The 57,671-nt window shown below is 42.4% G+C and carries 50 protein-coding genes, 1 rRNA gene and 1 pseudogene (2 of these 52 only partly in view); 45 read left to right on the top strand and 7 right to left on the bottom strand.

What is annotated here, in order from left to right; genetic code table 11:
- A protein-coding gene (locus ACZ5B7_RS20095) for a deoxyribonuclease IV (RefSeq protein WP_464490767.1) crosses the window boundary here: on the top strand, nucleotides 1–28 show its final stretch. It extends 815 nt beyond the left edge of the window; 28 of the gene's 843 nt are visible here — the last part of the coding sequence; the start codon falls outside the window, past its left edge; the stop codon is at nucleotides 26–28.
- Nucleotides 29–103: 75 nt separating this feature from the next.
- Entirely contained in the window at nucleotides 104–832 is a 729-nt protein-coding gene (locus ACZ5B7_RS20090; RefSeq protein WP_464490766.1) for a CBS domain-containing protein, read from the top strand.
- A gap of 37 nt (nucleotides 833–869) precedes the next feature.
- On the opposite strand, the gene ACZ5B7_RS20085 is transcribed toward ACZ5B7_RS20090, so the two are convergent.
- Complete coding sequence (locus tag ACZ5B7_RS20085; protein ID WP_464490765.1) at nucleotides 870–1,583, bottom strand: hypothetical protein; 714 nt, start codon at nucleotides 1,581–1,583, stop codon at nucleotides 870–872.
- Between the two features lie 131 nt (nucleotides 1,584–1,714).
- Between ACZ5B7_RS20085 and ACZ5B7_RS20080 the strand changes: the two genes are divergently transcribed.
- From ACZ5B7_RS20080 to ACZ5B7_RS20070, 3 genes are all read left to right on the top strand, one after another.
- Nucleotides 1,715–2,701: a helix-turn-helix transcriptional regulator gene (locus ACZ5B7_RS20080; RefSeq protein WP_464490764.1), complete on the top strand. Its 987-nt coding sequence runs from the start codon at nucleotides 1,715–1,717 to the stop codon at nucleotides 2,699–2,701.
- 117 nt (nucleotides 2,702–2,818) lie between these two features.
- Nucleotides 2,819–5,767 (top strand): PD-(D/E)XK nuclease family protein, encoded by a 2,949-nt coding sequence (locus ACZ5B7_RS20075; protein WP_464490763.1) that lies wholly within the window; start codon nucleotides 2,819–2,821, stop codon nucleotides 5,765–5,767.
- Complete coding sequence (locus tag ACZ5B7_RS20070; RefSeq protein ID WP_464490762.1) at nucleotides 5,760–8,963, top strand: UvrD-helicase domain-containing protein; 3,204 nt, start codon at nucleotides 5,760–5,762, stop codon at nucleotides 8,961–8,963. Before ACZ5B7_RS20075 ends, ACZ5B7_RS20070 begins: the two co-directional genes overlap by 8 nt.
- 64 nt (nucleotides 8,964–9,027) lie before the next feature.
- Here the strand turns inward: ACZ5B7_RS20070 and ACZ5B7_RS20065 are convergent, their stop codons facing one another.
- The gene (locus tag ACZ5B7_RS20065) at nucleotides 9,028–9,462 is read right to left on the bottom strand and encodes an acyl-CoA thioesterase (protein WP_464490761.1); all 435 of its coding nucleotides are present in this window, start codon (nucleotides 9,460–9,462) and stop codon (nucleotides 9,028–9,030) included.
- A 265-nt stretch (nucleotides 9,463–9,727) separates the two neighbouring features.
- Here ACZ5B7_RS20065 and eutL point away from each other — a divergent pair, with 265 nt between their 5' ends.
- From eutL to ACZ5B7_RS20010, 11 genes are all read left to right on the top strand, one after another.
- On the top strand, nucleotides 9,728–10,384 hold the full coding sequence (gene eutL / locus ACZ5B7_RS20060; RefSeq protein ID WP_464490760.1) for an ethanolamine utilization microcompartment protein EutL: 657 nt from the start codon (nucleotides 9,728–9,730) through the stop codon (nucleotides 10,382–10,384).
- 35 nt (nucleotides 10,385–10,419) lie between these two features.
- The gene (locus ACZ5B7_RS20055) at nucleotides 10,420–10,719 is read left to right on the top strand and encodes a BMC domain-containing protein (RefSeq protein WP_213148206.1); all 300 of its coding nucleotides are present in this window, start codon (nucleotides 10,420–10,422) and stop codon (nucleotides 10,717–10,719) included.
- Between the two features lie 22 nt (nucleotides 10,720–10,741).
- On the top strand, nucleotides 10,742–11,515 hold the full coding sequence (locus ACZ5B7_RS20050; RefSeq protein WP_464490759.1) for a hypothetical protein: 774 nt from the start codon (nucleotides 10,742–10,744) through the stop codon (nucleotides 11,513–11,515).
- Nucleotides 11,512–11,787: a EutN/CcmL family microcompartment protein gene (locus ACZ5B7_RS20045; protein ID WP_213121012.1), complete on the top strand. Its 276-nt coding sequence runs from the start codon at nucleotides 11,512–11,514 to the stop codon at nucleotides 11,785–11,787. Before ACZ5B7_RS20050 ends, ACZ5B7_RS20045 begins: the two co-directional genes overlap by 4 nt.
- A gap of 22 nt (nucleotides 11,788–11,809) precedes the next feature.
- Nucleotides 11,810–12,148: an ethanolamine utilization microcompartment protein EutS gene (eutS, locus tag ACZ5B7_RS20040; RefSeq protein ID WP_213148209.1), complete on the top strand. Its 339-nt coding sequence runs from the start codon at nucleotides 11,810–11,812 to the stop codon at nucleotides 12,146–12,148.
- Nucleotides 12,145–12,585, top strand: a complete 441-nt coding sequence (locus ACZ5B7_RS20035; RefSeq protein WP_213148210.1) for a EutP/PduV family microcompartment system protein — start codon at nucleotides 12,145–12,147, stop codon at nucleotides 12,583–12,585. The genes eutS and ACZ5B7_RS20035 overlap by 4 nt, the downstream gene beginning before the upstream one ends.
- A 43-nt stretch (nucleotides 12,586–12,628) precedes the next feature.
- Nucleotides 12,629–14,059, top strand: coding sequence for an ethanolamine ammonia-lyase reactivating factor EutA (locus ACZ5B7_RS20030; protein WP_464490758.1), 1,431 nt, complete (start codon nucleotides 12,629–12,631; stop codon nucleotides 14,057–14,059).
- A gap of 160 nt (nucleotides 14,060–14,219) precedes the next feature.
- On the top strand, nucleotides 14,220–15,581 hold the full coding sequence (locus ACZ5B7_RS20025) for an ethanolamine ammonia-lyase subunit EutB (RefSeq protein WP_464490757.1): 1,362 nt from the start codon (nucleotides 14,220–14,222) through the stop codon (nucleotides 15,579–15,581).
- A gap of 57 nt (nucleotides 15,582–15,638) precedes the next feature.
- Entirely contained in the window at nucleotides 15,639–16,457 is an 819-nt protein-coding gene (eutC, locus tag ACZ5B7_RS20020; RefSeq protein WP_464494534.1) for an ethanolamine ammonia-lyase subunit EutC, read from the top strand.
- Between the two features lie 50 nt (nucleotides 16,458–16,507).
- Nucleotides 16,508–16,642 carry a hypothetical protein gene (locus tag ACZ5B7_RS20015; protein ID WP_464490756.1) on the top strand — a complete coding sequence of 45 codons (135 nt, stop codon included), beginning with the start codon at nucleotides 16,508–16,510 and terminating at the stop codon, nucleotides 16,640–16,642.
- 26 nt (nucleotides 16,643–16,668) lie between these two features.
- Complete coding sequence (locus ACZ5B7_RS20010; protein WP_464490755.1) at nucleotides 16,669–18,204, top strand: amino acid permease; 1,536 nt, start codon at nucleotides 16,669–16,671, stop codon at nucleotides 18,202–18,204.
- 103 nt (nucleotides 18,205–18,307) lie between these two features.
- On the opposite strand, the gene ACZ5B7_RS20005 is transcribed toward ACZ5B7_RS20010, so the two are convergent.
- Nucleotides 18,308–18,652 (bottom strand): CotG/ExsB N-terminal domain-containing protein, encoded by a 345-nt coding sequence (locus ACZ5B7_RS20005; RefSeq protein ID WP_464490754.1) that lies wholly within the window; start codon nucleotides 18,650–18,652, stop codon nucleotides 18,308–18,310.
- A gap of 196 nt (nucleotides 18,653–18,848) precedes the next feature.
- Between ACZ5B7_RS20005 and ACZ5B7_RS20000 the strand changes: the two genes are divergently transcribed.
- Nucleotides 18,849–19,940, top strand: coding sequence for a CotH kinase family protein (locus ACZ5B7_RS20000; protein WP_464490753.1), 1,092 nt, complete (start codon nucleotides 18,849–18,851; stop codon nucleotides 19,938–19,940).
- 72 nt (nucleotides 19,941–20,012) lie between these two features.
- Here ACZ5B7_RS20000 and ACZ5B7_RS19995 read toward each other — a convergent pair whose 3' ends face one another.
- Complete coding sequence (locus ACZ5B7_RS19995) at nucleotides 20,013–21,086, bottom strand: Gfo/Idh/MocA family protein (protein ID WP_464490752.1); 1,074 nt, start codon at nucleotides 21,084–21,086, stop codon at nucleotides 20,013–20,015.
- A 163-nt stretch (nucleotides 21,087–21,249) separates the two neighbouring features.
- Here ACZ5B7_RS19995 and ACZ5B7_RS19990 point away from each other — a divergent pair, with 163 nt between their 5' ends.
- The 6 genes and pseudogenes from ACZ5B7_RS19990 to ACZ5B7_RS19965 all read left to right on the top strand — a co-directional run bounded on the left by ACZ5B7_RS19990 (nucleotide 21,250) and on the right by ACZ5B7_RS19965 (nucleotide 26,677).
- Nucleotides 21,250–21,867, top strand: coding sequence for a DedA family protein (locus ACZ5B7_RS19990; protein WP_423798703.1), 618 nt, complete (start codon nucleotides 21,250–21,252; stop codon nucleotides 21,865–21,867).
- A 236-nt stretch (nucleotides 21,868–22,103) separates the two neighbouring features.
- Nucleotides 22,104–22,841 carry a class I SAM-dependent methyltransferase gene (locus ACZ5B7_RS19985; protein ID WP_464490751.1) on the top strand — a complete coding sequence of 246 codons (738 nt, stop codon included), beginning with the start codon at nucleotides 22,104–22,106 and terminating at the stop codon, nucleotides 22,839–22,841.
- A gap of 115 nt (nucleotides 22,842–22,956) precedes the next feature.
- Nucleotides 22,957–23,886 (top strand): alpha/beta hydrolase, encoded by a 930-nt coding sequence (locus tag ACZ5B7_RS19980; RefSeq protein WP_464490750.1) that lies wholly within the window; start codon nucleotides 22,957–22,959, stop codon nucleotides 23,884–23,886.
- A 196-nt stretch (nucleotides 23,887–24,082) separates the two neighbouring features.
- A complete protein-coding gene (locus tag ACZ5B7_RS19975) occupies nucleotides 24,083–24,937 on the top strand; it encodes an ABC transporter permease subunit (RefSeq protein WP_464490749.1) in 855 nt (284 codons plus the stop codon).
- 1 nt (nucleotide 24,938) lies between these two features.
- Nucleotides 24,939–25,880 carry an ABC transporter permease subunit gene (locus ACZ5B7_RS19970; RefSeq protein ID WP_464490748.1) on the top strand — a complete coding sequence of 314 codons (942 nt, stop codon included), beginning with the start codon at nucleotides 24,939–24,941 and terminating at the stop codon, nucleotides 25,878–25,880.
- Between the two features lie 368 nt (nucleotides 25,881–26,248).
- Nucleotides 26,249–26,677, top strand: a pseudogene (locus ACZ5B7_RS19965) (transposase).
- 389 nt (nucleotides 26,678–27,066) lie between these two features.
- On the opposite strand, the gene ACZ5B7_RS19960 reads toward ACZ5B7_RS19965, so the two are convergent.
- Nucleotides 27,067–27,996, bottom strand: a complete 930-nt coding sequence (locus ACZ5B7_RS19960) for an endonuclease (protein ID WP_464490747.1) — start codon at nucleotides 27,994–27,996, stop codon at nucleotides 27,067–27,069.
- 352 nt (nucleotides 27,997–28,348) lie between these two features.
- Here ACZ5B7_RS19960 and brnQ point away from each other — a divergent pair, with 352 nt between their 5' ends.
- The 8 genes from brnQ to ACZ5B7_RS19920 all read left to right on the top strand — a co-directional run bounded on the left by brnQ (nucleotide 28,349) and on the right by ACZ5B7_RS19920 (nucleotide 37,441).
- A complete protein-coding gene (gene brnQ, locus ACZ5B7_RS19955; RefSeq protein ID WP_464490746.1) occupies nucleotides 28,349–29,719 on the top strand; it encodes a branched-chain amino acid transport system II carrier protein in 1,371 nt (456 codons plus the stop codon).
- Between the two features lie 346 nt (nucleotides 29,720–30,065).
- The gene (locus tag ACZ5B7_RS19950; protein WP_464490745.1) at nucleotides 30,066–31,505 is read left to right on the top strand and encodes a GntP family permease; all 1,440 of its coding nucleotides are present in this window, start codon (nucleotides 30,066–30,068) and stop codon (nucleotides 31,503–31,505) included.
- 20 nt (nucleotides 31,506–31,525) lie between these two features.
- Nucleotides 31,526–32,311, top strand: a complete 786-nt coding sequence (locus ACZ5B7_RS19945; protein WP_464490744.1) for a 3-hydroxybutyrate dehydrogenase — start codon at nucleotides 31,526–31,528, stop codon at nucleotides 32,309–32,311.
- Nucleotides 32,312–32,454: 143 nt separating this feature from the next.
- A complete protein-coding gene (locus tag ACZ5B7_RS19940; protein ID WP_464490743.1) occupies nucleotides 32,455–33,885 on the top strand; it encodes a sigma-54 interaction domain-containing protein in 1,431 nt (476 codons plus the stop codon).
- A gap of 222 nt (nucleotides 33,886–34,107) precedes the next feature.
- Nucleotides 34,108–34,980, top strand: coding sequence for an SDR family oxidoreductase (locus ACZ5B7_RS19935; RefSeq protein ID WP_464490742.1), 873 nt, complete (start codon nucleotides 34,108–34,110; stop codon nucleotides 34,978–34,980).
- A 148-nt stretch (nucleotides 34,981–35,128) separates the two neighbouring features.
- Nucleotides 35,129–35,674 (top strand): N-acetyltransferase family protein, encoded by a 546-nt coding sequence (locus ACZ5B7_RS19930; RefSeq protein WP_464490741.1) that lies wholly within the window; start codon nucleotides 35,129–35,131, stop codon nucleotides 35,672–35,674.
- Between the two features lie 93 nt (nucleotides 35,675–35,767).
- On the top strand, nucleotides 35,768–35,983 hold the full coding sequence (locus ACZ5B7_RS19925) for a hypothetical protein (protein WP_464490740.1): 216 nt from the start codon (nucleotides 35,768–35,770) through the stop codon (nucleotides 35,981–35,983).
- 192 nt (nucleotides 35,984–36,175) lie between these two features.
- Nucleotides 36,176–37,441, top strand: a complete 1,266-nt coding sequence (locus tag ACZ5B7_RS19920) for an MFS transporter (protein WP_464490739.1) — start codon at nucleotides 36,176–36,178, stop codon at nucleotides 37,439–37,441.
- A gap of 62 nt (nucleotides 37,442–37,503) precedes the next feature.
- Here ACZ5B7_RS19920 and ACZ5B7_RS19915 read toward each other — a convergent pair whose 3' ends face one another.
- Complete coding sequence (locus ACZ5B7_RS19915) at nucleotides 37,504–39,183, bottom strand: multicopper oxidase family protein (RefSeq protein WP_464490738.1); 1,680 nt, start codon at nucleotides 39,181–39,183, stop codon at nucleotides 37,504–37,506.
- Between the two features lie 117 nt (nucleotides 39,184–39,300).
- On the opposite strand from ACZ5B7_RS19915, the gene ACZ5B7_RS19910 reads away from it, so the two are divergent.
- Together ACZ5B7_RS19910 and ACZ5B7_RS19905 are read left to right on the top strand one after the other, a co-directional pair.
- A complete protein-coding gene (locus ACZ5B7_RS19910) occupies nucleotides 39,301–40,083 on the top strand; it encodes an HAD family hydrolase (protein ID WP_464490737.1) in 783 nt (260 codons plus the stop codon).
- A 135-nt stretch (nucleotides 40,084–40,218) separates the two neighbouring features.
- Nucleotides 40,219–40,953, top strand: coding sequence for a BsuPI-related putative proteinase inhibitor (locus ACZ5B7_RS19905; protein ID WP_464490736.1), 735 nt, complete (start codon nucleotides 40,219–40,221; stop codon nucleotides 40,951–40,953).
- A gap of 11 nt (nucleotides 40,954–40,964) precedes the next feature.
- Here the strand turns inward: ACZ5B7_RS19905 and ACZ5B7_RS19900 are convergent, their stop codons facing one another.
- Nucleotides 40,965–41,276 (bottom strand): hypothetical protein, encoded by a 312-nt coding sequence (locus tag ACZ5B7_RS19900; RefSeq protein WP_213148230.1) that lies wholly within the window; start codon nucleotides 41,274–41,276, stop codon nucleotides 40,965–40,967.
- 178 nt (nucleotides 41,277–41,454) lie between these two features.
- Here ACZ5B7_RS19900 and ACZ5B7_RS19895 point away from each other — a divergent pair, with 178 nt between their 5' ends.
- The 12 genes from ACZ5B7_RS19895 to ACZ5B7_RS19840 all read left to right on the top strand — a co-directional run.
- Nucleotides 41,455–41,880 carry a hotdog family protein gene (locus ACZ5B7_RS19895; RefSeq protein WP_423798686.1) on the top strand — a complete coding sequence of 142 codons (426 nt, stop codon included), beginning with the start codon at nucleotides 41,455–41,457 and terminating at the stop codon, nucleotides 41,878–41,880.
- Between the two features lie 9 nt (nucleotides 41,881–41,889).
- A complete protein-coding gene (locus ACZ5B7_RS19890) occupies nucleotides 41,890–43,230 on the top strand; it encodes a sigma-54 interaction domain-containing protein (RefSeq protein WP_464490735.1) in 1,341 nt (446 codons plus the stop codon).
- Between the two features lie 306 nt (nucleotides 43,231–43,536).
- The gene (locus ACZ5B7_RS19885; RefSeq protein WP_464490734.1) at nucleotides 43,537–44,691 is read left to right on the top strand and encodes an acyl-CoA dehydrogenase family protein; all 1,155 of its coding nucleotides are present in this window, start codon (nucleotides 43,537–43,539) and stop codon (nucleotides 44,689–44,691) included.
- Between the two features lie 20 nt (nucleotides 44,692–44,711).
- Complete coding sequence (locus tag ACZ5B7_RS19880; RefSeq protein ID WP_464490733.1) at nucleotides 44,712–45,122, top strand: hotdog family protein; 411 nt, start codon at nucleotides 44,712–44,714, stop codon at nucleotides 45,120–45,122.
- A gap of 3 nt (nucleotides 45,123–45,125) precedes the next feature.
- Complete coding sequence (gene menB / locus ACZ5B7_RS19875; protein ID WP_423798682.1) at nucleotides 45,126–45,923, top strand: 1,4-dihydroxy-2-naphthoyl-CoA synthase; 798 nt, start codon at nucleotides 45,126–45,128, stop codon at nucleotides 45,921–45,923.
- 88 nt (nucleotides 45,924–46,011) lie between these two features.
- Nucleotides 46,012–46,758, top strand: a complete 747-nt coding sequence (locus tag ACZ5B7_RS19870) for an SDR family NAD(P)-dependent oxidoreductase (RefSeq protein ID WP_464490732.1) — start codon at nucleotides 46,012–46,014, stop codon at nucleotides 46,756–46,758.
- 30 nt (nucleotides 46,759–46,788) lie between these two features.
- Nucleotides 46,789–47,565, top strand: a complete 777-nt coding sequence (locus ACZ5B7_RS19865) for an enoyl-CoA hydratase/isomerase family protein (protein ID WP_464490731.1) — start codon at nucleotides 46,789–46,791, stop codon at nucleotides 47,563–47,565.
- Between the two features lie 12 nt (nucleotides 47,566–47,577).
- A complete protein-coding gene (locus ACZ5B7_RS19860) occupies nucleotides 47,578–48,327 on the top strand; it encodes an SDR family NAD(P)-dependent oxidoreductase (RefSeq protein ID WP_464490730.1) in 750 nt (249 codons plus the stop codon).
- A gap of 174 nt (nucleotides 48,328–48,501) precedes the next feature.
- Nucleotides 48,502–49,731 (top strand): DUF438 domain-containing protein, encoded by a 1,230-nt coding sequence (locus ACZ5B7_RS19855; RefSeq protein WP_464490729.1) that lies wholly within the window; start codon nucleotides 48,502–48,504, stop codon nucleotides 49,729–49,731.
- A gap of 199 nt (nucleotides 49,732–49,930) precedes the next feature.
- Complete coding sequence (locus tag ACZ5B7_RS19850) at nucleotides 49,931–51,373, top strand: DHA2 family efflux MFS transporter permease subunit (RefSeq protein ID WP_464490728.1); 1,443 nt, start codon at nucleotides 49,931–49,933, stop codon at nucleotides 51,371–51,373.
- Nucleotides 51,374–51,630: 257 nt separating this feature from the next.
- Nucleotides 51,631–55,974, top strand: a complete 4,344-nt coding sequence (locus ACZ5B7_RS19845; protein WP_464490727.1) for an alpha-amylase family glycosyl hydrolase — start codon at nucleotides 51,631–51,633, stop codon at nucleotides 55,972–55,974.
- Between the two features lie 342 nt (nucleotides 55,975–56,316).
- Nucleotides 56,317–57,671 (top strand): 16S ribosomal RNA (locus ACZ5B7_RS19840) (it continues 195 nt past the right edge of the window).

Genomic DNA, 57,671 nt, shown 5'->3' with positions numbered 1-57,671 from the left:
GATATTGAAAGTGTGGGGGAGTTACTAACAAGTATTTTCTATTGATTTCCCACCTGTGAAAGAATGTATAATAGAGAAAAAAGCATTCACACGGGAGAGAACAATGAAACCGGCAAATAAACAGGATCAGCTTCTTTCCGAGCGCTTCGAGGTCGCCTTTAATCAGGTTCATAATGCGCTTCGGGATATTGTCCAGATTAATGATGAAAGATTTGTTGTTTTAGTGAAGGTAGGAGCAAAAAAGTATCAAGTCATCGAAACTTTTAAAAAGGATTTGGAGCAATATGCCAGACTTCGGAATGCGATTGTTCACGAAAAGATGGAGGTTGGCTTCTATATTGCAGAACCCAATGCTAAAGTGGTCCATCATATCGAAAAAATTGCTAATATCTTAAGCAGGCCGAATTACGCCCTTACGATTGCAACCAAGAACGTTGTTTTCTTTGATGAAAACGATAGTATTTTAAAGGTAACGGCTGCCATTAAACAGTATGGATATTCGAAGTTTCCGATTTATAAAAATCAAAAATGCATCGGCCTTTTGACTGCTGGCTCGATTATGAAATGGATGGCACTGCATATGGAAAGCGGCATCGTCAATCTGGCGGATGTTCGGATTGCAGATATTATGATGGTTGAAAAGAAACAGTCAATAGAGTTCATTTCAAAAGAAATTAATTTATTCCAGGTGGAAAACATTTTTGAGAAGGCTCATAAAAAGAAGAATAAATTAGAAGCAGTCGTGATCACGGAAAATGGAAATGCGGGTGAAAAGCCGCTTGGCATTATTACACCATGGGATCTAATTCAGATTGATTATACGGTTGATTAATAAAGGGTGCTCTAAAAAAGCACCCTTTTCCGATATTTTAAAAATCAAATTCGCTTAACTGTTCCATATGACTGGCAATCATCGCAATGATGGTGCTCGCCTCTTCTTTGCTAAAAATAAAGTGCGATTCATCCTTGATTAACTCGTCCTCGGTTGTCCAAATTCGGTTTACCCGCTTCAGTACACCGTCACCGGTTTCCTGAACCACGCCAAACTGATAAGTTACTTCCACTTCATCCTCATGTTTGAAGGCTGTTACCTCTGGGGTGGACCATTCGACGTCAATTTCTTCAAAAATTTCATCCCGGTTTATTTGTGCGCCTTCAAAATACTCCTCGTCATCATCTGCCATTTCAAATTCATCTTCTTCACAATATTCATCATCTGATTGAAGATAAACCCCATCATCGGTAAAATAGTCCTCGCCGTTTATGTAATCATGGAGACTTTCATGTACCTCATCGACAATCTCCTCAATGTCTGAAAGAATGATTTTTGCAGTATGACCACTGTCAACATCGAAACTGTCAATATAAAATTCTTCGTTTTGCGGGTCAAAAAACAGCGTACAAAAGTAATCTCGGTCCAGTTCCTCAGTATCAACATCTGCGGTCTCCACAAAAAACTCAACCCTAGGATGCTTGGCAGCTCTCTCAATCTTCATGTGGCCAGCTTGATCGTATTCTTCACAAATCGATTCAAGATGATCCTGTAATTCACTGCAAACTCGGTCAAACCATTCTAACGACATCAAACATCCCATCCCTTCAAGTTTAATCGAGGTTATTATGTCCGAGTTTCCAAAATATATTTCATGAAGGTAAAATGAGTACTAACGTAGAATTCTGGTAGAAGGAATTTTTTAATAGAAAGGTGATCTAGATGGCTAAGCCTCCAAGCGGAGAGCGTCTGCTTAAGTTGCGGGAAATTTTATTTAATGAAACAGATGAAACGAACGAGCTTTCAATGGGAGAAATCATTGAAAGACTTCGTCAGGAGTTTGGGCCGGGCTTTGAATTTGAACAGCGTGCCATTCTTCGTGACATAGAGGATTTAACTAACCAGCGTTTCGAAATATTTGTTACCAGGGGTGCTGCTGGGAAGAAATATTACAGTCATAAAAATAAGCGTTTCGAGCAGTACGAATTGAGACTTTTAATTAACGCTATCCTTTCAGCACGTTTTATTACAAAAAAAGAGGCAGAACAGTTGATTGAGAAGGTGAAGGGTCTGACCAGCAAGCATCTTGCAGCCAAGCTTCCGAATCCGACACATTATGAAAGTTCGATTCGCAGTACCTACCAGCAGCTGCGGTACGAAATTGATCAAATTCAAATTGCAATTAATGAAAATTTAAAAATTAAGTTTCAATATGGTAAATACGATATTGATAAAAATTTTGTCCTCCAGCGCAATGGTGAATTTTATGAGGTCAGCCCGCACGCACTCATTTGGAAAAATGATTATTACTATTTGATAGGGATCTTAAACGGTGAGGAGAAGTTCCGCCATTTCCGGGTAGACCGAATGCGGAATGTCCAATGCACGGAGGATTTTTTCCTTAAGGCTGATATCAATATCTCTGATTACATTAACAAATCCTTTAATATGTACGCTGGGAAAGAACAGTGGATTACACTGAAGTTTAAACAGTCCTTGGTGAATGTCATGATCGATTACTTTGGGCTTGGTGCCGATATGAAAAAAATTGATGAAGAATTTGGCTGGCTTAGGGTAAAAGCAAACAGAAGCGAGGGTCTTGTCCGCTGGCTCCTTAACTGGGGAAGTGATGTAAAGGTGCTTGAGCCTCAGGATTTAGTGGAAGAAATAAAAGCGGAAATTCAAAAAATGAATCAAACCTATGAATAGAGGATGGTCTTAAAGCCCGCCTCTTTTTAGTTTTACCAAAAATGGTAAACCATTTGGAAGGAAATGTGAGATAATAAAAATGTAACTAATTGTAAATTGATACAAGGAGATTTTTTTATGGAATCTTTAGTAAAAGAACTTAATGAAATTTGTATGAGAGATCCCTTTCGCGAGAAAATTGTCATTGTCGAATCGCATACAATTGGAGAACAAATAAACGAAGCCTTTATAAAAAAAGACTTCCAGGCGGTTAATCTTAAATATCGGACGGTTTTGGATATGGCCAGGAGCCTAGTGGAACTGAATGCAGACCAGCCTGCGGAAATGCTTGACCAGACGGTGGGGGTACATTTTACGTATACACTGCTCAAAAGATTAAAGGAACAGGGGGCTCTCCATTATTTTTCAGGAATGGAGATTACCCCGTCCTTCAGCCATGCCATTTTCTTGGCAATTCAAACATTGCGGCTCTCAGGTTATACCAAAGAGACTCTGAATTTGAACGCATTTGTGGCACCAGCCAAAGCTGAGGACATGGCTGAAATTCTTGCCGGATATGAAGAGCTTTTGCAAGCCAATACATTCATCGACAGAGCTGACCTGTTAACTAAAGCAATGGAATATGCCCTAATTGATGAAAAGAAATTGTTTATTCTGCAGTCTAATTTACAGTTGTCACAACTCGAAGAACAATTTCTTAAAAATATTCTGCCAGAAAACACCGCTAAACTGCCACTGGCACCCGTTTTCGGCATCGATTTACCTGAGCGGACAAGCTTGAGTTCTGTTCGCTGGGGTGAGCCCTCACCACTTAGCTATCTTTATCAACAGGATAAGGCAGGCGGTAAGCCTGATTTGCATATTTTCACCGCAAAAACGGAAGAACTGGAAGTGAAACAAATCCTGAAGCAGATCAAAAAGTCCAAATCTTCGCTTGATGAAAATGTCATCTACTATACGAGCGCTGATTCCTATGTTACCCTTTTTTATCATTTGTCCCAGCGAATAGACATTCCGGTTACTTACGGGGAAGGGCTGCCGATTTCCTTCAGCCGTCCCGGCCGTCTGGTTTCAGGCCTGCTTGGGTGGATTCAGTCGAACTATAGTGTACAAGCATTTCTTGATTTATTAAATGAAGGGCTCCTCGAATTGGATGATGAGGCCCCGTCAAAAACAAGAATGGCCAGGATTTTAAGGGATTTACAGATTGGTTGGTCAGAGGAGAGGTATGGGGCATGTCTAGCTGCGGAAATTGAAAATTTAAACTCTGAAAGCCCATACTATGAAACTCGATTAAAGGAATTTTCATGGTTAAAGCAGTGGTTCTCTTCCATTTTCAGAAAGCTGCCGGCCTTTGATTTAACAATCAACTATAAAAAATGCTTAACAGGTATTGCTCATATTTTAAAAAATTTCTGCAAAACCAGCTCAGGTTTAGATGAGATTAGTAAAACTGCATTGCTGGAGGAGATTGAAAAAATTATTCCATACGCAGACGAAGCCTTGCCTAAATATGACGTAATTGAAAAGGTGAAGGACTTGCTGCTGTCGATGCGTGTTCAGCAATCAAGACCGAAACCGGGGCATCTACATGTAACCTCCTATAAAAATGGAACTTACAATAATCGCACTAACGTGTTTTTTGTGGGTCTCGATAATAAAAAGTTTCCAGGTAATGCCGGTGAGGACCCGCTGCTCTTAGATTTGGAACGGAGAAAACTAAGCAGCATCCTGCCGCTGCAGAGCGAAAAGGGCCAGATCAATTTATATACTTTATTGCAGGTAATGGCACAAACTGCCGGAACCGTAACAGTCAGCTATTGTCATTTTGATATCACTGATAACCGTGTCATGAATCCGGCATTTGTGGTGCTGCAATGTTACCGCCTTATGACTGGAGATCAAAATGCAGACTTTAAAGCATTAAAATTACTTCCAACCTCCATCATTGCAGGCGATATTTTGGATGATAAAGATTACTGGAATGAAAAATTAGCCAGCAATCAGCCTGTCCGATTAACAGGTGGAATTCTTGGGTGTTTTTCAAATGCTGAGCAGGGGATAGCAGCGGAAATCAAGCGGAATTCAAGTGGATATTCGGAATTTGACGGCATTGTACAGATTGACGCGAATGAAGATGACCCGCTCCTTAATCAGAAGAAAACGATGAGCGCCGGAAAACTTGAAACCCTTGCCAAGTGTCCATATTCTTATTTCTTAAAAGAAGTGCTGCGCGTCAAACCAATTGAGGAAATTTCGTTTAATGCCAACAAATGGCTGGATCCTGCCTCGAGGGGAAGTCTCCTGCACAGCATTTTTGAAAATTTCTATAAGCAGTTAAAAAAGGAAAATGCGAAGCCTTCCTATGCGCTTCATTTAGACAAGCTCATAGCGTTAGCAACTAGTTTAATCGAGCAGCAAAAGGAAGTGCTGCCGCCGCCGAATGAACGCATTTTTTTAAGGGAAATGAATGATTTTCTGGAATGCTGCAAAATTTTTCTTAAGGAAGAGGAGCGCCATAGCGAAGACTATGAGGCGATTGACTTTGAATATTCCTTTGGAATAGGCGGAAAAGAACCTGCAGTCATCCAGCTTCCTTCAGGAGAATTGAGGATTTCCGGTATCATTGACCGTGTGGATAAGTCAAGTGACGGAACCTACCACATCATTGACTACAAAACAGGAAGCACCTACGGATATAAGAAAAATGGTGCCTTTAAAGGCGGCCGTCAGCTTCAGCATATGATTTATGCCTTGGCAATTGAGCAGCATCTCCAGCTTGGTGAGGGGGCCGTGGAAGAAAGTTCCTATTATTTCCCAACCGTAAAGGGGATGGCCGAGCGATATACCAGGAAACAGGATGCCATCCTCAGAACCAATGGGTTAGATATTTTGGAAAAATTAATTGATGTAATTAAACATGGACATTTTGAAATGACGGATGATGTAGAGGATTGCAAGTACTGTGAATTTAAGCTTGTCTGCCGCCGCCATTTTTACAATCAAGATACCCTTGAAATGAAACAATCTAACCAGAAGTTAAAGGGGGTGCGGGCCTATGACTAAGGTGGTATTTGACCAAGCTGCCCGCGAGAAAATTAAGCATGAACTTGGAACGAATTTTTTGGTGGAAGCAGGCGCCGGTTCAGGGAAAACGACGAGCCTTGTGGACCGGATGGTCAACCTTATTTATACCGGAAGTGCTGAAATTCACCAGATTGTCGCCATTACCTTTACCAGGAAAGCTGCAGATGAGCTGAAGGTCCGCTTTCAAGCTAAATTAGAAGAGACTTGGAATAAGGAAACGGATCTTGATGCTGAATTCCGTTTGGGAGAGGCCTTGAAAAATATCGAACGCTGCTTTCTTGGCACTGTTCATTCCTTTTGCGCCAAGCTGCTAAGGGAGCGGCCAATTGAGGCAAAATTGGACTTAACCTTTAAAGAACTTGAGGAGTCGGATGATGCCGATGTTTTGGAGGAAGCATGGCAAAAGTATCTCCAAGATTTGATGGATTACGACTCCGGTCCGCTTGAAGAAATGGAACGATTAGGTATCTCAACGGATAACCTGTTTCCGTGGCTAAAGAATGTAAAGGAATATTCTGATGTAGAGTGGGTCGCAGAATCTGTACCGAAACCAGAGATGCTCGCGGACTACCAATCTTTTATGAATATCATTAGAGAAGCACGGAAAAGCGTACCGGAACAGGAGCCGGAAAAGGGCTATGATACCCTGCAAAAGACGATTTTGCTGGCCGTGCAAAGGGAAAGGTTTTTGGATTCTCCGATGGAACCGGACATCATTGATATTTTTAGCTTATTCGATAAGAATATAAAGCCAACCTATAACCGCTGGCCGTCCAAGGAAGATGCCAAATTTTACGAAGAGAAAATTTCATCCGAATTCGCGGTGAAAATCAAGCCTCTAATTCAAGCCTGGAAGGAATATTGCCATCCAAAGATTATTGCCGTTCTAAAGGGTGCGGTTCAGACATACGAACAGCTAAAAAAAGAACGCTCCTTGTTAAATTTTCAGGACCTAATGATGCATACATCCAGGCTGCTGAAGGAAAACACTGAGGTCCGCAGTTATTTTCAAGGAAAGTACCGTTACCTGCTCGTCGATGAATTTCAGGATACCGATCCCCTGCAGGCAGAGATTATGTTCTATCTAACCGGTGAGGACCCGCTTGAGAAAAACTGGACAAATTGTAAGCCAAAACCGGGCTCGCTTTTTGTCGTCGGGGACCCAAAGCAGGCCATTTATCGTTTCCGCCGGGCCGATATTGACACGTATAACCGAGTCAAACAATTAATTGAGGAGCATGGCGGGGAAGTGCTGCAGCTGACGACGAACTTCCGTACCTTAGATTCGGTGACAACCGAATTAAATACGGTTTTTGAACGTCATCTGCCAGAAGTGGAGACCAATTACCAAGCGGCATACCGTCCATTGATCTCTTATCACGTAGATTCAGGAAACGAATTTTCAGGCGTAAAGCGGTTGACCGTCCCGGCAGATTTTTCTAAGAAAGAGGAAGTCATCCATAAGGATGCCGAAAATATTGCGCTTTCGATTCGGAATCTTATCGAGCAAGGTCATCGGGCACGTGATTTTATGGTGCTGACTAGATACAATGACGGGGTTGCTGTTTATGCGAAAGTTTTAGAGGAGTCCGGCATTCCTGTCAGCATCAGCGGCGAGGTCATTCTTGGTGAAACGAGAGAGTTTCAGGATCTATGGATTCTCTTAAAATCCTTCCTCGACCCAACTGATGAGGTAAGCTTTGTTGCCGTCCTCCGCGGGATTTTCTTTGGAATCAGTGATGATGAATTGTATCAATGGAAGAGGGCCAAAGGGAGGTTTTCGCTGTATACGGAGATTCCAGCAGATTTGTCTCTAGATGTTAAGGATAAATTTGAAACTGCCATTTCGAAACTAAACTATTATCAACGAATGATTCGCAACCTGCCGCCAACAGCTGCGATTGAAAAAATTATCGAGGATGTCGGTTTCTACCCCTTGCTATTAATGAATGAACGTGGCAAACGAACCTATAAAAGCCTGCTGCAAATGCTTGAGGCCTTGAGAAAACAGGAGGCGGGAGGAAAGACAACCTATAAGCAGGTGATAGAAACCCTTACCGAAATGATTTTTGAAAAATCGGTTGTCGCCAATTTGGAAGAAGAAGCAGATGCCGTGCGCATCATGAATGTCCATAAGGCAAAGGGACTTGAGGCACCGATTGTCTTTTTAGCCCATCCTGCCAAGTCGGTTAGCCCAGAATCGTTTTTATCAAAGCACATTAAACGTGAGGACCTGATTTCAAAAGGGTACTTCATGTTTAAGGTGGATAACGGCTACCAGTCCCGGGAGACGGCGATACCCAAGGAGTGGGAGATTCATAAAGCGGAGGAGCTAAAATACCTTACGGAGGAAGAGCTTCGGATCATTTATGTGGCCGCCACCCGTGCTGAGAAAGCTCTGATTATCAGCTCAAACGGGAATAACAAGAAAAACCCATGGAATATTCTGTTTGCGATGGAAGCGATCGAGGAACTCGAAGTTCGTGAAATAGATGTCTGGGACAATAATTCTGTACCAAAGGAAATCACCCTCAGTGAATTCCAGGCAAAAACCTCAAGTAAGCTTGCTTGGCTTGAACCAAGCAAAATGAAGACCTACGATCATTGGACGCCAACAAAGGACAAGGATTATTCAGAACTTACGATTGAGCGGGAATCCGGCGGCGGCAAGGAATGGGGCACGGTTGTTCATGATGTTTTTGAAAAAGCGGTCCAGGGCTATGATGTTACGGATTATATTAAAATTGCGTTAACCAAACATGGATTGGCTGAAGAAAAAGAGACGGAAGTCACGGCCTTTTTAGACCAATTTAAAAATTCCTCCCTTTGGGACGAGCTGCAGATGGCAGATGAAGTTCTTACGGAAGTGCCATTTACTTTTAAAGTGGTTAAAGACCACCCGCTTTATTCACAGATTACTGAGGGTCCCAAGGACGATCATCCTTTCTATGTAAAAGGGGTCATTGACCTAATTTATAAAATAAATGACAAATGGACCATTGTCGATTATAAGACGGACCGGGCTGTCCGTGATGAGGATTATGAAAAGCTTCGTGACTTTTATAGCAGCCAGCTCGCCTTTTATAAGGGAGCATGGGAGGAACTGACTAGAGAAGCGGTTGGCCAGCAATGTCTTTATTTCCTTGCACCGAATCGGATATTTTTAAAAAAATAGTATGCACAAAAAAGGCGGCCGCTTAAAAGACGGCCGCCTTTTTTGTGCATACCAGGTATTTAACTCAATCATTAGAGGTCAATAAGCCGTTCTCAAATTCTTCAATTCGATTGCGGACTAGAGCCGGCACTGGCCGGGTTGTTTTTGTATTAGCATCGTAGCTGACGTAAATAATTTCGGCTAATAGAATTGGGTCTGCTTCCCCATCTCTATTAATCATGCAGTTCATAGTCATGCTTGTGTTGCCTACTTTGGAGATTTTACACCAAATGTTCAGCCAGTCATTCAATTCTGCTGACTTTTTAAACTCCAAAGTAGATTTTGCCAGAACAAAATCAAAGTCGGCCTCTTCAAAGTCTAACTTCAATCCCTCATGGAAATATTCAGTAACAGCTACATCTATATAAGTCATATAGTGAGCGTTAAAAACAATCTTCTGACCGTCAATTTCAGAATAGCGGACCTTCAGGCGATGTGAAAAACGAAAATCATTAACCATTGTAAACCACCTTTTTTATATTTTGATAAGGATGATTCCCTCTAATCTATTTATTCTGTTCATTCCTTTCATTTCCTTTTTTTGAAGGTCTTTTTATATATCAAATGATCGAGTAAATTCTAAATTAGGAATTTTTGCATAAATTGAAATAAGAATAATAGGATGTAGTAACCTAGCAAAATTGAATAGAGATTGGCATCGGTGCCTTAGATGAAGTGTCATACTGCCATCAGGGCACCCTTTTTGCTAATAGGGAGTGGAACTCATGAGGCTACAACGATTACCTGCCCAAGCCTTGGCAAGTCAGCTGATACCAAATGTTGATGAAGGGTTAAGAGAGGCATTGAAGGTTCCGGACCACGTCAAAAGCTTGGGGCTGGTTACCAGCACGAGTGATGATGTCGGCTATACTGCGATTGATGAGGCCACCAAAATGGCCGCAGTGGAAGTCGTCTATGCAAAGTCTTTTTATGCCGGGGCCGCACATGCTTCAGGTCCATTATCAGGAGAGTTTATTGGGATTTTAGGCGGGGCTACACCATCTGAAGTGAAGAGCGGCTTGGAGGTCGCTGTAAGGATGATCAATGAGGGTCCGGCTTTTTATGCGGTGGACGAGGCTGGGAATCACGCTTACTTTGCCCATACAATTTCTCGAACTGGTTCGTTTTTATCGAGTTTAGCCGGGATTGAAACGGGGGAACCGCTGGCATATTTAATTGCTCCTCCGCTTGAGGCGATGGTGGGGCTGGACGCAGCGTTGAAGGCGGCAGACGTAAGGCTTTGTGTTTTTTATGGACCGCCGACAGAAACCAACTTTGGCGGGGGGCTTCTGACAGGAAGCCAATCCTCCTGTAAAGCAGCAGCCGAGGCCTTTGCGGACACGATTCAAAAAATAGCTCAGTCTCCTCATAAGATGTTTTAGGATAGATAGTTAAAAAATTGAAGGAGGTTCCAAAAATGGGACGAGAAACGTCGGCATTAGGAATGATTGAAACAAAGGGATTAGTGGGAGCAGTTGAGGCTGCGGATGCGATGGTGAAAGCCGCGGATGTTAGTCTGGTAGGGAAGGTTCAGGTCGGGGGCGGGCTTGTAACGGTATTGGTCCGCGGTGATGTTGGTGCTGTCAAGGCTGCTACAGATGCAGGGGCAGCCGCAGCGTCGAAGGTGGGAGAACTCATTTCCGTCCATGTAATACCAAGGCCGCACTCCGATATTGAACTGATCCTCCCGAAACTGGAAGGGCAAAGCATAACGTAAATGGCGGTTGGGAGTGTTAAAAATGGATAAAGGGCAGCTGCAGAAATTGGTAGAACGGATTGCCCGTGAACTTATCGAACAAGAGACTCCTAGAATAAAAGTCCTGTTTGTATTTTGTGACAGCTCAGCGCACGAGCCCTTTGTTGACCAATTGTTGGTCCTAAAAAAACATCCAATAGATTATGATTTTCTGTTGCTTGACGGTGAGACGGCAGGATGGCTTGGGGGGAGCTATATCCAAGCTACCGGGGCAGGGCAAGTAATAGCAGCGGACGAGTATGCCAAAGCACCGATTGAGCTGCCGAAGGATTATGATGTCATTGTCATCCCGGAAATCGACTTGGATAACGCCGCCCGTGTCTGTCAAGGATTAAAGGGTTCTGTGAAATCGGAAATCATCTTTGCGGCCCTCGTTCTTCAGAAAACGGTCATGGTTGGCGATGATTCTTCAGGTATCAAGCGGGCCGATCGCCGCACCTTAAAAACACTGGATTTACCGCTCCCACTAAAGAAACGATTTGAGACCTATAAACAGGAGCTCACCAACCTTGGTATTCGTTTTTTCAAGCAATCCTATATGCATAAAGAAATTATTAGTTTGTTTTTCCAAGAAAAAAAGGACCAACAATCCGGGGAGACCTTTATAGGGAAGGTGTTAACAGTGGAATGGCTTGCTGGGAATCTGGGAATCTCGAAGACTTTGATGATCAGGCAAGGGACGATTCTGACACCGCTGGCAAAGGATTTTCTGAGGGAAAAAGGGGTAAAAGTCATTGAAGAGGGGGCGGGTGGATGATTCTTGGGAAGGTCATGGGCAGCATTTGGGCTACTCAAAAGGAGGATGGCATGAGCCAACTGAAGCTGCTGATCATTGAGCCCATCAACTGGAAAGGGGAGCCGGCAGGGGCTCCAATTATAGCTGCTGATCGAATTGGGGCCGGCCGCGGTGAGCGTGTAATTGTTTCACGAGGCAGTCCGGCAAGGGCTATTTTTTCAAAAAATGCCCCAATCGATGCAGTTGTAGTTGGAATTGTCGATTCTCTTGAGGTAGGCGAAGGGGAAGAATAGCGTTTAAAGGTGTGAAGAATGGATGGAGAAAAAACAGCGCGTCATTCAGGAATATGTACCGGGGAAGCAGCTGACATTGGCACACATTATTGCCAATCCTGATGAAGCCTTATATACAAAGCTTGGAATTGGTCAAGCGGGGGCGATTGGAATTTTGACATTGACACCAACAGAGACCGCCATAATTGCCGCTGATATTGCTACCAAAGCAGCAGATGTCGATATTGGGTACTTAGACCGCTTTACCGGGTCGCTTGTTATCTGCGGAACGGTCTCTAATGTAGAAATGGCCATCCAAGCCATCAATCAATTCCTGAGCAGGCATTTGAAATTTGAACCAGCGGAGATCACCAAGTCATGAAAAAAGGGAAAGTGATGTTAATTGGTCCAGTTGGGTCAGGAAAATCTACGTTAACCAAACGACTGCTTGAGGACCCGACACCCGCTGTCAAAACACAGGCACTAAACTATATGGATTGGATCATTGACACACCTGGGGAGTATAGTGAAAATCCATTGTTTTACCGTTCATTAATCGCGACAGCATTGGAAGCGCGGATTCTCCTCATCATTCAAGACGCAACTCGCCATGAGCAGTTCCTGCCGCCAAATTTTGCACAGGGATTTCCGTTGATTCCTATTGGTGTCATCACCAAAATAGACCATCCAAATGCGGATTTGGAAAAGGCTGAAAAACTGCTGAGGCAAGTTTTGTCAAATCATTCAATATATAAAATTTCGTCCATCACTCTTGAAGGAATACCGGATTTGAAGGCGGCCCTATTGAATCTTATTTGAATTTTTAGGAGCAGTACAGATAGCGGTCTGGAGGGTCTTTAGATTGAGCTTGGAAGCAATAAAGAGTGTCGGCATTGATATTGGCACAAGTACAACGAAATTGATTTTAAGCGAACTGACGTTAGGCAGGGTGTCGAGTCATTTTGCCCTGCCACACTTTGATATTATTGATCGAAAGGTCAACTATGTGAGTGAGATTATTTCCACTCCTTTGAAAAATGCAGATGAAATTGACTTGCTGACATTGGCGGGCTGGCTTGAACAGGAATATCGACGAATTGGACTGTCACTATCGGAGATCAAGTCAGGTGCGGTAATCATAACGGGAGAAACGGCGATTAAGAAAAATGCAGATGCTCTGCTGCATTATTTAGCGGAACGGTCCGGGGACTTTGTGGTAGCGATAGCCGGAGCCAGCTTGGAAGGCGTATTGGCTGGACGGGGCTCGGGTGCCTCTGAGTACTCAAAAAAGGTGAAGGGTATTGTCGCCAATATCGATATCGGCGGCGGTACTGCCAACGTTGCCCTTTTTAAGCAAGGAAAAGTGCTGGATACGATTACCTTTCATGTTGGCGGCCGGCTGGTCGAAATCGATTATGCTGGTGAAGTCTTGGCGGTATCCGCATCTTTACAGCCTTGGCTTTTTTCTAAAAACTACTTGCTGGAAAAGGGGATGCGACTGACATTAAAGCAGCTTTCCGACCTTTCTTCTATGTTGTGCGAAGACATGCTGGACTGTTTATTGGGGAAGATGCCTATAGGTACCGTTAAGGCGTTGGTTCACAGTGCTTCGTCGGAAACACTGCCGATGATTAATGAGGTCATGATTTCTGGAGGGGTTGGGAGACTGGCATTGGAAGTGCCGCCTTCGACATTGGGAGATGCAGCGAAATATAACGACATCGGCCCGATTTTGGCTGCGGAACTGATGAAAGCTTTAAAAAACTATCCTCTTTCCGTAGTGGATGCCGCGCAAACTTCGAGGGCGACGGTCATCGGGGCAGGCATGCAGACAACGAAAATCAGCGGGGCGACGATATTGATTGCTCCTGAGCATCTGCCGCTAAGAAACATCCCAGTAGTTAAAATGAGCTATTCAGAAACGGCTCTGGAGCAGTATATTGAACGGCTTTTTTTTCAAGGGAAGGAATTGTTCCATGGAAATTCTAAAGTGCCATTTGCGATTAGTTTAGCGGAAATGCCCTATTTGCCTTATTTAAAGCTAAAGGAACTGGCGGAAGTACTCGGAAAGGTCTATGCACGACTTTTTCCTAGGGCAACAGCCCTTGTCGTAGTCTGTGAAAATGACATGGCCAAAGCCTTGGGGCAGGCGCTGCGACTGCAGTTAGCGGCTGATGTGGACGTGATTTGTATTGACCAGGTGGTGGTTGAGTACGGCGACTATATTGATATTGGTGAGCCGTTGAATGATACAATGGTGCCCGTTGTTGTGAAGACGCTGGCGTTTTCCTAACCGGGGAATAGCTGGTTGGCGAGTAAAACCGGGGAATCGGCGAGTAAAATACCAAAGTTGGCGAGTAAACCGGAAAACCGGCGAGTAAATTGGCCGAACTGACGAGTAAATCCTCATTAACCACTTAAAATGAAAAAGAAACTGGGAGGTGAAGTGAAATTTGAAAACCAAAATTACCTTACTTAATAAAACATATCAATTTAATAGCTTAAAAGAGATTCTAGCGATGGCGAATGAAGAAAAGTCGGGGGACCAACTGGCGGGTATTGCCGCCAATGACGCTCAGGAGCGGCTTGCCGCACGCCACCTCCTGGCTGATCTGACCCTGAGTGACATCCGCAATAACCCTGTGCTGCCACCTGAGGAGGATGAAGTCTCCCGTGTAATAGAAGAATCTATTAATCAAAATATCTATCAATCTATCGCCAATTGGACTGTCAGCGACCTGCGTGAGATCCTGCTGGCTGAATCTACAACAAATCAGGAAATCAGCCGGATCCGCCGGGGACTGACGAGTGAGATGGTCGCTGCCGCAGCTAAAATCATGTCCAACCTGGATTTGATTCAAGCAGCATCCAAAATCGAGGTCGTGACCCAGTGTAATTATCCGGTTGGCCATAAGGGCACGCTTGCTGGCAGGGCCCAGCCGAATCACCCCACTGACAGTATTCAAGGAATCAGAGCCTCTCTATATGAAGCGCTCAGTTATGGAATCGGTGATGCAGTGATCGGGATTAACCCAGTTATTGATTCAGCCGAAAGTGTAAAACAAATTTTACAGATGACTAAAGAGGAAATCGACCGCTTTCAAATCCCTACGCAAAATTGTGTGCTTGCACATGTCACGACCCAAATGCGGGCCATCAAAAATGGTGCGCCGTCCGATTTGCTTTTTCAAAGCCTGGCGGGGACGGAGGCGGGGAACACAGCGTTTGGCATCAGCGTCGGACTGTTGGATGATGCGAATGATTTGATCCAAAGGGAGGGAACGGCAGCAGGGCCGAATTTGTGGTATTTTGAGACGGGACAGGGGTCGGAGCTTTCATCAGATGCACATCATGGCATTGACCAGGTAACGCTCGAAGCCCGCTGCTACGGGCTTGCAAAAAAATATAAGCCGTTTATCGTCAACACCGTAGTCGGTTTTATTGGGCCGGAATATCTCTACAACAGCAAACAGGTTATCAGGGCCGGGCTTGAGGATCATTTTATGGGGAAGCTGCAAGGAATTCCCATGGGTGTCGACGTTTGTTATACAAACCATATGAAAGCCGACCAGAATGATATGGAGAATCTCGCCGTCCTCCTTGGTTCGGCCGGTGTCAATTTCCTCATCGGCGTTCCGATGGCGGATGATTGCATGCTGAATTATCAATCGACCAGCTTCCATGACATTGCTTCTGTCAGAAGGGTGCTGGGCCTAAGACCTGCGCCTTTTTTTGAAAAATGGCTTGAGAAGATGGGAATTATGGAGAGCGGAATATTAACCGAGCGAGCCGGTGATCCGACACTGTTTATGTAAGGAAAGGAGGGGGAGAGAGTGCAGGAGAATGAGATTGAATTTATTGTTCAAAAAGTAATGGAGGAACTTCAAAGGAACTTTCCCGCTGAAACTAAAGCAGAAGAAATTCCGAAAACCAATGAAGAAGGACTGATATTTTCTGAGAACAACTGGAAGACCTCTATTCCGGCAGCTGTATATCAGGAGGGGGTATCGGATTTAATTGCCTCTACACCGGCTAGGATTGGCGTTTGGCGGACTGGAACCCGGCCGCTCACGAAAACGATGTTAAAGCTGCAGTTTGACCATGCGGCGGCAATTGATGCGGTCGGGGGCGAGGTCCTTGAAAAAACCCTTGCGGAATTTGAATTATTTACCGTTGAAACATGCTATGAAAACAAGGAAACGTATTTAAAAAGGCCTGATAAAGGGCGCATCTTAACCGATATTGCTGTCAGGACCATAAAAGAAAAATGCATCCATCGCCCGCAGGTGCAAATTGTCGTTTCAGACGGATTAAGCGCTAGTGCCGTGGAAACCAATTTAAAGGATGTTTATCCGGCCTTACTGGATTCTTTGAAAATCAATAACCTTTCCGCTGGAACCCCGTTTTTTGTTAAAGGGGGCAGGGTAGCTTGCATGGATCATATTGGCGAGATTCTTGAGCCGGAGGTGTTGGTCCTGTTAATCGGCGAACGGCCTGGGCTGGTCTCGGCTAGTTCGATGAGTGCCTATATGTGCTACCGGCCGCGAAAAGGAGTGGTTGAATCCGACCGCAATGTCATTTCGAATATTCACCCGCTTGGAACTCCGCCTGTCGAGGCTGGTGCTCATATTGGTACTGTCCTTAAGAAGATGCTTGAGCAAAAGGTGAGCGGAGTAAAGCTGGAATTATAGTGTTATTCAATCTTTCTATTGGGATTTTATAAAGAAAGGAGGGTGGGGGGATGGAGGTTGTAATCGGCTTTGCACTTGTAGTCATCACTTTAGTGGTCGGTACGGCCATTGGCATGCATGCGAATAAAAATGTAAGGTCCTTTAAAGAAGAAGAGCATGAAATCTTTGTTGGAAAGGATGACTAATAATCAGTCAGAAAGGGGTAGAACAAATGAAAAACAAAGACCAACAAATGTTGGAGGATAGGAAGCAGCTGAACCGCTATGGCTATGCCCAGGAATTACTGCGGGATATGGGCGGATTTTCCAACTTTGCGATTTCCTTTTCGATTATTTCCATCTTAACAGGAGCTGTTTCTCTTTATGGACATGGGTTAACGTACGGCGGCCCGGGTATGATGGGTTTTGGCTGGACGATTGTGGCCTTTTTCGTGATGCTGGTGGCCGCATCACTTGCCGAGCTGGCTTCTGCTATTCCCACGGCAGGTGCCCTGTATCACTGGGCCGCCGCCTTAAAGGGGGTTCGAATTGGCTGGTACACAGCCTGGATTAATTTAATCGGCCAAATTGGGATTGTGGCCGGAATCGACTACTCTTGCGCCTTATTTGCAGACCCGCTCCTAGCAACCGTTTTTGGATATACCTCTACCGATACCACCACTTTAATTGTCTTTGGCGTTATTCTCCTATTACACGGAATCCTCAATCACATTGGGATTAAAATCGTCGCAAAATTAAATGACTTTTCAGCCTGGTACCATATGGTCGTTGTTGCTATTTTGGTTGTCAGCTTAGCATTTTTTACAAGAAACGGCCTTCAGCCGGTTGATTACCTATTCCAGGTAGGGCAAACCTTCTCTGATAAGCCTTATGTTCTGGCCTTTTTAATCGGATTGTTACAGGCACAGTGGACCTTTACTGGTTATGATGCGTCTGCCCATACGATTGAAGAAACAGTACACCCACGTGTCCGCGCTCCATGGGGCATTTACAACTCCGTCGCGTTTTCATTTGTGTTTGGATTTATCATGCTGGCATTTGTCACGCTTTCTATTCATGATGCAGCCGGTGCGGTGAAGTCGGATAATGCCTTTATTTTTGTTATCAGCGAAGCCCTTGGCGGAACCTTCGGGGCAGTCGTGTTATGGCTGGTTACGTTTGCGATGTTCTTCTGCGGTCTCTCGTCTATTACATCATTTTCGCGGATGATGTACGCTTTCTCAAGAGACAAGGGGATGCCGCTCAGCCGCCATTGGGCGGAAATTAGCCGGAAGTACCGGACTCCGGCAAAAGCGATTTGGCTGTCTGTGATTCTTTCGTTTGTGCTGGCGTTGATTGATTACATTACGAAGCTGGTGAATCCGGATGCAGGTTACTCCACCATCGCCTTCCTGACGGCTGTAAGTGTGGTTGGATTGTATGTTGCCTATGGGATTCCCATCTATCTCAAGCTGCAGGCAGAGGCTAAGGGAATCTTTCAGCCAAAGCATTACGGCCCCTGGAGTCTTGGAAAGTGGAGCAAGCCGATTAATATTCTCAGCATCCTTTGGATTATCTTCATTTCTATCATGATGATCATTCCGCCTAATCAAATGGCTGCCTATGCTTTGGCGGGAATGTTTATCTTGTTAATTATTATGGATTTGACTTATTATAAAAAGCATTTCAAAGGCCCTCAGTCAGCACTCGAAAAATCAATTGATGAAATTAGAAGACTTGAAGACGAGTTTGAACATGGAAAAAATTAATTAAAAAGAGGTCAGGACCTTGCTGCCGTTGTGCCGGGGTCCTGACCCAGAGTTTTCCTGATTAGAAAAAAAAGAAAAGGCAGACCAGCCGCCTTTTGATTCTTTAACCTCTTTTACGGGATTTAAACACCCACATGTTGCCGTCTTTCCAGCAGCTCTTCGTTTGATGTCTGCCGTGGCCTGTATTACGCCAGTTTGTGCATTCCAGATTATGTGTTAAGCGTCTTGAAGTTCTTTTTCTGGACGTGCGGCGTCGAGTCGTATTTCTGCTGGATGTCATCTTTCGACGACTAGAGGTTCGTCTAGAAGTCCGACTAGAAGTTCTTCTGTGGCTAGATGTCCCGCGATGACGGCCTGGATCCATAAACATGAAATCCCCGAATCCGCCGCGTCCTACATCTTCAGCAGCTCTTTGAATATCCTCTGGAGAAAATTCTCTTTCTTCCATTTGAAGCACCTCCTTTTTTTACAGAAAAGGGAGTACGAAATGAATTGTGCATTTTCTATTACACCCACTCCTCTTTTAACAATTTACGAATGGACGCTTGTCTTGGTCTCGGACAATAGCCTATTCAAGGAAAAAATCAATAAACCGTGACATCCCTTTTACTCCATCATAGGTATAGAAGGAGGGGGGATAGGGAATGGACGAAGCCGCAAAACTGCCAAACTATAAAATTTTTATAAAACCGAGCGAATTAAAGGAGCTTAAAAGGGATATATGGGTGGATATGCCAATCCCCGCACAGCTAAATATCGATGGCAAGAGATTAGAGGTAGATATCAGCTACCGCGGCTCCCATATTCGTGATTTTTTGAAAAAATCGTATTACATTTCTTTTTATAGGCCTAAAAAATTCAAAGGCTCCAGTGAAATTCATATAAATGCCGAGTATAAGGATCCTTCGTTCATACGCAATAAATTATCCTTCGATTTCTTTTCTGAAATTGGTGTCCTAGCACCATATTCCCAGCATGTTTTTTTGACCCTTAACGGCAAAGCGGAAGGAATATATTTGGAAATCGAATCGGTGGATGAAAATTTTTTAAGAAGAAGAAATCTTCCCGCTGGCAGCATTTATTACGCCATTGATGGCGATGCGAATTTTTCATTGATGAGTGATTTGGATAAAGCCGTGAAAAAGTCATTGAAATCAGGCTATGAAAAGAAGTGTGGGAAGTCGTCCGAGGATAAGTTTTTAGAAAGGTTTATTTATAACATTAATACGATTCCTAGAAGTGAATTTGAGAGGGAAATTATTAAATATATTGATGTTGAAAAATACTTGCGGTGGATTGCGGGCATCATCTTCACGTCCAACTATGATGGATTTGTCCATAATTATTCGCTTTACCGAAATGGTGAAACAGGGCTATTCGAGGTGATGCCATGGGATTACGATGCCACCTGGGGAAGGGATGTTAACGGGAAGGTGATGGAGGCGGATTATGTTCCACTTCAGGGCTATAATACGTTAACGGCAAGAATTTTGGATGTGGATTCGTTTCGAAAGCAGTATCAAAAGCTGCTGGTTGAAATTATGAATCAGCAGTTTACATTGGGATTTATGGTGCCTAGAGTTGAAAAGGTGCTTGGGATAATCCGGCCCTATGTCCTGCAGGACCCCTACAAAAAGGATTCGATCACACAATTTGACCAGGAGCTTCGGGTAATCACGGAATACATCCTTGAAAGAAGAAAATATATTGAACGCGAAATAGTAAAGCTTAACTAAATTAGGCCGCAGCCTTTATGACTGCGGTGTTTTTAAAAGAACCATCCAATTTCGGATGGTTCTTTTATGAATTTAAAGGGAAACTTTCCGTCCTTCCCTTGAGGAAAGCCGAATCGCATCAAGCACCCTTTGTGTTTCATGGCCGTTCTCAAAATTAGCTAGATTAGGGTGTTTAACACCTGTCACTAGAGTTTCGTACAGGGCATCTAGAGCGCGGTTAAAGCCGTTATAGTAACGGGCTGCGACCGCCGGCATTTCTGCAGGGGCTGTTATATCAGGTACTAGCTCAACTGCTTCTAGAGGAGCATCACCTGAAGAAAGCAGAACCTGGCTATCGTCTAACATAACCATTGTTCCATCTGTACCAAAGACCTCTAAACGCCATGAATTGGCGGTTTGGAGGACTCCCGACACAAATTCCAACGTTACTGTAACCCCGTTATCAAGCTTGCCAATAACCTGATATGCATCATCGGCTGTACGGATTTCGACTGTTCCATCCCCAGAAGTATAGGCTGGTACATGGATAGGAAGGTTAGCAAACACTTCATGAAAATGACTGTCAAGCCACCACTGAAGAGAGTCGGACATATGCGAACCAATTGCCCCGAGCATCCCTCCGCCAGTCTCCGCTTTGGCTAGCCAGCCGCGTGGGTTGGATGAAAGATAGGCATAATTCGGAAAAGCAGCCAAATAACGAACGTGTAAAACTTTCCCCAAGCTGCCGCTGTCCAAAATTTCCTTCACCTTTGTCCGGGCAGGTAGGAAGCGGAATTCATGATTAATGATCCCTAGTTTGTTTGCTTGGTTTTTGGCTGAAATCATTTCCTCTGTCTCCGACACATCTAAGCCCATTGGCTTTTCACAGACCACATGCAGACCTTTTTCATAAGCAGCCAGTACCATTTCTTTATGTAAATGAACAGCTGAAGCTACAACAACAAGGTCGAGTTCTTCCTTCTCGAGCATTAATTGCCAGTCAGTATAAACATTATCTATACCGCTCGTGTTTCGGACATTCTCCACATTTCCTCGTGAAACACTTGCTATTGCGGTTACCTCAAATCCGTCATGAAAGTTCATCATCGGTGCATGCACTTTGGCGCCGAAACCGGTTCCGATAATTCCTGCCTTAAATTTCTTCATGTGTAAAACCCCCTCAAATTTAGGATAATTTAAGTGTAATAGGAACTGGTAGTTTGTGCTAGATAGAAGAAAAAATTTTCCTATATGAACTTATACCAATTAGCGGAACCTTTTAGGATAAAAAACGTAATACATGTGGAAATGAAAAAAATGGAGGATTAAAATGGAAGTTTGGATAAAAGATTTTATTGAAAGCTATGGTTACATAGGGGTATTTTTGCTGATCGCTCTTGAAAATATTTTCCCGCCCATTCCTTCGGAGATCATCCTGACCTTTGGCGGTTATATGACCTTGGATACCAGTTTGAACGTTACGGGAGTCATTATTGCCTCAACTTTAGGTTCTGTATTTGGTGCGGTAATTTTATATCGTCTCGGAAATTTTTTGGATGTGGAACGGTTTGACAGAATCATTAAGCGGTATGGAAAATTGTTACGACTAAAAAAGGAAGATTTATACCGCGCCAATGCCTGGTTTAATAAATATGGTATTTGGACGGTTTTCCTGTGTAGGTTTATTCCGCTAATTCGCAGTTTGATTTCAATCCCCGCTGGAATGGCCAACATGAATTTTTCTCTTTTCCTAATTTTCACAACGATTGGAACACTGATTTGGAATACGGTCCTGATTCATCTAGGTGCAAACTTGGGAGAGAATTGGGAACTTATTACGGAAAAAATGGATAATTTCTCTACCATCATATATGGAATACTCATCATCCTACTAATTCTAGGAATGGTAAAGTTTATTAGGAAAAGTCATAAATCGAGAAAGGCTTAAAAATGTATTCGCTGATATATTGGATGAATTCGCTGATATAATCGAAAAATCTGCTGATATATTGAAAAATCCGCTGATATAATCGAAAATTCGCTGATAACTTTGGGAAATTCGCCGATATCTCACAGTCCCTGGTTGGAGGACCAATAAAAATGCCACTTTTTCAGAGAAGAAATTTTCTTTTTTCGAAAAAAGTTAGGAATAATGTGAAAATATCCCGCTAAGGAGATAGAATAATGAATTTATTTTATGAACTGCATAAAGACATCCCTAGAGAAGGTCCCGGAAACAATGAATCTACCAGAAAAGCATTTGAAATGATTAGGAATCGTGTTACTAAACCTGAGATTCTGGACATTGGCTGCGGTCCCGGCATGCAAACGATTGAACTTGCGTCCTTGACTGATGGAACGATTTTGGCCACCGATATCAATGGGGGATTTTTGGAGGTGCTGCAAAACAAAGTTCAGAAGCTGGAACTGACAGACAAAGTAACGGTTAAGAAAGCCGATATGAGATCACTGCCATATGCAGAAGGGCAATTTGATGTGATTTGGGCAGAGGGTACTATTTTTATATTGGGTTTTGAAAAAGGTTTAAGGGAATGGCGGAAATTCCTTAAAAACAATGGTATTTTAGTAGCGTCAGAGCTAAGTTGGATCAAGAAGAATCCGCCGAAAGAACCTTTAGAATTTTGGTATAAGGCTTATCCTGAGGTGGGGACCGTTGAAGAAAACATTAAAAAAGCAGAGAATCTCGGGTACGAGGTAATAACGACATTTGTTCTCCCTGAAGAGGGCTGGTGGGAGCATTATTACAGACCATTAGAAAGTAAGATTATCAGTTTCCGTGAAAAATATAAAAATGACGTCGATGCCTTAACCATTCTGGAAGAGTTTCAATCTGAAATAGATTTATATAGAAATTACTCCGAATATTATGGGTATGTATTCTATATTTTACAAAAAAAATAAGAGTGAAACTCGCCTCGTCTGCTGGGGATAATTATTTATATTTTTGGAGGAAAAAATTAACTTTTCTCGAACAATATAATCGTATGAAACTATGATTCTGAAGGTGGGCGAAAAAATGACTCTTGAACCGCAAACAAAGTTTTTATTAGACCAGTTAAAAGCTCTAGGCGCACCGCCGCTCGAAACTTTAACCCCACAAATGGCAAGAATGGGTTCCAAGTTTCCCCAAGGGGAAGTTGAGGAAGTAGGCAAGGTGGAAAACCGGACTCTTCCTGGCCCTGCGTCAGATATTCCTGTAAGGGTTTATTATCCGAAGGAAGAACAGTCAAGCTATCCTGCATTAGTTTTTTATCATGGCGGAGGCTGGGTAATCTGTGATCTTGATACCCATGATAATATTTGCCGGGCGCTTACCAATAGCGCTGGCTGCGTTACGATTTCCGTTGATTATCGCCTAGCACCTGAACACAAGTTCCCGGCTGCAGTGGAAGACTCCTACGCAGCAGTACAATATGTATACGATCATGCCGAAGACTTTAAGGTGGACCGCACGCGGATTGCTGTTGGCGGCGACAGTGCTGGTGGTAACCTTGCTGCTGTTATCAGTCATCTTGCAAAAGAGAGAAACACCCCGCCAATTTGTTTTCAGCTTTTGTTGTATCCAAGTACCAACACTGGCGGAGCGCCGACCGTTTCGATGGTGGAAAATGCTCACGGCTATTTTCTAGAAAAGGGAACAATGGAATGGTTCCGCGATTGTTATTTGAACAGTGAGGAAGATAAGAAAAGCCCACTCGTATCGCCTGCCTTAAATGAGGACTTTACAGGCCTGCCGGCGGCACTAGTTATTACCGCCGAATACGACCCGTTACGTGACGAAGGGGAAGAGTATGGTAATAAATTAGCTGATGCAGGTGTGGAAGTAGAAACAATCCGTTACGACGGGACCATCCATGGTTTTATAAGTATGGCAGCCGTACTAAACGTAGGAAAGGCAGCCTTGGAAAAATCCGGGGAAGCCTTAAAAAAAGCATTCAGTAAATAAAATACCTAAAAGTGTCTGGGCATTTATATACATTCCAGGCACTTTTTTAAAATTAAAAATAGCAATATGGAAAAAGAGCATTTATAATATATTTTGTGGAATTTTGTGTAAATTTTTATAACTTACCCGTGGATCAAAATGAGGCAAGAGAACCGTCCCCATGCATCACCCATGCATCAATAGAGAGGAAGAATCTATGAACTTTAAACGTTTTGCGAAAAAAGTGGTTATTTTTGTTTTGCAGTGCATCCTAGCAGTGGAAGTGTTGATTTGCATTGGTGCATTACCGGTATTATTAAAGGATTTGTCGTTTCATTTTTCGGATTACCTTATTGCGATTAAAGCCATGAACCTTGGTTTAATCTCCTATGATCAATTGACTTTGGACGGAAAAAACCCATTATTTCCAGTTATTCTTGATAGATACATAGAGTCTATGAAAATTCTCGGATTAAGCATCCTTACATCTTGGTTCATCGCCTTTATCATTACATATCTTTCGTTTATATTTTTTCGAAAAAAAATTAACTTCCTTAAAAACTTGATTGAATTGGCAGAGACTGTTCCTGATTTGATGTTCATTCTCTTATTGCAGCTGGCTGTTATTATGATTTACAAGAAAACAGGAATAAAAATAGCAACAGTTGTCAGTCTGCGCGAAAAGGCCGTCCTGTTGCCTGTGATCAGTTTAAGCGTCCCGATTAGTTTCTATATCACGAAGGTATTCATCCATCACATTGAGGAAGAGTTGGATAAACAATATATCCATTTAGCCAAAGCAAAGGGATTATCTTTTTCTTATATTTTGAATATCCACGTGCTCCGGAATATTGTTGAAGGGATGTTTGGTGTCTCGAAAACCATTTTCTGGACGATGCTGTCCACGTTATTGGTAGTAGATTATTTGTTCAATATGAACGGCTTGTTAAGGGCAATGGTCACAGGACCGGATCCCTTTGTTGTCGGCTGTATTCTTATTTTTATCCCTTTTTATCTACTTTACCGCACGTACGAATGGATCAGCTTTGATAACAGAAAGGATTCCAAGTAACATGATTCTATTTTTATTAAAAAGAAAAAGATTTGTTTTTGGCGTCTTATTCCTTGTTACAATGGTTACCTGGAGTATATTAAATACAGTACTTCATGATGGGGAAATCAGACAGGTACTTTTTTTTTATGATGATAAGGGGAATCTCATTGATGCTCCGCCATACCCGCCATTTACGGTGTTTTTGCTAGGTTCGGATAAGTTCGGGTATGATTTGGGGCTAATGATGATTGAAGGGGCAAAGTACACCATCGGAATCACCTTGATTGTTGCCATTTTAAGGCTGTTGTTGTCCTTAGTGGCAAGCTCCTTGATCTACTCTGTAAGTCCAAGACTGTTTGGTTTTCTAAAAAGTCTTTTTGAACCATTTTCCGTCGTTCCGCAAACCATCATCGTTTACTTCATTTTATTTAGTGTTTTGTGGATGCCGATTGACGGATTTCAAACCCCATTTTGGAAACGGGCTTTATTTGAAACGGTTATTTTAATTATCATTGCGATTCCGAATTTAACCATCCATCTAGCGAATGAAATGAGGATTGTGGAAAAGGAAGATTTTATTGTGGCGTCCAAAACGCTTGGTGCAAATAAACGCTTCATTTATTTTAAACACATCGTTCCCCATGTTTACGAAAAATGGATTTTATTATTCGGCCAGCAATTTACCCAGGTCCTGCAGCTCCTTGCCCACCTTGGGTTTATGAAGCTATTCTTCGGCGGTACCTTCGTTTCTTACGGGATGATTGTTGATGATCCGCGCTCTGTTTCTTATGAGTGGTCCGGCGTTATCGGCGGAAGTCTTCCATACCTTTATTCCAGCCAATGGATTATCGTTGTGCCAGTTCTCTTCTTTATATTTACAGCAATCAGCGTCGCCTTCATCAATGATTCAATAAAATCGTATTTTCAAAGAAAAGAATATACATTTAAAAGCAGAGGATAATCATTCAATTATTCAGGCTGTCGAAAAACCTACGGCAGCCTTTTATTTTGTTCATTTCCATTAATAATTCACCGCGTTAATTTAGTATAATATTATTAATGCATAGGTTTTCAACAAGTCTGTTGATTGGCGCTCCAGGCACTTCGCTTTCCGCGGGCGTGCCGGGGAGCCTCCTCGGCGCTAAAGCGCCTGCGGGGTCTCCCCAGCCCCGTACTCCCGCAGGAGTCTTCGTGCCTTCCGCGCCAATCAACAGGTGTATTTAATAAGAACCTTCATCTCAATAAAAAATAAATAATAAGTCGTGATGAAATCAATGTTTAAGCCAAAGAGTCTAACCAAAGTGAATATGGATTTGTATCTATAGATGAATTAGTTCCAGACGACCACCTTCTACCTCTAATAACCAAGAATTAATCTACAGTACAACAAACCGTGAGGGTTACAGAAAATACAAATCGGATTCAAAGAGATGTGCAAACTGCCCTCTTCTTTCCCAATGTACACGTCAAAAAACAAAGTAAAAGTAGTGACACATTATGTTTGGGAAGAGCATAAGGAAAAGGTAAGATTAAATCGCTTATCTAAATCAGGAAAAATGCTTTATAAATTTTTGAAAGGAAAAAATCGAGCGAAGCTTCGCAGACTCAAAAGAGCTGCACGGGCTTCGCTACTGCCGGTTACGGGGAATAAAAAAAGCAAATGAGCAGGCTCTTCTAACTGCAGCTTGCCAGAACATGAAAAAGATGACAACACACTTATTCAGAATGGAAAAAGTGTGTTGCAATTCTTCAAGTTGATTTGCCTCCCTGTTGATTGGAGCGGAGGGCACTCGACTCCTGCGGGAAATAGAGGTCACTGGAGACCCCGCAGGCGCCAAAGCGCCGAGGAGGCTCCAGGACCTCCCCGCGGAAAGCGAGTGCCCGGAGCGGAAATCAACAGGCCCGGTAGTAGGGACACTCAATCAATAAAAAATTTGGTAATTTAAATTTAGACAAAATAAAAAATGCTGAGAACTATACCCTTTCTCGACAATCTGGATAATCATTCGATTATTCTTTTTTGTACGTTAGGGAAAAAGTCTAAATATAGTTTATATCCATTTAAAAGAGGCAATCCGGTTAAAAGGGATGCCTCTTTTTCAGTACTGCAAATCTATTAATCTGCATAAAAAGATGGGAATAACAAATCAATGAATATGGAATTCAATTTGTTCAGTCAGTTCAGGAAAGTCAATGAATGGGTTCCGATTTCCTTGGATATGGTAAATGGTTTGATTGCGATGCTTTTCATAAAGTCCTACTGGAAAAGTCTTGTGCCACTTGATTAAAGTGGAGAGATCTATCTCAATTCGAAAAGCTTTTTTGATTGCCTTCGGATAGCGAAGCAGGAAATACAGCATTGCCCTTGCTGCTGTCCCTTTGCCATGCTCAGGCTCAAATCTTCCCCCGACTGCGAGTCCGCAATTATTTTGAACCGGCTCTTCGGGTGATTCGGGATGGAAATTGGGAAAATCTGAGTAAGCGAAATTGGAGCGGGTAATATTACATTCCGGGTCGCAAACAAACAAATGATGCAAATCGCCCTTCATCGGTTCGAGCGTACCGAACCATGATTGGGGGACAATATGTTCCGTGTTCACTTTTAATTTTCGTTCGTAGACTTTCAATTCGTGAAGCGTTTCGAATTCCTTTTGCTTAATTTTTCGAAGAAATTCCTGAAATTCTACATATTTTTCTGTGATGATTTGATAATCCTGAATAATGATGGTTTCAGGATTCTTTTTTTCACTGGAGTAAATACTTTTTACGCTGCCGTCTGGGTACAGGTCTACCCAGGTATAGAGATATAAATCTTTACTAATAAAATACGGGATTCGATTTTTATGGGTTTTTGTTAGTAATTCATTGTATTTATAAAATAAAGTTGTGCCATCAAGGTCATGTTGTGCTGTTGTTTGATAGTATTTTTCAATATCAAGTAAATCTTCTGTTTCATCGTAATAAAGGTCTTTGTCTTCCTGTATTTTTCGCTTGTTATCTCGCAAAAAAGCCAATTGTTTATGCAAATCAATAAATTCCGAAGTGCTATCCTTAATGACTTTTTTCTTTTTTGACATCTAAATCTCACTCCAGAGAAAAGAATTTATCTTTCAAATTCATTATATAATGATATCTCCGGCAAAACGGGTATAATTTGAAATTTTGTGTTAACAGGAGTAGGTTATGGCTCAGGTGGCTGAATTTTTCTATGGTGAAATGTTATTTCAGAAAAATTATTTTTATTTTGTGAATTGAGTATTATAAAAGTAACTCCAAAAAGCAATTACTGTAAATAATGATTAATTCTGTATTTCCAGTATTTAAATGTATTTTAAAATTATCAAAATAATCACGGAAATGGATTGCATTTTAATTTTGAGAATAGTAAAATTAGTATCCGTGAATAAGAAATGAAGGGGTTTAACCTTAATGGAAAATAGATTGCCATTTTCGAAGTATTTTGTAATAGGGGTCATGTTATTTGCCTTGTTTTTTGGAGCGGGAAATCTAATATTTCCGGCATCACTCGGGCAAAACGCAGGGACAAACGTTTGGGAGGCGGCAGCTGGGTTTCTAATAACGGGGATTGGTTTGCCGTTTCTTGGAATATTAGCGATGGGCGTTTCTGGAAGCAGAAACCTGCAGGAACTGTCAGGCAGGGTTCATCCGCTCTATGGAATCATCTTTACCTCGCTGCTTTATTTAACAATTGGACCGCTGTTTGCAGCACCAAGAACAGGTGCTGTAGCCTATGATATTGGGATTGCGCCGTTTGTCGGCGGGGGCTCGGACCGGATTGGATTGTTCATATTTTCACTAATATTTTTTGGAGTAACCTTGTGGTTTTCATTAAATCCGGCTAAGCTGGTTGACCGGATCGGGAAAATACTCTCGCCTGCCATCATTATTCTCATTTTTGTGTTATTGGTCATGGTGATTGTTAAACCAATGGGGTCAATTGGAGCACCACAAGAAGCATATGCCAAAGGTGCGTTTGTAAAGGGGTTTATGGAAGGATACAACACGATGGATGCACTGGCATCGCTTGTGTTTGGCATCATTGTTATCAATGCTGTTCGTGCCATGGGAGTTAAATCAACAAGAGGCATTCTGTCGGCTTCAGCCAAATCCGGATTGGTTGCGGTAGTTTTCCTAGGAATCATTTATGTTGGTGTTGCTTACTTAGGTGCGACTAGCACAGGGCGATTCGGACTTTTAGAAACAGGAGGTCCAGTCCTCGGAAAAACAGCAACCTATTATTTTGGGATTGTCGGAACAGTCATGCTTTCGATTATTATCATTCTTGCTTGCTTGACTACGAGTATCGGATTGGTAACAGCCTGCGGTGAGTATTTTCATGGCCAAATGCCGAAAATCAGCTATAAAATTTGGGTTGTTTTCTTTTCGTTAGTATCTCTTATCATTGGTAATTTCGGATTAGCAAACATCATCAATTTTTCAATTCCAGTGTTAATGTTTCTTTATCCGCTGGCTGTTGTCCTAATGCTGCTGACATTTTTATCAAAGTTTTTTAGACATTCGCAGATCGTCTATGTTTCAGCAACTGTGGTAACCTTTATGGTCAGCATTATCGATGGAATCAAAACTTTCTGCCAGCTTGTAGGAATCGAAAATTTTAGGTGGATGGACCCGATCGTATCCTTCTATGAAAAAGTACTGCCGTTATATAATGAAGGACTGGGCTGGCTGTTGCCAGCAATCATTGCGATTGCGATCAGCACTGGAATCGTGAAGCTGCAAAAATATTTTCAAACTTCTTTTAGGGAAAATAACGCTTAAATCATAAACATATAAACATATACCCTTGTTAAAATGCACTGCAAATTGGCAGTGCGTTTTTTTGTTGTGGGAAATCTTTTTGGTGAAGGTATGTAATTTTTCCGGATAGGCGGAATTTCCGGATTATCGGAAAAATAGCTTCCGTGGAATCGGAAATTGGATCCAGAATTATCGATATTTTCTAAGTGATTATGTTGATTACCCCTTTAGGATAAGCATTTTTAATTTTCAGAATAGTTGGCATAAAACTTGCAAATAAATTTAAATGTAACGGTCTTTTTTTTGAATGGGAATGAAAGCGTTTTCCGAAAAAGTCCTTTACGAATTTTACGCAAGGGGGATGTATATGGATTTATTGGTTATTTTATTGGCACTTGGATTATTGATGTTTGTGGCATACCGAGGTTACTCTGTTATCCTGTTTGCTCCAATCTGTGCCCTGCTAGCTGTTGTTTTGATTGCACCTAGCCATGTATTGCCATTCTTTTCGGGTGTATTTATGGAGAAGATGGTCGGATTTATTAAATCTTATTTTGCTGTTTTCTTATTAGGAGCTATTTTTGGTAAGGTTGTTGAAATGTCCGGGATTGCTGAATCGATTGCTAAGACAATTGTCGGCTGGCTTGGGGCGAAACGGGCAATGCTGTCGATTGTGTTGCTTGGGGCAATATTAACCTACAGCGGGGTTAGTTTATTCGTAGCTGTGTTTGCGATTTACCCGTTTGCTGCACAAATGTTCAAGCAGGCAGATATTCCGAAAAGGCTTATTCCAGGTACAATTGCGCTGGGCGCCTTTACTTTCACAATGGATGCGCTGCCGGGGACACCGCAAATACAGAATGTCATTCCAATCGCTTTCTTTAAAACCGATATTTATGCTGCACCCATTCTTGGAATAATTGGTGCGATCATCGTTTTGGCTGTTGGCCTATTCTATCTAGAATCTAGAAGGAAAAAAGCAGAAAGAGCCGGTGAAGGCTATTACGGGTTTGGTTCGGAAACGGCGTCCGCTGTTGAAAAGGAAAAGCTGGATACCAATGAACCTGCTCTTCCTGATTTAACAACCCAGCAGTCATTATCAAGAAAGATTCTCGCCTTTGTTCCGCTCATTTTGGTCGGGGTAACGAATAAACTTTTTGTAACGAATATTCCAAAATGGTATCCGAATGGTTTTGATTTTGCAGCACTTGGCTTAGATGCATATAAGGTTGATGTGGCAGTATCTGCCCCCATTTGGGCGATTATTATGGCGCTCCTTGTTGGGATTATCACTTCGATTGCCTATGATTGGAAGCGCGTAACGAAAGGCTTTAAGGATGGTGTGAATACAGCAATTGGCGGGTCTTTATTGGCTACCATGAATACAGGTGCAGAATACGGATTTGGTGGAGTTATTGCAGCACTTCCGGGATTTGCAAAAATGAGTGATGGTATTTCCTCTACTTTTACTAATCCACTCGTGAACGGAGCTGTTACCACTACGACACTTGCCGGGATGACCGGTTCGGCCTCAGGCGGCATGGGGATTGCGCTGGGGGCGATGGCTGAAAAGTATAATCAAGCGATTGCCGCAGCGAATATTCCACCTGAAGTTATGCATCGTGTCGTGGCGATGGCATCGGGCGGGATGGACACCCTGCCACATAACGGAGCGGTCATCACCTTGCTGGCCGTAACAGGGCTAACCCATAAGCAATCCTACCGAGATATTTTTGCCATCACGGTCATTAAGACATTGGCGGTATTTGCGGTTATTGCTATATATACACTCTTTGGAATTGCTTAACAGTTTAGGAGGTCTTAATTATGAGTAAGGCATTAGCTGGAAAAACAGCATTTGTGACCGGGTCGGCAAGCGGAATCGGCTTAGAAATTGCTAGGACTTTTGCTGAAGAAGGGGCAAATATTGTTATTTCCGATTTAAATGAAGAAAAAAGTAAACAAGTGGCGCTGGAGTTAAAGGCACAAGGTTTTGAAGTAATTTCCGCTCCGTGTAATGTCACCGATGAGGAAGCATATAAGAATAGTCTGGAATTGGCAAGAAGTACTTTTGGAAAAATTGATATTCTCGTAAATAATGCTGGGCTGCAATATGTTTCCCCAATTGAGGATTTTCCGACAGAGAAATTTGATCTAATGATTAAAGTTATGTTAACGGCGCCGTTTATTGGCATTAAAAATGTATTGCCGTATATGAAAGAGCAGGGCTTTGGCCGAATTATCAATATGGCTTCCATTAATGGCTTGGTTGGCTTTGCCGGGAAATCGGCCTACAACAGCGCGAAACATGGGGTGATTGGCTTGACGAAAGTAGCCGCATTGGAAGGCGCCCAGTACGGAATTACGGTCAATGCCTTATGTCCGGGTTATGTTGATACACCACTTGTAAGGGGGCAGTTGGTTGATTTGGCCAAGACGAGAAATGTCGGATTAGAACGTGTCCTCGAGGAAGTCATTTATCCGCTTGTCCCCCAAAAAAGGCTCTTATCTGTATCTGAGATTGCGGATTATGCCGTATTTCTAGCAAGCGACAAAGGCAGGGGGATAACAGGTCAGGCAGTTGTTCTCGATGGCGGGTACACAGCGCAGTAGACGCGGTATCAGTGTAAGTGTTGATAGTGCAAGAGAATCCAGTCAGAAGGATTCTCTTTTTTTTACAAATATTCCAATTTTGAAAAAACTTATTAAGATTTTGCTATAATGAATTTAATGAGTTTTTATAGGGGAGGCAATCGATGCGGGCATTTGACAAAGTACCAAACAGCTGGCATGAGCAAATTATCAATCTATTAGCAGAACGTGTGGTTATTGTCGATGATAACGGGATTATTTTATATATTAACGAGGGATATTGCGAGTTTATCGGCACCACGATGGAAGATGCGCTTGGCCGGCATGTACAGGATGTGATTGAAAACTCGCGGATGCATATTGTTGCCCAAACAGGTCTGAAGGAATTGGCCTCAGTCCAACATATAAATGGCAGTGAAATGATTGCTAATCGATTTCCAATTGTTGAAGAGGAACAGATTGTTGGTGCCGTAGGAAATGTCATGTTCCGTAATCCTGAAGAATGGCGGATGTATAAAAGTAAGATACAAAGCCTTATTGATGAATTAAACTATTATCAAGCAAGGGTTCAAAGGGATTTGCAAAGTAAATATAGTTTTCAGGACTTAATTGGGGACAGCCCTAATTTTCTTGCAGCAAAAACATTGGCGCAAAGAGTTTCCAGGAGCGATTCGTCGGTGTTATTGATCGGTGAATCTGGCACCGGAAAGGAATTATTTGCTCATGCGATTCATCATGACAGCAACCGGACGGCCGCTCCCTTTGTGGCCATTAATTGTTCCTCCATCCCAGAGCACCTGCTTGAATCGGAATTGTTTGGTTATGAGGATGGTGCTTTTACAGGCGCGAAAAAAGGCGGCAAGAAGGGACAGTTTGAATTAGCAAGCGGCGGGACGTTATTTTTAGATGAAATTGGGGACATGCCGCTCACGATGCAAAGTAAACTATTAAGAGTGCTGCAGGAAAAAGAAGTGGTCCGAGTCGGAGGTCATAAATCTATTCCTGTGGATGTGCGGATTATTGCGGCCACCCATCGGAATTTAGAAAGAATGGTTGAAAAAGGGGATTTCCGACAAGATTTATATTACCGATTAAATGTCATTAAAATTGATATTCCTCCGCTTAGGACAAGGAAGAAGGATATCCCTGCGATTGCAAAGCGGTTATTGAAAAAATTAGAAGCGAGATTTTTCCGAAATGGTATTGAGTTGTCCTATGAGGTAACTGAGAGATTGATGCAGCATTCTTGGCCGGGGAACATTCGAGAATTGGAGAATGTATTAGAACGTTCGATCAATGTGCTTGATGGAAAAACTATTTTATTAATGCACCTGCCCCTTTATTTGCGCGATCGAGAAACCGAGGGGGGAAACGAAGGTAACTTACATAATGAAAAAACTGTTTCATTAAGCAATATCTTGTCCGTAGAACCGAAGAATATTCTCCCATTGAAGGAGACACTCGTCCAAGCTGAAAAACAAGCAATTGAACAAGCTTTAGTGGTAACGAAGGGTAATAAACTAGAAGCGGCTAAACTATTAGAAATCGGTAAAACCAGTTTTTATGATAAATGTAAATTATATGATATAAATTAAAAAGATTTAACAAATACAGGAACTAAAGAAATCCATCATATTATCAAGGACTTCACTCGAAATTTTAATGAGTAAGTCCTTTTTTGTTTTTTGTAATTTTATCTTATTAGAAAGAACAAAATTTATTTGTTGACAAAAAAATAAATTGTAACTATTATGATTACAGGTAATTGAATTTGTTACAAATGGACTCTTAAATAAAACTATATCGGAGGAATTAGAATGAAATTATTAGTCACAGGAGCAACAGGAAAGTTTGGCTCAAAAGTCGTTGAGACTTTATTAAAAACTGTAGCCGCAAACCAACTTGCTGTCAGTGTTCGTAATCCGGAGAAAGCAGAAGGGCTGCGTGCTCGTGGAGTGGAAGTCCGCCAGGGAGATTTTGATTTGCCGGAAACATTGGATACTGCTTTTGCAGGTATCGATCGTTTATTAATCATTTCTGCGGACGGAGACAATGAAACAAGAATTCGCCAGCATGCCAATGCAGTAGCTGCAGCAGAACGTGCGGGAGTTAATTTCATTGCCTATACTAGTTTAGCGAACGCAATGGAAAGTAATAACCTATTCGCTCCTACACATCAGGCAACAGAAAAGGTAATCGTGAAAACAGGCGTCCCTTACTCTTTCTTACGCAACAACTGGTACTTGGAAAACGAAATCCCAAGTATTCAAGGCGTTATCGCAGGTGCTCCATGGGTAACATCTGCGGAATCAGGTAAAGTTGGCTGGGCGTTGCAGCAGGATTATGCAGAGGCTGCAGCTGCGGTACTGACTGGTGAAGGACACGATAACACAATTTACGAGCTTTCCGGCAGACTATTAACACAGGAAGAATTAACATCTGCCCTTGGCAAAGTGTTGGGTAAAGAGGTAATTTTACAAAAGGTTGATGATGCTGCATATGCCGATATTATGAAAGCTGCTGGACTGCCTGATTTTCTTATTCCTTTACTTGTTGACATCCAAAGAAGCATTCGCGAAGATACACTGGCTGTTGAAAGTAACGATTTTGAAAAACTTATTGGCCGGCCGGCTACTCCAATAAATGAAGCATTGACACAAATCGTTAATGGAATCAACCAAACAAAATAATAACACTCAAAACTCAATGATTTGTGGGTATAAAGTTGCGTTTCTGTTTCAAACAGGAACGCTTTTTTATGTTAGCAAGAAGGAAATTAAGTGGTCATGGGAGTATTATAGTAAGGGCAACTAAGCTGAAATTGGGGGACAGATTTAAATGAAAGTGAATCCAAATGAATTTGAAATAAATAATTTACGTTTTATTATTAGGTCTGCAAAAGAGGAGGATGCCAAAAACTTATCTGAAGTTAGAGTGCAGATTGATGGTGAAACAGAAAATATGGATCGAGAAAAAGGAGAAGCATACATAGATGAATCTGGCTTCAAACAGATTATTAGAGAGGATACTGAACGGAAAAATAACCTTTTTTTAGTGGCTGAAGCCAATGATAGAATTGTAGGTTTCTCTAGATGTGAAGGTACTCTACTGAAAAGAATGTCACATAAAGTGGAATTTGGAGTCTGTGTCTTAAAAGAATTTTGGGGTCATAGTATAGGAAAAAAACTATTGGAAGAGTCCATTCATTGGGCAGATTCAAACGGTATTAAGAAAATATCATTGAGTGTTCTTGAAACGAATGATAAAGCTATTAAACTTTATCAAAAATATGGGTTTGAAGTGGAAGGCATCTTAAAAAAGGACAAAATTCTTTCCGATGGGAATTACTATAATACTATTTTAATGGGAAGGATTAATGTGTAATCAAAAGGCTAATTGGTGTTTTTTTATGAAAGTAACAAAATGAAACTTGTCTTCATATGATAAATTAAATTTCGTGGAAAAGAGGTGTAAAGATTGACACAACATATTACAACTGGTCCATATCCTGGACAAACTGGAGGCTGTATTGCCGAATATAATCACTCAACGCTTAGCCATGTTCCACATCACTACACGCCTTCTCACAATCCTAATCACAATCCATATTATCAGCAGCCAATGATGGGTCAAGGGTTTCAAGGAATCCCGACTTGGAGGCCGCCTGGAGGTTCTTATCCGTATTTATATTAATGTCTTGGATTGTTGTAAAAAGAATAATTTTGGTTGTAGGTACTTTTCTTCTTAATGAGAAAGTACCTTTTTTATTTGTTTAAAGCGGAAAAGTGGTATCATAGTACAGTAAATACTATTAATATTGTGAAATTTATGATTAGGCTGAAAACGGGAATAAAACTAAATTACAGTACGGATGTGGTGAATTCTATGAAAGTAAAATTCCATTATGCATGGATAATTATTTTTATTACATTTTTAGCTTTATTGGCTGTTCAAGGAGTTCGCCTTGCGTTTGGAGCATTTGTGCAGCCTTGGGAAAAAGATTTTTCCATGGATAGGGGGACTATTTCCCTTATATCTACATTAAGCTTTGTTGTTTATGGTCTTTCGCAGCCAGTGATTGGGAGACTCGTAGATAAGCTGGGTCCACGGTTGATTTTATCGGTGAGTACCTTATTGGTTGGAGTGAGTATCTTCTTAACCTCCTTTATCAATAAGCCATGGCAGTTGTTTGTTCTTTACGGCATCTTCGTTTCCATCGGAGTGGGGGGAGCATCTAATGTTGCGGCAACCGTCCTTGTAACGAAGTGGTTCAATGAAAAACGCGGCCTTGCCTTGGGGATTATCGAAGCAGGATTTGGAGCAGGGCAAATGCTTCTTGTACCAGGGTCTTTACTGTTAATAAACTGGTTGAATTGGAAAGTAACAGTTGTTATTTTAGGCATTTTTCTGGCAGTTATTGTTTTTCCTGTTGTCCTTTTATTATTACGCAATGACCCTAATGAGAAAGGTTTACTGCCAATTGGCGGAAAAGCGAAAGAAGAAAAACAGACAATTGGTGATGCGAATCAAAATAGTAAGTTTTCTATTTGGGAAGCCTTCCGCCAAAGACAGTTTTGGTTTTTAATTTTACCGTTTGGAGTTTGTGGATTTACCACGACAGGATTAATGGATACACATTTAATTCCTATTTCTAATTTATGTGGGTTTTCACCAGGTGTAACAGGTGCTGCAGTGAGCATTCTGGCTGCTTTTAACATTATTGGCATTTTACTTTCAGGTATCGTTGCGGATCGATGGAGCTGCAAAAAAATACTGTTCGGGTTGTATGCGGTAAGAGCTTTATCCATTGTTATTCTTTTAAATACTTATAACCCGGCAATGCTGCTGGCTTTTGCCGTTGTGTTTGGATTGGTCGACTTTGCAACGGTAGCGCCAACTCAATTACTGGCAACTCAATTTTTTAAAAATCATTCTGTAGGGTTTATCCTGGGCATGTTGTCACTAAGCCATCAAATAGGTTCGGCATTAGGTTCATACTTACCAGGTTTATGGTATAGCCTCTCAGGAAATTATAATCTTTCTTTCTACTTTTCGATTATCATTCTCGCACTGGCGGCCATTTTTAGCGGGTTGCTTCCGAAGCAAATCGTTAGTAAGGAAGAGAAAGAATTAAAAACATTGCATGCATAAATATTGGAAAAACCTAGCATTTCATGATAATGCTAGGTTCTTTCATTAGAAGAGGGGGGAAGTCAAATACTTGACTCATCTTGGCCCTCCTTTTCAAAGCTTTGAGTAAACGAGTCATCAGGGCATTGACCTGGAATTGGAATGCGTGGGTCAAATTCAGGATTTTGGAGTACTTCATACGGCCGCATCATTTCATGGTCCTCATGTTCAAGGTTATGGCAATGCCAAGGGTAAATCCCCGTAAAAGGTCCGAAGCGGGCAATAATGCGAGTGACTTCTTTCGGATTTACCCCAACGGTATCCTTCCAGCCCTTTTCATTTGGGGATGGTTCCCGCGGTGGACCAACGTGTGTGATATGTTTATTTTTATCAACCGTAATAGGAGCATGATTGAGAACCTGGAAATGCACAAGATGTAAATGCATTGGATGATTATCTCCTGTCAAGTTGTATAGCTCCCAAACTTCTACTGTGCCATTATACGGAGTTTCTGTAATGGGTAATTCACTCCAGGTCATGTCATTGAGCAATGGTTTCAAACGACCTGGAAATTCCGGGTCATCAATTTCAGTCAAGATGTTTTGCCGTATAGGTACACCATTTGGATTTAGTCTTTCCAAACAAGATAATGTTGCTGGAATTACACTTTTGTCAGGTTCAGTAAGGTTTTTACTAACACGGAACTCCATAATTTGCGGAAGGGTGGGAATACGCGGATTGCCGCTTGGGAATGGTGATGGCGCATCATTTGTTAGGATGATTTTCTGACCTGCATGTTTTGAAAAGTCGACAATCACATCTGCACGTTCCGCTGGGCCGAGCAGCAGCCCTTCCCTATGTGGTACAATAACTGGTTTCTCAAGAAATCCGCCATCTGCCCCTATTTGGATAAACTCTTGGCCAGAGCTTAATCGTAATCGATAAAATCGGGCATTGGAGGCATTTAAGATACGAAAGCGGTATTTGCGCGGTTCCACTTCGAGATAGGGCCAGACTTTTCCATTCACAAGAGCGGTATTCCCGAAAAACTCCGGGACGACAGATGGTCTGGGCAGGCTTGAATCAATGGGCGGTGAAGGATCCGGCGGCGCTGCCTGGTTTGGCTGGGAAGGATAGAATAATTCACCAAACCGCTCCCCGCTAAGATAGAACGATCGATCTTGAATCAATATCGGAATTTCATATTTTCCTTGAGGAAGGTTAAGTTCTTCCTCTTCGTCATCTCTAATAAGATAAAACCCGGCTAGCCCTGCATAAACATTTAGCCGGGTGATTCCAACGGCATGATCATGATACCAGAGGGTAGCAGGACGTTGACCATTTGGGTAATAATAAACTTCATGCAAGAATTTAGGGCCAACGTTTTTGAAGTTTCGGGTAAACCAGGCTTCCGGATACCCGTCATTTTCCGGACGATTACGACCACCGTGTAAGTGCACAACTGTCCGGACAGATGGTCGGTCCAGTTCTGCGCCATGCACGGTTCTATCTACCGGAAGCAGGTGTTCAAACGGCAGCTTGTTTTCCCACTTAACATAAATAGGTTGGTTCCTGCGAACCTCAAATGTAGGTCCGGGATACATGCCGTTATAACCCCAAACAGTCGTAGGTTTTAGGTCACGGTGTAATTTTTGCTGAACCTGCTTCATTTCTACCTCGTAGTACGGTCTTCCATCTCTGTTCCCGATGGGGGTTATGATTGACGGTATTGGCAATGCATCTACAAACTTGTCTAAAGGCAAATATAATTCCTCCTTATTTTAAAACCTCTTTTTAGATTATGAATATAGGAAGTTTTCAGTTTTCTTTTTTTGAAAAAATGGTAAACTAGTTAAAAAAACAAAAAGTGAGGCGCCAGCATGATTAAAGCAGTTTTTTTTGATTTGGATGATACGTTGCTGTGGGATCAGAAGAGTGTAAAGGAAGCCTTTGTGGCTACATGTAAGGTTGCAGAGGAACGATATGGACTAGATTCGGACCAGTTGGAGGAGGCTGTCAGAGAGGCTGCTAGAAACCTCTACTCTTCCTATGAATTTTATCCTTTTACACAAATGATAGGGATCAATCCCTTTGAAGGTCTATGGGGTAATTTCCTAGATGATCACGATGATTTTAGAAAAATGAAGGATACGGTTCCTGGTTACCGGAAAGACGCTTGGACGGCGGGTCTTAAGGCTTTGGGGGTTGACGACCCAGAATTTGGACAAGAATTGGCGGAGCGTTTCCCAGCCGAGCGCCGAAAGCTGCCGTTTTTATATGAGGAAACGTTTAAAACACTAGATTCGTTAAAAGGGAAATACCAGCTTCTACTATTAACGAATGGATCACCAGACTTGCAAAATACGAAACTAACCATTACTCCAGAATTGGTTCCATACTTTGACCAAATCGTCATCTCAGGTGATTTTGGTAGAGGAAAACCAGATCCAACGATTTTTGAACATGCCTTGTCAAGACTTTCCCTGGAAAAGGATGAAGTCATCATGGTGGGGGATAACCTGATGACCGATATTCTTGGGGCAAACCGTGCCGGGATCAAATCCGTTTGGATTAACCGCCACAATAAAGAGCGGAATGAAGTCATTCCTACCTTCGAGATTCACCATTTAGAAGAGCTTTTTACGATATTGGAGAAGTTATAAAAAAAGATCAGCTGCCTTATCGGGCGGCTTTCTTTATGTCAAAAGACCAATTTCTTTAATATGGTGTAACCTCCCCCCTTCTTTAAGCGACTATTATGCTGAAAACCAAATAATTACAAAAAGGGGATCGTGAAAATGAGAAATAAAAGTGTGATTTTCATATTAACCTCTGCCTTAGCTATTGGTCTTTTAGCCGGCTGCGGTTCAGGTGTGGGGGATAAGACGAATGGCAGTTCAGGACCTCCAAAAGCGGCAGCACCTAAACAAAATGAGATTGCTGCAAGATTCCTTCCAAGGATTGAAATTATTGAGCTAGGGCCGGGAATTAACGTGAATTACCGGGTAAAGAATATTTCCGGTAAAGCTCAGAAATTAACGTTTTCAAATGGTTTACAAGTGGATTATATCGTATATGATGAGTCTGAAAAAAAGGTAAAACAATATTCAGAAGAGGTTATGTCTACTCAAGCCATGGAGGAAGTAAATCTCGAAAACAATGAAGAAATCGCCAAGGAATTTACCATCACCGACCTGAAAAATGGCAAGTATAAGCTGGAGGTTTTCTTAACAGCAAAAGAGGAGCAGGCGAGGGTTGTTATGGATTTCCTTGTGGAAAAAGCCGCTCTCGACGGTTCTGGCAAATATGTTGGACAAATCGACCCACATACCATTGAGATTGATATGAATGGCACGAAAACCGCGTTCCAATTATCTGATGAAGCCAAAAAACAAATATTAGCCCTTATAGAGGGAAGTAACGTAACATTTCTATATAAAGAAAATGAAAATGGCCAAAAGGTAATTGAAAAACTTTTTATAAAAAATATATTCATAAAAGGGACAGCGATTTTAGATATCACTGCCCCTTAGTTTTTAACCAATCAGCCTTTCAGCTTTTTAAGTACCCGTTCTTCGAAATCTGCCCGGTCAATATCCAAATCATGTGTTTCATTACGAAATGACTTGAACCTTCCGCCCTTCACTTCAAGGGTAAAATAGCCTCTTTCACTTGCAATATTTATATCGCCGATAATATTTTTCCTTCGGATTGGATCGAACAAATTTATCATATTTGGATTGCTGGGATGCGGTCTGAATTGGCAGCCTTGCTCCACGCATATTTTAACAATGTTACGGACCTTCTGATTGGCGATACTATCAATTTTCTTGGTTGTTTCTTTACTTATGGTCATTCTTTAGTCTCCTTTCCGTCTTAACAACGATATGCCGTGGCGGCGTTGAATATTCAATAATTATAAAACCTAACACAGCTGTGAATGGGGATTGAGTATTGCACGGATGGATGAGTATCTGTTACCCTTAAATTATAAAAAATATTCATAATATTTTTTTCAATAGGAGATGAAATAGATGAGTATAGCGATTGATGAGTTATTTATCGGACAAATCGCTCGCTTAAAACGAGTATTTACAGATGATGATGTCAAATTATGCAATGAGTTGACACGGGATTTTAGCCCAGTTTATCAAGTAAATGAAAATGTCTGGAAAAATTTTTACGACCAACCAATTGTTCCAGGGTTATTGACCGAAGGCTTAATCACCCAGGTCATTAGCCAAAAGCTGCCGGGAGACGCCTGCATTTTGCTGCAAAAGGAACTGGTTTTTTATTACCCAGTCCATGTGGGAGATGAGATTACAGCGGAGCTCGAAATTATTGATATTAACGAAACAAGGAATTGGGTAACCCAAAGGGTCAGCTGTTACAACCAGCAGGGAAACGAAGTGGTAAAAGGACAGGTGGTCATACTTGTACTGCCGAAACAAAGTTCATAGGTGATGTGAATGGAGCTTACCCAAAAAGTTGATAACCGCGCTGGGTACTGGGGATCACTGGAAGTGGATGAAAAGGGGATTCTTGTAGATGTCAGCCCTGAATTTTGCAGCTATTTTGCTTTTGAAAAGCCTGAATTAATTGGGCTTTCTATTGCGCATATCGTGGAAGGAGCCACAAAAAAACGGCCAGCCTCTGCTGTTGGAAAAACAGTTATTTCTGGTTTAATTAAAGGTCGTCCCTGTTTAATTCGAATCGAAAAAAAGGACAAACACCTCATTTATTCGGTCATTTTAAGAAAAGAAGAAATCGATCATGCTGAATTCTATTCCTTTCTGCAGATGGTGGATAAGCCAAAAATAAGATCAAAGACATCCAACGGGAATCGATATAGTTTTGAGGAGATTATTGGCGCCAGCCCATTGATGGCGCAAATTAAGGAATTGGCTGCCAGGATTGCAGCTAGTAGTTCAACTGTGCTGCTTACTGGCGAAAGCGGTACAGGGAAGGAATTGTTTGCCCAGGCCATTCATGGACTTAGCTCGAGAAAAAACCATCCGTTTGTGGCGGTTAACTGTGCGGCGATTCCTGATGAATTATTTGAATCGGAAGTATTTGGCTATGAAGGAGGGGCATTTAGCGGGGCGAAGAAAGAAGGAAAGCCTGGAAAAATTGAATTGGCGCAGAACGGGACACTATTTTTAGATGAGATATCCGAGTTGCCTTATCAAGCCCAGGGGAAACTGCTCCGGGTGCTGCAAGAGCGAGAGGTGGAGCGGCTTGGGGGAACTGGAAGCAAGAATGTCGATATCCGGATTGTTGCCGCTACGAACCGAGACCTAAAAACTTTGGTTCAGGAAGGCAAGTTCCGGCAGGACTTGTTTTATCGTTTGTATGTATTTGAATTAAAAATACCGTCATTAAGGCAAAGAAAAGAGGACATTTTAACGTTAGCCTATTATTTCATCGAATATTTCAATGAAAAATTAGTCCAAGAGGTAAAATACTTAGCACCTAATCTCCAGGAATGGCTTTTGAATTACGAGTGGCCTGGGAATGTCCGCGAACTAAAAGCGGTTATTGAACGGGGGATGAACATTGTTCAGGGGGAAACCCTGACAATGGACAGCTTGTTTATTTCCCCATCTCTTGAACGTTCAGTTGAAAAAACGGAGACGGAAGAAATACCTAAACTTTTAAGTTTAGAGGAAGCTGTATCAAATGCAGAAGTTTCCGCAATCCAGCGTGCACTTAAGGAAGCAGACGGCGACCGGACAAAAGCAGCCCAATTGCTGAATATTCACCTAGCCAGTCTATATAGAAAAATAGCGAAATATAAACTAAATAAATGATGATTTTATCTATTCACACACACTTTTTCTAGTGTGTGTTTTTTTTTGTCTAGCTGCAGCGCCTAGGGGCTCGAAGGTCTACAGCCAATCCGTCAAGAAGGCTAAAAAACAGCCTTCTCGCCGGCTCGTCTTATGCCTGTCGCCCCTGGTCAAGGCGCTTCCGCTTTTCTTGTTTCGCAAACCGGATTCGCAGATATGCGAAAAATAGTGATTTTGCAAAAATACAAAACTCGGGAATCCGGTAAAATGGTGAATTCTATGTTGGCACAGAATTTGCAATATAGAAAGGTAAAGGAGGGAATCATCTTGTTGAATTTTACCTTTACTGATGAACAAGAGTATTTTCGCGAAATGTTAAGAGAATTCTCCCTGAATGAATTGCTTCCCCAGTATACAAAATGGGACCGTGAAAAAACGCATCCCCGCCATTTATGGAAAAAGCTTGGCGAACTGGGAGTGAACGGATTGAGAATTCCAGAAGAGCATGGTGGCAGCGGAGCAGACTGCGTTACGACCGGTATTGCAGCAGAGGAAGTCGGAAGAGGAGATTTTAACCTGACTTATGCTGTCATGCTAAATGCCTTAGCCTCAGAGATTATTACCAATCATGCGACAGACCAATTGAAAAAAACTTGGCTTCCGCAAATTGCTAGCGGTGACAAAATTGTTGGAGTAGCAATTACCGAGCCAGCGGCCGGGACCGATGCTGCAGGAATCCGCTCGACAGCAGTACATAAAGGGGACCGCTACATTTTAAATGGAGAAAAATCAGGAATCAGTGCGGCAACAATTGGCGATGCTTTCATAGTTTTTGCAAAAACAGACCCCAACTCCGGCAGCAAGGGAATCAGTGCCTTCGTTGTGCCTGCCGATGCTCCTGGCGTGGAGTGTAAAGGCTATGAAGACATGGGGAATGTCCCAATTGGAAGAGGATCGATTTATTTAACGGACGTAGAGGTACCGGAAGAAAATCTAATCGGACTTGAAAACAATGGCTTTTTCCAAGTTATGAATGGGTTTGACCTTAGCCGTTTGTTAATTGGACTTCAGTGTGCTGGGGCAGCCTTCCAAAGTATCGATGAGACCATTGAACACGTAAAAACGAGGCAGGCTTTTGGCAGACCGCTTGCAAAATTTCAGGGTGTTTCTTTTCCAATTGTCACCCACTATACGCAGTTGGAGTTAATTAAGTGGCAGGCATATCGCGGCCTATGGCTTCGTGACAATGGGAAAAAACATACAAAAGAGGCATCCTCGGTAAAATGGCTAGGACCAAAATATGCACAGGAGGCAATCCATGAATGTATGCTTCTTAATGGACACTACGCCTATACGAAGGAAATGCCGCTTGAACAAAGGCTTCGGGATGTAATTGGGTTGGAAATTGGGGATGGCACTGCACAGGCTAACCAAATGGTCATTACTCGAGAATTGATTGGGAAAGAATTTCGTCCCTATTAAAATAGGAGACTACTTCCCGAATGGATGATGCCGAAACATTTTTTATCGGACAAATAGCGAGAATCCAAAGGAACATTATTAGTGAAGATGTTGAAAAGTGGAAATTTTTAACCTGGGATTTTAATGTGGTGTATCAAAGTGAGACATGGTTTGAACTGCCTCTTGTTCCGGGAATTGTTTGTGAGGGATTGATTGCGGAGGCGATGGGCAAAGAATTGACCTGTCACCCTGCTGTGATATTGAAGAAAGAATTCGTCTTTTTAAATCCAGTCCATATCGGCGATTTGTTGACGGTTGAGATAGAAACCATAGATGTCAATCAAGAAATGGATTGGGTTACCGAAAAGGTAACATGCATCAATCAATCTGGTGTTGAAGTGGTCAGAGGGCAAGTTGTTTTGAAAATTTTAGCAAAGAAAATGGAGGAATGAAAAATGGAAATGACAGATGTACTTTATGAGAAAAAGGATGGAATTGCCAAGATAACAATTAACCGCCCGGAGGTTTATAACGCCTTTCGTGCACAAACTGTCCAAGAATTAATTTGGGCGTTTCGGGATGCCTGGGATGATAACAGAATTGGCGCGGTTATTTTAACAGGAGCAGGAGAAAAAGCCTTTTGTACTGGCGGTGACCAAAAGAATAAAGGGGACAGTGGCTATGATAGCTCAGGTGGACTTGGCGGTGGCATCGGATTGGAAATTGAAGCTTTGCACCGGACAATTCGCGCGATTCCAAAGCCGGTTATTGCAGCCGTAAACGGTTATGCTATTGGCGGCGGCCACGTTCTTCATGTGGTTTGCGATTTAACCATCGCCGCTGAAACTGCCATTTTTGGCCAAAGCGGTCCGAAAGTGGGCAGCTATGATGCAGGGTTAGGATCTGCCTATCTTGCGAGGATTGTCGGTGAGAAAAAGGCCAGGGAAATTTGGTACTTGTGCGAAAAGTATTCGGCGCAGGAGGCAAAGGAAATGGGCCTTGTCAATAAAATCGTCCCACAAGGCGAATTGATGGCGGCAGCAGAGGAATGGGCGGGGAAAATTTTAGAAAAGAGTCCAACAGCTATTAAAATGCTGAAATATTCCTTTAATGCAGATTCCGCCAATATTGAAGGGATTTCGCAAATTTCGATGGCAAGCTTAGCGATGTTCTACAAAACGGATGAATCGGCAGAGGGAAGAAATGCTTTTGTCGAGAAACGCCCGGTTGATTTTAAGAAATTCAGACAGTAAACCAATATTACCTTTAGTAGGGGGAAAACAGGCTGATGGGTTTCGAGACGATTTTAACGATAAGGTTTAAAAATTGGAGGGATAAACAGTGGTAAAACGTACTGCATTTATTACCGGTGCCGGCAGCGGAATTGGCAGAGAGATTGCTAAATTACTAGCATCACGAGGAATGGACTTAATTGTTGCTGATATTAATAAGGAGGGCGCTGCAGAAACTGTTGCGCAAATTAAAGAAAATGACGGTGAAGCAGTTGCAGTTCATTGTGATGTTACTAGTTTGGAAAGTGTGAAAAACGCGGTTCAGGAATCGGTTGAAGCGTATGGGAAAATTGACGTGTTAGTGAATAACGCCGGCTGGGATAAAGTTGAGCCATTTTTAAAGAGTGAGCCAGACACCTGGAAGAAAATCATTGATATTAATTTAATGGGGCAGATCCATACGTGCAAGGAGATTTTGCCGCTTATGATTGAAAACGGTTTCGGGAAGGTTGTCAATATTGCTTCTGATGCAGCTAGGGTTGGTTCGAGTGGTGAGGCTGTTTATTCTGCGGCAAAAGGCGGCGTAGTAGCGCTGACAAAAACACTGGCCCGCGAAATGGCCCGTCATAAGATCAACATAAATTGTGTGGCGCCAGGTCCGAGTGACACCCCATTATTCCAGGAAATCGGCTCATATAATGAAGGAATTGCCGGTGCTCTGGAAAAGGCTATTCCATTCCGAAGATTGGCACAGCCACAGGATATTGCTGGCGCGGTGGCTTACTTTGTTTCAGATGATGCGGGTTTTGTGACTGGACAAACGTTGTCGGTCAGCGGCGGCTTGACGATGCTCTAAAAATTAGAATCTTTTAAGGAGAATAGTAGAATGTCTTTTGATAATATTTTGGTGGAAAAGCTAGGGTCTATCGGGGTTATCAAAATCAATCGGCCTAGCGTTCGGAATGCCTTGGATCAGGATACCATTACCGAGATGGAAGAAGGGTTTGAAGCACTTGAACGGGATGATAGTATTGGGGTAATTGTTTTTACCGGAACAGGGGATAAAGCCTTTGCGGCTGGGGCAGATATCAAGCAGGTCCGCGGCTATCAACCTATGGATGCCATTTCGTTCGGAATGTCCCGCTTTTATCAAAAAGTGGAAAGCAGCCCAAAGGTGACCATCGCAGCTGTAAACGGCTATGCCTTAGGTGGAGGCAGTGAACTGGCGCTGTCCTGTGATATTCGGATTGCCAGTGAGAACGCTAAATTTGGACTGCCTGAACTTAATTTGGCGGTCATTCCGGCAGCAGGTGGGACTCAGAGACTGACAAGGTTGATTGGTAAAAGCAGAGCATTGGATTTGATTTTAACAGGTGACATGATCACTGCCCAAGAAGCAAAGGAAATCGGCTTGGTATCAACGGTTGTTCCACAAAAAGAGTTGTGGGTTGCCGTCGAAAAAAAGGCGGGGAAAATTTTAACCAAAGGGCCGTTAGCAGTAAGGCTTGCCAAGCTGGCGGTTCACAGCGGAGCGGAAACAGATATTCAAACAGGTATATTGATTGAGCAACTGGCTCAGGCCGTACTGTACAGCTCCCTTGATAAAGAGGAAGGAACCTTGGCATTCCTTGAAAAACGTCAAGCTTTATTTATCGGAAAATAGGCGGTGGGATGAATGGATTTAAATATAAATGGTAGAAATATTCTAGTCACAGGTGCAGCTAAAGGCATAGGAAGAGGGATTGCTCTGGCAGCCGCCACTGAGGGAGCCAATATTGTCCTGCATTATCAATCCTCCGAAAATGAAGCACTTGAAACTGCCAAGGAAATTGAACGGCATGGCGTTCAGGTGGTACTGGTGAATGGTGACTTGGCATCCATTGATGATGTTCAAAACATGAAAAAGGATATTTCACAAGGGATTGGCGAAATAGATGCAATTGTCAATAACGCCGGATTTGCCCAATATAAATCCTTTTTTAAATATCAACCGGGTGAATGGAAGCGGGAAGTCGATGTATGTTTGTTCGGTGTTATGAATTTAGCCCACACCTTTATCCCGGAAATGATGGAGAAAAAGGGAGGAAAATTTATCAATATTATTGGGGATTCTGCCCGTACTGGGGACCGGAATTTAATAGTATCTGCCGCAGCCAGAAGCGGCACGATTAGCTTTCTTAAATCGCTTGCCCAGGAGGCTGGCAGAAATAATATTCAATGTAATACAGTCGCCCTCGGTCTCATTGATCAGGGGCAGAGCTTTGACCCGGATGTTCTGGAAAAAATCATGAAGCAATATCCATTAAATAGGCTTGGTAATATAGACGATATATCAGGTAGCATACTTTTTCTATTATCGCCTTGGTCTGATTGGATAACAGGGCAGGTTCTTTCCATTAATGGTGGGCACAGTATGTTGGGGTAAAGATATATGGAAGCTTCAGTTATCATATTTTGGTGATTGAAGCTTTTTTATTTGAGGTTTTCATTGTTCACAACTTGTTAATATTTCATTTGAAATGAATGATTTTAATCACAAACTCGTACCAGGATTAGTGTTATTTTTTAAAAAAGCAATTGACGAAGGAGAATCCTGGATATGAGTGAATTCATAAATAACCGTGAACAACAAACATATAAGAATACAGAGCGCCTCGAAATTTTAAAAGAAATTTTCAGAGACCTTCATAATGGAAGAAATATAAATGAAGTGAAGGCTCATTTCGATGCTTTTATTGGTAAAGTGACCATAGAGGAAATTGCACAGCTGCAACTGGAGTTTGTCAACGAAGGAAGTATGCCGGCCGAAGAACTGCAGCGCCTGTACACTCAGCACACTGATATTTTTAAAGGGAGAATTGAGGAAGATAACCGCGAAAAACGTCCTGAGGAACAGCCGGGACACCCAATTCACACCTTTAAACTGGAGAATAGAGAGCTTGATAAATTGGTGAAAACGCAGCTCCAAGTGCATTTATGGCAGTTCGAAAAAGAGGATCAAGCGGAAAATGTATTTAAGCTCTTAGAGGATATCAATTTGCTGCTTGATATTGATAAACATTTTAATCGTAAAGAGCATTTGATTTTTCCATACTTAGAAAACTACGGCATTTACGGTCCAACAAATAATATGTGGAGAATCGATGACTTCATCCGCGATGCCGTCAAAGAAGTGAGACAAACACTGCTTCATTATAATGGTGAAAAGCAGGTAGTGCTTGAAAAACTAAATTGGGTAATCGAAGAGGTAACCGCAATGATTTACCGGGAGGAGAACATTCTGTTCCCAATGGCGCTGGCCAATTTCACAGAAGATGAATGGGTGAAAATTGCTCATGAGAGCGATGAAATCGGTTTTTGCCTAACCGAACCGGAGGCAGTTTGGAAACCAGAACGGAAGGCACTAGATGAAAATGCCATTTCCGAAGGCTATATTAAAATGGAAACCGGGATCCTGTCTTTAAAACAACTTGAACTGTTATTAAACCATTTGCCGGTTGACATTACCTTTATTGATCATGAGGATGTGGTCCGTTATTTCTCGCACGGGAAGGATAGAATTTTTGCTAGAACAAAAGCCATTATCGGAAGGACAGTGCAAAATTGTCACCCGCCAAGAAGTGTTCATGTGGTCGAGGATTTGCTGGCAGACTTTAAATCAGGTAAAAAAGACAGCGAGGATTTTTGGATTAAGTTTCGCGATAAGTACGTCTACATTAGATATTTTGCCGTTCGCGATGAGGATGGAAAATATGTAGGCACCTTGGAGTTTACACAAAATATCGCCCCGATTCAGGCGATCGAAGGTGAAAAACGGATTTTATCATAATGTTATAGAAGAAATTGGGATTGGCCCCCTCGGTGGATGAGGGGGTTTTTTTGTGTAAATGGGAAAAATGTACAGTGATAAGAATGTCGCAAGAAAAATAGATAAAAAAGACAAACTCATTCAAGATAAATAGTTAGCACAAAGTGGCAAAATCATGTAATCTAGTAAGTACGTTTTTGAAAATAAAGGAGGATGAGAAATGGATAAATCCACTAATAAACGAGGCCCAATCGTGGCGCTTCTTTTAGCGGGAACATTTATCGCAATCTTAAATCAAACCTTGATGATTACAGCAATACCTCCAATAATGAAGGAAATGAACATTACCGCCAACAGTGCGCAATGGCTGACGACCATTTTTATGCTTGTCAACGGTATTATGGTGCCGGTAAGTGCATTCCTGTTAGAACGGTTTACCACCCGCCAGTTATTCTTGACTGCAATGAGCATTTTTGCAGCCGGTACAATAGTTGGGGGAATAGCCCCAAACTTTGAATTTCTTTTATTAGGAAGAATTATTCAATCATGCGGAGCTGGAGTGATGCTGCCGCTGATGCAAACGGTATTTTTGCTGATTTTTCCAGTTAATCGACGCGGCGCTGCTATGGGACTGGTCGGACTAGTTATATCCTTTGCTCCGGCGATTGGGCCTGCCTTATCGGGTTGGATTACGTCGCATTATTCATGGCGCCTCTTGTTTTTTATCATCCTGCCAATAGCTTTAATAGACATTGTTGTCGCATACTTCACCTTGAGAAATGTTACCGAATTATCGAAACCAAAAGTCGATGTAATTTCCATCATTTTATCCTCTATTGGATTCGGCAGTCTTCTATATGGATTCACATGTGCAGGAAATTTTGGCTGGGGAAGCGGCATCACTCTTTTTACATTAGGAATCGGAGGTCTTGCCTTGGTATGGTTTATTACAAGACAGTTACGCCTTGAACATGCCATCCTGGAATTTAGAGTATTTAAAATTTCGATTTTTCCGCATGCCATCATTATCGGGATGGTAGGGTTTATGGGGTTAATTGGTGCTGAAACGATCATTCCTTTATATATGCAAAATATGAGAGATTTCTCAGCGTTTGAGGCAGGCCTTGCTCTTTTACCGGGCGCGCTAATAAGCGGATTTTTGGCACCGATTATCGGTAGGATTTTTGATAAAATTGGTGCTAGATGGCTGGTAATCACAGGTTTAATCATAATAACCGCATCCTCATTTGCGTTTACTAAATTGGGTCCAAACACAACCATTACCTTTATAACAGTTTTATATAGTATTAGGATGTTCGGCCTCTCCATGGTTATGATGCCGGCTGCCACGGCAGCCCTAAACCAGCTTCCGAAACGGCTCATTCCCCATGGAGCAGCAATGGATAATACGATGAAAATGATTGCCGCATCGGTTGGGACTGCTATTCTTGTAACTGTGATGACGACAACTGCTGCATCGGCGAAGGATGAGCCGGGAATCCTATATCCGGATATCCACGGTGCCAACATGGCATTTATGGTGATTGCTGTACTTTCGCTTTTGACGCTGGTTCTTTCGTTTTTTATAAAAAATGACACCTTGCCTGAAGAAGGTAATGAAGATGAGGGGCGCCGAAACATTCGAGTGAAATTCCAAGAATAGAGTGCCCATTTGAAGAGGAGGCGGGTGTCTCCTCTTTATTTTGTGTGAAGCATGTACGTCTACCTGGTGAAGGTACTTGACCATGAAGCCGTAGGAGTGGTTAGCCTAACGCAATCGTGTCCGTGATATAAGTTTTAGTAAATATTAGTAGCAAAGACCTATTCTTTTCGAGATATTGATGATGAGATAATAGGTTCAAGTAAGCGTTTTCTATTTTTAATTGTGCAAACGCTTGCACAAAAGGGGGAGGAACATGAATGAAAGGAAAATCACGTAAGTGGATGAATTACCTTGCACTTTTAGCAATATTAGTGCAAACGATTGCAGGGACAGCTTTTTTCCATCCGGCACAAACAAATGCAGAAGGACGGATCGTGACCCTAGTTGGAAACCTGCAAGATGAACTGGGAGGCTCTGGTGAGTGGAATCCTGCTGATCAGGCTACGCAAATGAAGTTGCAGGAAACGGGGAAGTACATTCTAACCGGCAAACTGCCTGCAGGAAATTATGAATATAAAATTGCCATAAACGGCACTTGGGATGAGAACTACGGGGCAGATGGAGCACGGAACGGTGATAATTATAAATTATCACTTGATAAAGAAACAGAGGTTACGTTTGTTTATGATGACACCACTCATAGAGTAACAGTACCGATTGAATTACCAGATAATCAAAAGCCAAGGATTGTTGGTGATATTCAACCAGAGCTTAATGCCGGGGGAGAGTGGTCACCTAGTGAATCTACGGCTATTTTGCAAGATGAAGACCATGACAACGTCTATACCTATACAGCCCAAGTTCCAAAAGGTAAACATGAATTTAAAATTGTTCTTGGGGATAACTGGAGTGCACCTGCTTATCCAGCTAATAACTTTGTGCTAAATGTCCTAAAGGACGCAGCGGTAACATTCTTTTATAACCATGATACAAAAGAAGTATACACCGATTATGATCCGGAGCTGCCTGATGGCATTGTTCAGGGGGACAAGCTATACCATGATACATGGGTTACGGCTTACCGTTCCCCATTTGGGGCGGTAAAAGCAGGAGATGTTGTAAAGCTTCGCCTTCAAGCGAAGAAAGGGGACCTAACCGGAGCGAAGGTTCAGCTAAAAAACTACAATACCGGTAACACTGTCACTGTAGACATGGAATCTGCCGGCTGGCTTGAGCAAAAGGGTGGACAAGTGGAGTTTTGGGAAGCGAACGTTACGCCTAAAGAAAAGGGGGTATACGGCTATAAATTTATTGCCCGTGACGGCGCTGGCCAGAAAGAATATGGGGAAGACGTTCAAGAAGGCGGAAAAGGGATTGCATCTGATTCTAACGCATCCTTATTCCAGCTAACGGTTTATGAACCATCTTATAAAACTCCTGACTGGATGAAGGAAGCTGTCGTTTATCAGATTTTCCCTGATCGTTTTTACAATGGAAATAAGAAAAACGATAATGCCAAAAGCAATGCACGAGGGGAGGAGCCAATTGAACATAAAGTATGGAATGATTTTCCTGATAATCCTCGTCTGAAAGGGACTGAAGGATATAAAGATGATGCCATTTTTTCTAATGATTTCTTTGGCGGCGACCTTGCAGGTATTCAACAGAAATTAGACTATATCCAATCATTGGGAGTAAACACACTTTATTTAAATCCAATTGCTGAGGCAGCATCGAATCACAAATATGACGCTGCAGATTATAAAAATGTCGACCCGATGTTTGGTTCTCCACAAGAGTTCGAGGCATTTACTAAGGAGTTAAAGAAACGAAAGATCCACTTGATTTTAGATGGCGTATTTAACCATGTTGGCGATGATTCCATCTACTTTGACCGTTATAGTAAATATCCAACGGTAGGTGCTTATGAGTATTGGGCCGCAATTTATGACCTTGTGAATCAGGGAGTGCTAGAAGATGAGGCTAAAAAACAAGTAAAAGAAAAATTTATATCAGAGGGACAAACATTTAGCCCTTACGGTTTTGAAAACTGGTTTAACATTCAAAATGAAAAAGTTGACGGTGTTTATAAGTACCAGTGTTGGTGGGGGTACGATTCACTTCCAGAAATCAAATCCATTCCTGGCGAAGCAGTCGATTATCCATCTGAACTAAATAATGACTCGTTCGCTAATTACATTATGTATGATGAAGATTCGGTAGCCAAGTCGTGGATTAACAAGGGTTCTTCAGGTTGGCGTTTAGACGTGGCGAACGAAGTTGATCCTCAGTTTTGGAGGGAGTTCCGAAAAGAGCTTAAGACTGGAAAGAAGGATGAACCATTAATCCTGGGTGAAATCTGGGATGATGCCTCCAAATATTTCTTAGGTGACCTATATGATTCCGTCATGAATTACCGCTTCCGCGGCGCGATGATCGATTACCTAAAAAACGGAAACGCAGAAGGTGCACAAAATCAGCTCAATGCTGTATATGAGGATTATCCAAAAGAAGCATTTTATTCCCTTATGAATCTGATGGGCTCACATGATACTGCACGTGCTGCGTTCGTTCTAGGGAATGGAACAGACTCTTTTGAAAGAGCGGAGTTTGATAAAAACTATAACCAGAAGCTGGGAATTCAACGTTTAAAGCTGGCTGCCATTTTGCAGATGGGTTACGCAGGCGCACCGACCATTTATTATGGTGATGAAGCAGGTGTCACCGGCTCAAAGGATCCCGATGACCGCCGTACGTATCCATGGGGCAGCGAAGATCAGGAGTTAATCAAGCATTATCAAGCGATAGGAAAAGTAAGATCAAGTTATCATGATTTGTTTAGCTATGGTGATTTGCACCATTTATATGCAAAAGGCGATGTGCTTGCTTTTTCACGCTCAGATAAAAAGAATGTTGGTATCGTCCTTACAAACCGCGGCAATGAACCAAAAACAGTCGAACTAAATATGGAAGATATAATGGTAAACGGGATTAAATTAACCGACCAGCTCGATAAAAAATACACAGTAGAATCAAAGGATGGAAAACTGACTGTATCTGTTCCGGCCATGAGTGGGCGCATGCTTGTTTCGGAAAAAGGTCAAAACCTAAAACGTCCTACTGGTGTTACTGATTTAACGGTGGAAGAAGGCAGTCATTCGGCAGTGATTAAATGGGAAGGCGATGCAGAAAGATATGCCGTCTACCAAACAACGATTTCCGGTGCTTTTTACAAAAAAGTAAAAGAGGCTTCTACTAATAGTGTAACAATTGATGGGCTAGATAATGGCCGAAAATATTACTTTGCAGTGGCGGCGGTTGATAAAAAGGCGAATAGCTCTGAGAAGGTGGAATTCCAAACTGCCGTTATTCCGCATGTGAAATTAGCGGAAGATAACTACAAAATTGAAAATGTCACATCGCTTGAACCAGCGAGTATTGATCTTTCAAATCCAGAAACAGTCACAGCAAATTTCTTTGTAAAAGGTGAAACAGAAACGGGAGAAATGGAAGGATTGCAGGCTAAACTTGAAGTAAAACAGCCTGGAAACGAAAATTGGATTTCCTACAAGGCGACTTACGTAAATCAACAGGATGTGTCGAATGTCTTTAGTTCTAATTTCCTGGCGTTTGATGAAGGCAGCTATGAGTATCGATTTGCCTTTTCAAATGACCTAGGCCGCACTTGGGTCACAAGTGAACTAAAGACTGTAACCTTTACTAAAGGAAGTGACACCATACCCCCTGTAGAAAAAATAACACTAGCTGAGCCTCTACAGGAATCAGGACAAGTGAACCTTTCTTGGAAATTGGAAGGAAATGAAGATCCATATATGATAGTTATTGTCCGCGACGGTATAAAAATCGACCAGCTGCAGGATGTGACAAAAGAATCGTATCGAGATATTAATGTAACAAACGGAAAAACGTATACGTACGAGGTACAAGTTTATGACCGTGCAGGAAATATGGTGAAATCCAATCCTGTAACCGTTACACCTGAATTAGTTACCGTAAAGGTAACATTTAAGGTGAACGCACCAGCCTATACTCCACAAGGAATTTATATTACGATGCCTGGTAGCAAAAACGGCTGGAACACCGGTGCATGGCAAATGACGCGTGCTGGGGCAGTCACCAATGATTATGAATATACTGTCGAAGCACAGGAAGGTGAAGTATTAACGTATAAATACGTAAAAAATGGCACATGGGATCAAGAAGGGTTGCCTGACCATACATCTTCGAACCCAGATGATGATGATGTCAGCTATTACGGATACGGAGCACAAGGGACAGACCTATCTATCATCGTTACAAACCAGGGTGGAAATCAAATGGTCGTTCAGGATAAGATTGTCCGTTGGATTGATCAGCCAGTTGTTATAACTTCCCATACTGACGGGCAAACGGTATCATCTGACACGATAACGCTGCAAGGTAATGCTATTAAAGATGGAGTTCTTACTATAAATGGTGAGCCTGTAACAATTAATAGTGATATGACTTTCTCGCAAACCATTAAATTAAATGCAGGAGAAAACAAACTCAGCATTCATATCGAACCATCAGAATCAAGTAAAACGACTAATTTTAAAAATGATGGCGGTGCAATTGCTAAAGCAACAAAGACGTTTGAATTCGTGATTAATAAACAATAATATTGCTATTGCCTCTTTCCTAATTAAATGGAGAGAGGCATTTTATTTTGGATTTTATCTTTCTTTTAGTTCAATTGGAAAAAATTATATATTGAATACGAGTGATTCAGGTGATAAGATATAAAAGTTCCTTCACGAGAGGTCAAACCTAATGAATGAAAATTATGAGTTGACACTTATGAAGTGAATATGATATATTAATTTTTGTCGCTGTAATAAGAAGCGAAATAGTTCTTTGAAAACTAAACAAACAAAAACGTCAACAAACAATAATTATCATGTTTCTTCTACTAATTAGAAAACATGAGCCAACGTAACATTTTTGAGCTAATCAACTCAACTTTATTGGAGAGTTTGATCCTGGCTCAGGACGAACGCTGGCGGCGTGCCTAATACATGCAAGTCGAGCGAATCACTGGGAGCTTGCTCCCGGTGGTTAGCGGCGGACGGGTGAGTAACACGTGGGCAACCTGCCTGTAAGACTGGGATAACTTCGGGAAACCGGAGCTAATACCGGATAATTTCTTCCCTCACATGAGGGAAGGTTGAAAGTCGGTTTCGGCTGACACTTACAGATGGGCCCGCGGCGCATTAGCTAGTTGGTGAGGTAACGGCTCACCAAGGCGACGATGCGTAGCCGACCTGAGAGGGTGATCGGCCACACTGGGACTGAGACACGGCCCAGACTCCTACGGGAGGCAGCAGTAGGGAATCTTCCACAATGGACGAAAGTCTGATGGAGCAACGCCGCGTGAGCGATGAAGGCCTTCGGGTCGTAAAGCTCTGTTGTCAGGGAAGAACAAGTATCGGAGTAACTGCCGGTACCTTGACGGTACCTGACCAGAAAGCCACGGCTAACTACGTGCCAGCAGCCGCGGTAATACGTAGGTGGCAAGCGTTGTCCGGAATTATTGGGCGTAAAGCGCGCGCAGGCGGTCCTTTAAGTCTGATGTGAAAGCCCACGGCTCAACCGTGGAGGGTCATTGGAAACTGGGGGACTTGAGTGCAGAAGAGGAAAGCGGAATTCCACGTGTAGCGGTGAAATGCGTAGAGATGTGGAGGAACACCAGTGGCGAAGGCGGCTTTCTGGTCTGTAACTGACGCTGAGGCGCGAAAGCGTGGGGAGCAAACAGGATTAGATACCCTGGTAGTCCACGCCGTAAACGATGAGTGCTAAGTGTTAGAGGGTTTCCGCCCTTTAGTGCTGCAGCTAACGCATTAAGCACTCCGCCTGGGGAGTACGGCCGCAAGGCTGAAACTCAAAGGAATTGACGGGGGCCCGCACAAGCGGTGGAGCATGTGGTTTAATTCGAAGCAACGCGAAGAACCTTACCAGGTCTTGACATCCTCTGACACTCCTAGAGATAGGAATTTCCCCTTCGGGGGACAGAGTGACAGGTGGTGCATGGTTGTCGTCAGCTCGTGTCGTGAGATGTTGGGTTAAGTCCCGCAACGAGCGCAACCCTTGATCTTAGTTGCCAGCATTCAGTTGGGCACTCTAAGGTGACTGCCGGTGACAAACCGGAGGAAGGTGGGGATGACGTCAAATCATCATGCCCCTTATGACCTGGGCTACACACGTGCTACAATGGATGGTACAAAGGGCAGCGAAGCCGCGAGGTGGAGCCAATCCCATAAAACCATTCTCAGTTCGGATTGCAGGCTGCAACTCGCCTGCATGAAGCCGGAATCGCTAG

The organism is Neobacillus sp. S1115, from assembly GCF_055385565.1.
Note: the sequence above shows the minus strand (reverse complement) of the source record. Positions and strands in the feature narration are given on the sequence as shown.

Bases quoted from the DNA above. Each gene is read 5' to 3' on its own strand.
- brnQ (WP_464490746.1), top strand. From the start codon at position 28,349: ATGGAAAATAGATTGCCATTTTCGAAGTATTTTGTAATAGGGGTCATG.
- ACZ5B7_RS20070 (WP_464490762.1), top strand. From the start codon at position 5,760: ATGACTAAGGTGGTATTTGACCAAGCTGCCCGCGAGAAAATTAAGCAT.
- ACZ5B7_RS19860 (WP_464490730.1), top strand. From the start codon at position 47,578: ATGGATTTAAATATAAATGGTAGAAATATTCTAGTCACAGGTGCAGCT.
- ACZ5B7_RS20090 (WP_464490766.1), top strand. From the start codon at position 104: ATGAAACCGGCAAATAAACAGGATCAGCTTCTTTCCGAGCGCTTCGAG.
- menB (WP_423798682.1), top strand. From the start codon at position 45,126: ATGGAAATGACAGATGTACTTTATGAGAAAAAGGATGGAATTGCCAAG.
- ACZ5B7_RS20050 (WP_464490759.1), top strand. From the start codon at position 10,742: ATGGATAAAGGGCAGCTGCAGAAATTGGTAGAACGGATTGCCCGTGAA.
- ACZ5B7_RS19895 (WP_423798686.1), top strand. From the start codon at position 41,455: ATGAGTATAGCGATTGATGAGTTATTTATCGGACAAATCGCTCGCTTA.
- eutL (WP_464490760.1), top strand. From the start codon at position 9,728: ATGAGGCTACAACGATTACCTGCCCAAGCCTTGGCAAGTCAGCTGATA.
- ACZ5B7_RS19930 (WP_464490741.1), top strand. From the start codon at position 35,129: ATGAAAGTGAATCCAAATGAATTTGAAATAAATAATTTACGTTTTATT.
- ACZ5B7_RS20055 (WP_213148206.1), top strand. From the start codon at position 10,420: ATGGGACGAGAAACGTCGGCATTAGGAATGATTGAAACAAAGGGATTA.
- ACZ5B7_RS19945 (WP_464490744.1), top strand. From the start codon at position 31,526: ATGAGTAAGGCATTAGCTGGAAAAACAGCATTTGTGACCGGGTCGGCA.
- ACZ5B7_RS20080 (WP_464490764.1), top strand. From the start codon at position 1,715: ATGGCTAAGCCTCCAAGCGGAGAGCGTCTGCTTAAGTTGCGGGAAATT.
- ACZ5B7_RS19980 (WP_464490750.1), top strand. From the start codon at position 22,957: ATGACTCTTGAACCGCAAACAAAGTTTTTATTAGACCAGTTAAAAGCT.
- ACZ5B7_RS20085 (WP_464490765.1), bottom strand. From the start codon at position 1,583: ATGTCGTTAGAATGGTTTGACCGAGTTTGCAGTGAATTACAGGATCAT.
- ACZ5B7_RS19960 (WP_464490747.1), bottom strand. From the start codon at position 27,996: ATGTCAAAAAAGAAAAAAGTCATTAAGGATAGCACTTCGGAATTTATT.
- ACZ5B7_RS19845 (WP_464490727.1), top strand. From the start codon at position 51,631: ATGAAAGGAAAATCACGTAAGTGGATGAATTACCTTGCACTTTTAGCA.
- ACZ5B7_RS20035 (WP_213148210.1), top strand. From the start codon at position 12,145: ATGAAAAAAGGGAAAGTGATGTTAATTGGTCCAGTTGGGTCAGGAAAA.
- eutS (WP_213148209.1), top strand. From the start codon at position 11,810: ATGGAGAAAAAACAGCGCGTCATTCAGGAATATGTACCGGGGAAGCAG.
- ACZ5B7_RS19990 (WP_423798703.1), top strand. From the start codon at position 21,250: ATGGAAGTTTGGATAAAAGATTTTATTGAAAGCTATGGTTACATAGGG.
- ACZ5B7_RS19900 (WP_213148230.1), bottom strand. From the start codon at position 41,276: ATGACCATAAGTAAAGAAACAACCAAGAAAATTGATAGTATCGCCAAT.
- ACZ5B7_RS20000 (WP_464490753.1), top strand. From the start codon at position 18,849: ATGGACGAAGCCGCAAAACTGCCAAACTATAAAATTTTTATAAAACCG.
- ACZ5B7_RS20010 (WP_464490755.1), top strand. From the start codon at position 16,669: ATGAAAAACAAAGACCAACAAATGTTGGAGGATAGGAAGCAGCTGAAC.
- ACZ5B7_RS19950 (WP_464490745.1), top strand. From the start codon at position 30,066: ATGGATTTATTGGTTATTTTATTGGCACTTGGATTATTGATGTTTGTG.
- eutC (WP_464494534.1), top strand. From the start codon at position 15,639: ATGGAGGAACTTCAAAGGAACTTTCCCGCTGAAACTAAAGCAGAAGAA.
- ACZ5B7_RS20065 (WP_464490761.1), bottom strand. From the start codon at position 9,462: ATGGTTAATGATTTTCGTTTTTCACATCGCCTGAAGGTCCGCTATTCT.
- ACZ5B7_RS19940 (WP_464490743.1), top strand. From the start codon at position 32,455: ATGCGGGCATTTGACAAAGTACCAAACAGCTGGCATGAGCAAATTATC.
- ACZ5B7_RS19910 (WP_464490737.1), top strand. From the start codon at position 39,301: ATGATTAAAGCAGTTTTTTTTGATTTGGATGATACGTTGCTGTGGGAT.
- ACZ5B7_RS20015 (WP_464490756.1), top strand. From the start codon at position 16,508: ATGGAGGTTGTAATCGGCTTTGCACTTGTAGTCATCACTTTAGTGGTC.
- ACZ5B7_RS19880 (WP_464490733.1), top strand. From the start codon at position 44,712: ATGGATGATGCCGAAACATTTTTTATCGGACAAATAGCGAGAATCCAA.
- ACZ5B7_RS20005 (WP_464490754.1), bottom strand. From the start codon at position 18,652: ATGGAAGAAAGAGAATTTTCTCCAGAGGATATTCAAAGAGCTGCTGAA.
- ACZ5B7_RS20075 (WP_464490763.1), top strand. From the start codon at position 2,819: ATGGAATCTTTAGTAAAAGAACTTAATGAAATTTGTATGAGAGATCCC.
- ACZ5B7_RS19920 (WP_464490739.1), top strand. From the start codon at position 36,176: ATGAAAGTAAAATTCCATTATGCATGGATAATTATTTTTATTACATTT.
- ACZ5B7_RS19855 (WP_464490729.1), top strand. From the start codon at position 48,502: ATGAGTGAATTCATAAATAACCGTGAACAACAAACATATAAGAATACA.
- ACZ5B7_RS19995 (WP_464490752.1), bottom strand. From the start codon at position 21,086: ATGAAGAAATTTAAGGCAGGAATTATCGGAACCGGTTTCGGCGCCAAA.
- ACZ5B7_RS19850 (WP_464490728.1), top strand. From the start codon at position 49,931: ATGGATAAATCCACTAATAAACGAGGCCCAATCGTGGCGCTTCTTTTA.
- ACZ5B7_RS19970 (WP_464490748.1), top strand. From the start codon at position 24,939: ATGATTCTATTTTTATTAAAAAGAAAAAGATTTGTTTTTGGCGTCTTA.
- ACZ5B7_RS19890 (WP_464490735.1), top strand. From the start codon at position 41,890: ATGGAGCTTACCCAAAAAGTTGATAACCGCGCTGGGTACTGGGGATCA.
- ACZ5B7_RS19935 (WP_464490742.1), top strand. From the start codon at position 34,108: ATGAAATTATTAGTCACAGGAGCAACAGGAAAGTTTGGCTCAAAAGTC.
- ACZ5B7_RS19905 (WP_464490736.1), top strand. From the start codon at position 40,219: ATGAGAAATAAAAGTGTGATTTTCATATTAACCTCTGCCTTAGCTATT.
- ACZ5B7_RS19985 (WP_464490751.1), top strand. From the start codon at position 22,104: ATGAATTTATTTTATGAACTGCATAAAGACATCCCTAGAGAAGGTCCC.
- ACZ5B7_RS20045 (WP_213121012.1), top strand. From the start codon at position 11,512: ATGATTCTTGGGAAGGTCATGGGCAGCATTTGGGCTACTCAAAAGGAG.
- ACZ5B7_RS19865 (WP_464490731.1), top strand. From the start codon at position 46,789: ATGTCTTTTGATAATATTTTGGTGGAAAAGCTAGGGTCTATCGGGGTT.
- ACZ5B7_RS19975 (WP_464490749.1), top strand. From the start codon at position 24,083: ATGAACTTTAAACGTTTTGCGAAAAAAGTGGTTATTTTTGTTTTGCAG.